Annotated in this window: 60 protein-coding genes, 2 other RNA genes and 1 pseudogene (1 of these 63 cut by a window edge); 31 read left to right on the top strand and 32 right to left on the bottom strand. The window is 66.1% G+C overall.

The annotated features are described in order from the left end of the window. The 4 genes from mtaB to ACK4FK_RS16935 form a co-directional block, all read right to left on the bottom strand. Nucleotides 1–587 carry the 5' portion of a tRNA (N(6)-L-threonylcarbamoyladenosine(37)-C(2))-methylthiotransferase MtaB gene (gene mtaB / locus ACK4FK_RS16950; protein ID WP_409746362.1) on the bottom strand. Its footprint begins 667 nt before the window's first position, so 587 of the gene's 1,254 nt are visible here — the first part of the coding sequence; the start codon lies at nt 585–587; its stop codon lies beyond the left edge, outside the window. A 3-nt stretch (nt 588–590) separates the two neighbouring features. Continuing rightward, nucleotides 591–1,442, bottom strand: a complete 852-nt coding sequence (dapF, locus tag ACK4FK_RS16945) for a diaminopimelate epimerase (protein ID WP_409746361.1) — start codon at nt 1,440–1,442, stop codon at nt 591–593. A gap of 90 nt (nt 1,443–1,532) precedes the next feature. Further along, nucleotides 1,533–2,033 (bottom strand): Hpt domain-containing protein, encoded by a 501-nt coding sequence (locus ACK4FK_RS16940; RefSeq protein ID WP_409746360.1) that lies wholly within the window; start codon nt 2,031–2,033, stop codon nt 1,533–1,535. Between the two features lie 9 nt (nt 2,034–2,042). Continuing rightward, the gene (locus tag ACK4FK_RS16935) at nt 2,043–2,540 is read right to left on the bottom strand and encodes a response regulator (RefSeq protein WP_409746359.1); all 498 of its coding nucleotides are present in this window, start codon (nt 2,538–2,540) and stop codon (nt 2,043–2,045) included. Nucleotides 2,541–2,743: 203 nt separating this feature from the next. On the opposite strand from ACK4FK_RS16935, the gene ACK4FK_RS16930 reads away from it, so the two are divergent. After that, nucleotides 2,744–3,946 (top strand): multidrug effflux MFS transporter, encoded by a 1,203-nt coding sequence (locus ACK4FK_RS16930; RefSeq protein ID WP_409746358.1) that lies wholly within the window; start codon nt 2,744–2,746, stop codon nt 3,944–3,946. A gap of 11 nt (nt 3,947–3,957) precedes the next feature. Here the strand turns inward: ACK4FK_RS16930 and thyX are convergent, their stop codons facing one another. Further along, on the bottom strand, nt 3,958–4,896 hold the full coding sequence (thyX, locus tag ACK4FK_RS16925) for an FAD-dependent thymidylate synthase (RefSeq protein ID WP_409746357.1): 939 nt from the start codon (nt 4,894–4,896) through the stop codon (nt 3,958–3,960). Between the two features lie 111 nt (nt 4,897–5,007). Here thyX and ssrA point away from each other — a divergent pair. The 3 genes from ssrA (at nt 5,008) to ACK4FK_RS16910 (ending at nt 7,630) form a co-directional block, all read left to right on the top strand. After that, nucleotides 5,008–5,339, top strand: a transfer-messenger RNA (tmRNA) gene (ssrA, locus tag ACK4FK_RS16920). Nucleotides 5,340–5,461: 122 nt separating this feature from the next. Continuing rightward, nucleotides 5,462–5,971, top strand: coding sequence for an SspB family protein (locus ACK4FK_RS16915; RefSeq protein WP_409746356.1), 510 nt, complete (start codon nt 5,462–5,464; stop codon nt 5,969–5,971). 48 nt (nt 5,972–6,019) lie between these two features. Then, complete coding sequence (locus ACK4FK_RS16910) at nt 6,020–7,630, top strand: fumarate hydratase (RefSeq protein WP_409746355.1); 1,611 nt, start codon at nt 6,020–6,022, stop codon at nt 7,628–7,630. Between the two features lie 72 nt (nt 7,631–7,702). On the opposite strand, the gene ACK4FK_RS16905 is transcribed toward ACK4FK_RS16910, so the two are convergent. The 9 genes from ACK4FK_RS16905 to ACK4FK_RS16865 form a co-directional block, all read right to left on the bottom strand. After that, the gene (locus tag ACK4FK_RS16905; RefSeq protein WP_409746354.1) at nt 7,703–8,410 is read right to left on the bottom strand and encodes an ABC transporter ATP-binding protein; all 708 of its coding nucleotides are present in this window, start codon (nt 8,408–8,410) and stop codon (nt 7,703–7,705) included. Further along, on the bottom strand, nt 8,407–9,141 hold the full coding sequence (locus ACK4FK_RS16900) for an ABC transporter ATP-binding protein (RefSeq protein WP_409746353.1): 735 nt from the start codon (nt 9,139–9,141) through the stop codon (nt 8,407–8,409). The genes ACK4FK_RS16905 and ACK4FK_RS16900 overlap by 4 nt, the downstream gene beginning before the upstream one ends. Further along, on the bottom strand, nt 9,138–10,139 hold the full coding sequence (locus ACK4FK_RS16895; RefSeq protein WP_409746352.1) for a branched-chain amino acid ABC transporter permease: 1,002 nt from the start codon (nt 10,137–10,139) through the stop codon (nt 9,138–9,140). The genes ACK4FK_RS16900 and ACK4FK_RS16895 overlap by 4 nt, the downstream gene beginning before the upstream one ends. Then, nucleotides 10,136–11,005 (bottom strand): branched-chain amino acid ABC transporter permease, encoded by an 870-nt coding sequence (locus ACK4FK_RS16890; protein ID WP_409746351.1) that lies wholly within the window; start codon nt 11,003–11,005, stop codon nt 10,136–10,138. The genes ACK4FK_RS16895 and ACK4FK_RS16890 overlap by 4 nt, the downstream gene beginning before the upstream one ends. A 33-nt stretch (nt 11,006–11,038) precedes the next feature. Further along, nucleotides 11,039–12,271, bottom strand: a complete 1,233-nt coding sequence (locus ACK4FK_RS16885) for an ABC transporter substrate-binding protein (protein ID WP_409746350.1) — start codon at nt 12,269–12,271, stop codon at nt 11,039–11,041. Continuing rightward, nucleotides 12,268–12,903: a MarR family winged helix-turn-helix transcriptional regulator gene (locus ACK4FK_RS16880; protein WP_409746349.1), complete on the bottom strand. Its 636-nt coding sequence runs from the start codon at nt 12,901–12,903 to the stop codon at nt 12,268–12,270. The genes ACK4FK_RS16885 and ACK4FK_RS16880 overlap by 4 nt, the downstream gene beginning before the upstream one ends. A gap of 317 nt (nt 12,904–13,220) precedes the next feature. After that, entirely contained in the window at nt 13,221–13,814 is a 594-nt protein-coding gene (locus ACK4FK_RS16875; protein ID WP_409746348.1) for a response regulator, read from the bottom strand. Between the two features lie 54 nt (nt 13,815–13,868). After that, entirely contained in the window at nt 13,869–14,723 is an 855-nt protein-coding gene (gene dapD / locus ACK4FK_RS16870; protein WP_409746347.1) for a 2,3,4,5-tetrahydropyridine-2,6-dicarboxylate N-succinyltransferase, read from the bottom strand. A gap of 129 nt (nt 14,724–14,852) precedes the next feature. Beyond that, a complete protein-coding gene (locus ACK4FK_RS16865) occupies nt 14,853–15,578 on the bottom strand; it encodes a pyrimidine 5'-nucleotidase (protein WP_409746346.1) in 726 nt (241 codons plus the stop codon). An 89-nt stretch (nt 15,579–15,667) separates the two neighbouring features. Between ACK4FK_RS16865 and ACK4FK_RS16860 the strand changes: the two genes are divergently transcribed. Both ACK4FK_RS16860 and ACK4FK_RS16855 read left to right on the top strand, forming a co-directional pair. Continuing rightward, nucleotides 15,668–16,960 carry a diguanylate cyclase domain-containing protein gene (locus tag ACK4FK_RS16860; RefSeq protein WP_409746345.1) on the top strand — a complete coding sequence of 431 codons (1,293 nt, stop codon included), beginning with the start codon at nt 15,668–15,670 and terminating at the stop codon, nt 16,958–16,960. After that, nucleotides 16,960–18,219 (top strand): DUF2336 domain-containing protein, encoded by a 1,260-nt coding sequence (locus tag ACK4FK_RS16855; RefSeq protein WP_409746344.1) that lies wholly within the window; start codon nt 16,960–16,962, stop codon nt 18,217–18,219. Before ACK4FK_RS16860 ends, ACK4FK_RS16855 begins: the two co-directional genes overlap by 1 nt. Before the next feature lie 6 nt (nt 18,220–18,225). Here the strand turns inward: ACK4FK_RS16855 and xdhC are convergent, their stop codons facing one another. The 5 genes from xdhC to ACK4FK_RS16830 are packed head-to-tail and all read right to left on the bottom strand — an operon-like array spanning nt 18,226 to nt 24,412. Next, complete coding sequence (gene xdhC / locus ACK4FK_RS16850; RefSeq protein ID WP_409746343.1) at nt 18,226–19,029, bottom strand: xanthine dehydrogenase accessory protein XdhC; 804 nt, start codon at nt 19,027–19,029, stop codon at nt 18,226–18,228. Further along, nucleotides 19,026–21,344 (bottom strand): xanthine dehydrogenase molybdopterin binding subunit, encoded by a 2,319-nt coding sequence (gene xdhB, locus ACK4FK_RS16845; protein ID WP_409746342.1) that lies wholly within the window; start codon nt 21,342–21,344, stop codon nt 19,026–19,028. The genes xdhC and xdhB overlap by 4 nt, the downstream gene beginning before the upstream one ends. Then, nucleotides 21,341–22,807: a xanthine dehydrogenase small subunit gene (gene xdhA / locus ACK4FK_RS16840; protein WP_409746341.1), complete on the bottom strand. Its 1,467-nt coding sequence runs from the start codon at nt 22,805–22,807 to the stop codon at nt 21,341–21,343. The genes xdhB and xdhA overlap by 4 nt, the downstream gene beginning before the upstream one ends. 40 nt (nt 22,808–22,847) lie before the next feature. Next, a complete protein-coding gene (locus ACK4FK_RS16835) occupies nt 22,848–23,618 on the bottom strand; it encodes an ABC transporter permease (protein ID WP_409746340.1) in 771 nt (256 codons plus the stop codon). Continuing rightward, nucleotides 23,618–24,412 (bottom strand): ABC transporter ATP-binding protein, encoded by a 795-nt coding sequence (locus ACK4FK_RS16830; RefSeq protein WP_409746339.1) that lies wholly within the window; start codon nt 24,410–24,412, stop codon nt 23,618–23,620. The genes ACK4FK_RS16835 and ACK4FK_RS16830 overlap by 1 nt, the downstream gene beginning before the upstream one ends. A 223-nt stretch (nt 24,413–24,635) precedes the next feature. Here ACK4FK_RS16830 and ACK4FK_RS16825 point away from each other — a divergent pair, with 223 nt between their 5' ends. After that, nucleotides 24,636–25,802: an MFS transporter gene (locus tag ACK4FK_RS16825; RefSeq protein WP_409746338.1), complete on the top strand. Its 1,167-nt coding sequence runs from the start codon at nt 24,636–24,638 to the stop codon at nt 25,800–25,802. 48 nt (nt 25,803–25,850) lie between these two features. On the opposite strand, the gene ACK4FK_RS16820 is transcribed toward ACK4FK_RS16825, so the two are convergent. Together ACK4FK_RS16820 and ACK4FK_RS16815 are read right to left on the bottom strand one after the other, a co-directional pair. Beyond that, nucleotides 25,851–28,031, bottom strand: a complete 2,181-nt coding sequence (locus tag ACK4FK_RS16820; protein WP_409746337.1) for a molybdopterin cofactor-binding domain-containing protein — start codon at nt 28,029–28,031, stop codon at nt 25,851–25,853. A 2-nt stretch (nt 28,032–28,033) separates the two neighbouring features. Then, on the bottom strand, nt 28,034–28,495 hold the full coding sequence (locus ACK4FK_RS16815; RefSeq protein WP_409746336.1) for a (2Fe-2S)-binding protein: 462 nt from the start codon (nt 28,493–28,495) through the stop codon (nt 28,034–28,036). Nucleotides 28,496–28,763: 268 nt separating this feature from the next. Here ACK4FK_RS16815 and ACK4FK_RS16810 point away from each other — a divergent pair, with 268 nt between their 5' ends. After that, a complete protein-coding gene (locus tag ACK4FK_RS16810) occupies nt 28,764–29,243 on the top strand; it encodes a winged helix-turn-helix transcriptional regulator (protein ID WP_409746335.1) in 480 nt (159 codons plus the stop codon). A 6-nt stretch (nt 29,244–29,249) separates the two neighbouring features. Here ACK4FK_RS16810 and ACK4FK_RS16805 read toward each other — a convergent pair whose 3' ends face one another. Then, nucleotides 29,250–29,723: a PAS domain-containing protein gene (locus ACK4FK_RS16805; RefSeq protein ID WP_409746334.1), complete on the bottom strand. Its 474-nt coding sequence runs from the start codon at nt 29,721–29,723 to the stop codon at nt 29,250–29,252. A gap of 200 nt (nt 29,724–29,923) precedes the next feature. Between ACK4FK_RS16805 and ACK4FK_RS16800 the strand changes: the two genes are divergently transcribed. After that, complete coding sequence (locus tag ACK4FK_RS16800; RefSeq protein WP_409746333.1) at nt 29,924–30,289, top strand: hypothetical protein; 366 nt, start codon at nt 29,924–29,926, stop codon at nt 30,287–30,289. Between the two features lie 71 nt (nt 30,290–30,360). On the opposite strand, the gene efp is transcribed toward ACK4FK_RS16800, so the two are convergent. After that, entirely contained in the window at nt 30,361–30,933 is a 573-nt protein-coding gene (gene efp, locus ACK4FK_RS16795) for an elongation factor P (RefSeq protein ID WP_409746332.1), read from the bottom strand. 109 nt (nt 30,934–31,042) lie between these two features. Between efp and epmA the strand changes: the two genes are divergently transcribed. The 3 genes from epmA (at nt 31,043) to ACK4FK_RS16780 (ending at nt 34,247) form a co-directional block, all read left to right on the top strand. After that, complete coding sequence (gene epmA, locus ACK4FK_RS16790; protein WP_409746331.1) at nt 31,043–32,107, top strand: EF-P lysine aminoacylase EpmA; 1,065 nt, start codon at nt 31,043–31,045, stop codon at nt 32,105–32,107. Next, complete coding sequence (locus ACK4FK_RS16785; protein WP_409746330.1) at nt 32,086–32,775, top strand: extensin family protein; 690 nt, start codon at nt 32,086–32,088, stop codon at nt 32,773–32,775. Before epmA ends, ACK4FK_RS16785 begins: the two co-directional genes overlap by 22 nt. 116 nt (nt 32,776–32,891) lie before the next feature. Then, on the top strand, nt 32,892–34,247 hold the full coding sequence (locus tag ACK4FK_RS16780; RefSeq protein ID WP_409746329.1) for a DNA polymerase thumb domain-containing protein: 1,356 nt from the start codon (nt 32,892–32,894) through the stop codon (nt 34,245–34,247). 6 nt (nt 34,248–34,253) lie between these two features. On the opposite strand, the gene ACK4FK_RS16775 is transcribed toward ACK4FK_RS16780, so the two are convergent. Together ACK4FK_RS16775 and ACK4FK_RS16770 are read right to left on the bottom strand one after the other, a co-directional pair. Continuing rightward, on the bottom strand, nt 34,254–34,859 hold the full coding sequence (locus tag ACK4FK_RS16775) for a class I SAM-dependent methyltransferase (protein WP_409746328.1): 606 nt from the start codon (nt 34,857–34,859) through the stop codon (nt 34,254–34,256). Between the two features lie 7 nt (nt 34,860–34,866). Continuing rightward, a complete protein-coding gene (locus ACK4FK_RS16770; RefSeq protein ID WP_300296409.1) occupies nt 34,867–35,082 on the bottom strand; it encodes a YdcH family protein in 216 nt (71 codons plus the stop codon). A gap of 76 nt (nt 35,083–35,158) precedes the next feature. Between ACK4FK_RS16770 and ACK4FK_RS16765 the strand changes: the two genes are divergently transcribed. Then, entirely contained in the window at nt 35,159–35,683 is a 525-nt protein-coding gene (locus ACK4FK_RS16765) for a TIGR02444 family protein (RefSeq protein ID WP_409746327.1), read from the top strand. On the opposite strand, the gene ACK4FK_RS16760 is transcribed toward ACK4FK_RS16765, so the two are convergent. Continuing rightward, entirely contained in the window at nt 35,680–36,411 is a 732-nt protein-coding gene (locus ACK4FK_RS16760) for a UbiX family flavin prenyltransferase (protein ID WP_409746326.1), read from the bottom strand. The genes ACK4FK_RS16765 and ACK4FK_RS16760 overlap by 4 nt on opposite strands. A gap of 162 nt (nt 36,412–36,573) precedes the next feature. On the opposite strand from ACK4FK_RS16760, the gene ACK4FK_RS16755 reads away from it, so the two are divergent. Beyond that, a complete protein-coding gene (locus tag ACK4FK_RS16755) occupies nt 36,574–36,738 on the top strand; it encodes a YdcH family protein (RefSeq protein WP_409746325.1) in 165 nt (54 codons plus the stop codon). Between the two features lie 64 nt (nt 36,739–36,802). Here the strand turns inward: ACK4FK_RS16755 and ACK4FK_RS16750 are convergent, their stop codons facing one another. The 3 genes from ACK4FK_RS16750 to ACK4FK_RS16740 all read right to left on the bottom strand — a co-directional run bounded on the left by ACK4FK_RS16750 (nt 36,803) and on the right by ACK4FK_RS16740 (nt 39,667). Then, nucleotides 36,803–38,428 carry an acyl-CoA synthetase gene (locus ACK4FK_RS16750; RefSeq protein ID WP_409746324.1) on the bottom strand — a complete coding sequence of 542 codons (1,626 nt, stop codon included), beginning with the start codon at nt 38,426–38,428 and terminating at the stop codon, nt 36,803–36,805. Between the two features lie 134 nt (nt 38,429–38,562). After that, nucleotides 38,563–38,889, bottom strand: coding sequence for a YnfA family protein (locus ACK4FK_RS16745; RefSeq protein WP_409746323.1), 327 nt, complete (start codon nt 38,887–38,889; stop codon nt 38,563–38,565). Between the two features lie 4 nt (nt 38,890–38,893). Beyond that, complete coding sequence (locus ACK4FK_RS16740; RefSeq protein WP_409746322.1) at nt 38,894–39,667, bottom strand: sulfite exporter TauE/SafE family protein; 774 nt, start codon at nt 39,665–39,667, stop codon at nt 38,894–38,896. 150 nt (nt 39,668–39,817) lie between these two features. Here ACK4FK_RS16740 and ACK4FK_RS16735 point away from each other — a divergent pair, with 150 nt between their 5' ends. From ACK4FK_RS16735 to ACK4FK_RS16710, 6 genes are all read left to right on the top strand, one after another. After that, the gene (locus tag ACK4FK_RS16735) at nt 39,818–40,300 is read left to right on the top strand and encodes a hypothetical protein (protein WP_409746321.1); all 483 of its coding nucleotides are present in this window, start codon (nt 39,818–39,820) and stop codon (nt 40,298–40,300) included. Nucleotides 40,301–40,326: 26 nt separating this feature from the next. After that, nucleotides 40,327–40,662 (top strand): cell division protein ZapA, encoded by a 336-nt coding sequence (locus tag ACK4FK_RS16730; protein WP_409746320.1) that lies wholly within the window; start codon nt 40,327–40,329, stop codon nt 40,660–40,662. Between the two features lie 14 nt (nt 40,663–40,676). Continuing rightward, nucleotides 40,677–40,836: non-coding RNA, 6S RNA (gene ssrS, locus ACK4FK_RS16725), on the top strand. A 22-nt stretch (nt 40,837–40,858) separates the two neighbouring features. Continuing rightward, nucleotides 40,859–41,461, top strand: a complete 603-nt coding sequence (locus ACK4FK_RS16720) for a 5-formyltetrahydrofolate cyclo-ligase (RefSeq protein ID WP_409746319.1) — start codon at nt 40,859–40,861, stop codon at nt 41,459–41,461. Between the two features lie 8 nt (nt 41,462–41,469). Continuing rightward, nucleotides 41,470–42,279, top strand: a complete 810-nt coding sequence (locus tag ACK4FK_RS16715; RefSeq protein ID WP_409746318.1) for a YmdB family metallophosphoesterase — start codon at nt 41,470–41,472, stop codon at nt 42,277–42,279. A gap of 10 nt (nt 42,280–42,289) precedes the next feature. Further along, the gene (locus ACK4FK_RS16710) at nt 42,290–42,889 is read left to right on the top strand and encodes a uracil-DNA glycosylase family protein (RefSeq protein WP_409746317.1); all 600 of its coding nucleotides are present in this window, start codon (nt 42,290–42,292) and stop codon (nt 42,887–42,889) included. On the opposite strand, the gene ACK4FK_RS16705 is transcribed toward ACK4FK_RS16710, so the two are convergent. The 3 genes from ACK4FK_RS16705 to ACK4FK_RS16695 all read right to left on the bottom strand — a co-directional run bounded on the left by ACK4FK_RS16705 (nt 42,877) and on the right by ACK4FK_RS16695 (nt 44,508). Further along, nucleotides 42,877–43,371 (bottom strand): PAS domain-containing protein, encoded by a 495-nt coding sequence (locus ACK4FK_RS16705; RefSeq protein ID WP_409746316.1) that lies wholly within the window; start codon nt 43,369–43,371, stop codon nt 42,877–42,879. The two genes, ACK4FK_RS16710 and ACK4FK_RS16705, sit on opposite strands and share 13 nt — an antisense overlap. 1 nt (nt 43,372) lies before the next feature. Further along, nucleotides 43,373–43,873 carry a PAS domain-containing protein gene (locus tag ACK4FK_RS16700; protein ID WP_409746315.1) on the bottom strand — a complete coding sequence of 167 codons (501 nt, stop codon included), beginning with the start codon at nt 43,871–43,873 and terminating at the stop codon, nt 43,373–43,375. A gap of 71 nt (nt 43,874–43,944) precedes the next feature. Then, a complete protein-coding gene (locus ACK4FK_RS16695) occupies nt 43,945–44,508 on the bottom strand; it encodes a hypothetical protein (RefSeq protein ID WP_409746314.1) in 564 nt (187 codons plus the stop codon). A 307-nt stretch (nt 44,509–44,815) separates the two neighbouring features. Here ACK4FK_RS16695 and ACK4FK_RS16690 point away from each other — a divergent pair, with 307 nt between their 5' ends. From ACK4FK_RS16690 to ACK4FK_RS16640, 11 genes and pseudogenes are all read left to right on the top strand, one after another. Further along, entirely contained in the window at nt 44,816–45,565 is a 750-nt protein-coding gene (locus ACK4FK_RS16690; RefSeq protein ID WP_409746313.1) for a YebC/PmpR family DNA-binding transcriptional regulator, read from the top strand. A 35-nt stretch (nt 45,566–45,600) separates the two neighbouring features. Next, nucleotides 45,601–46,125: a crossover junction endodeoxyribonuclease RuvC gene (gene ruvC, locus ACK4FK_RS16685; protein ID WP_409746312.1), complete on the top strand. Its 525-nt coding sequence runs from the start codon at nt 45,601–45,603 to the stop codon at nt 46,123–46,125. Continuing rightward, nucleotides 46,122–46,733 (top strand): Holliday junction branch migration protein RuvA, encoded by a 612-nt coding sequence (ruvA, locus tag ACK4FK_RS16680; RefSeq protein WP_409746311.1) that lies wholly within the window; start codon nt 46,122–46,124, stop codon nt 46,731–46,733. Before ruvC ends, ruvA begins: the two co-directional genes overlap by 4 nt. Next, nucleotides 46,730–47,776, top strand: a complete 1,047-nt coding sequence (gene ruvB, locus ACK4FK_RS16675; RefSeq protein WP_409746310.1) for a Holliday junction branch migration DNA helicase RuvB — start codon at nt 46,730–46,732, stop codon at nt 47,774–47,776. The genes ruvA and ruvB overlap by 4 nt, the downstream gene beginning before the upstream one ends. Then, nucleotides 47,769–48,206, top strand: a complete 438-nt coding sequence (locus tag ACK4FK_RS16670) for a YbgC/FadM family acyl-CoA thioesterase (RefSeq protein ID WP_409746309.1) — start codon at nt 47,769–47,771, stop codon at nt 48,204–48,206. The genes ruvB and ACK4FK_RS16670 overlap by 8 nt, the downstream gene beginning before the upstream one ends. A gap of 33 nt (nt 48,207–48,239) precedes the next feature. Next, on the top strand, nt 48,240–48,977 hold the full coding sequence (gene tolQ / locus ACK4FK_RS16665) for a protein TolQ (RefSeq protein ID WP_409746308.1): 738 nt from the start codon (nt 48,240–48,242) through the stop codon (nt 48,975–48,977). A 1-nt stretch (nt 48,978) separates the two neighbouring features. Continuing rightward, entirely contained in the window at nt 48,979–49,428 is a 450-nt protein-coding gene (tolR, locus tag ACK4FK_RS16660) for a protein TolR (protein ID WP_409746307.1), read from the top strand. 59 nt (nt 49,429–49,487) lie between these two features. Further along, the gene (locus tag ACK4FK_RS16655; RefSeq protein ID WP_409746306.1) at nt 49,488–50,438 is read left to right on the top strand and encodes a hypothetical protein; all 951 of its coding nucleotides are present in this window, start codon (nt 49,488–49,490) and stop codon (nt 50,436–50,438) included. An 18-nt stretch (nt 50,439–50,456) separates the two neighbouring features. After that, the gene (tolB, locus tag ACK4FK_RS16650; protein ID WP_409746305.1) at nt 50,457–51,833 is read left to right on the top strand and encodes a Tol-Pal system beta propeller repeat protein TolB; all 1,377 of its coding nucleotides are present in this window, start codon (nt 50,457–50,459) and stop codon (nt 51,831–51,833) included. Between the two features lie 425 nt (nt 51,834–52,258). Beyond that, nucleotides 52,259–52,765 carry a peptidoglycan-associated lipoprotein Pal gene (gene pal / locus ACK4FK_RS16645; protein ID WP_409746304.1) on the top strand — a complete coding sequence of 169 codons (507 nt, stop codon included), beginning with the start codon at nt 52,259–52,261 and terminating at the stop codon, nt 52,763–52,765. A 220-nt stretch (nt 52,766–52,985) separates the two neighbouring features. Beyond that, nucleotides 52,986–53,533: pseudogene (locus ACK4FK_RS16640) on the top strand (hypothetical protein); the annotation flags it as partial.

The raw sequence follows: 53,533 nt of genomic DNA, 5'->3' as shown, positions 1-53,533 counted from the left end.
TCGTGGCCGTAGGAGGTGATGTCAACGCCGGTCAGCACGAATTCGCGATAGCCGTGCGCGGCCATGGCGCGGGCCTGCTCCACCACGGCGCCAAGCGGCAGCGAACGGCTCGGGCCGCGACCATAAGGGATGATGCAGAAGGTGCAGCGGTGGTCGCAGCCCTGCTGGATTTCCAGATAGGCGCGCGGTCGGCCGGGGAAATGGCTCACGGCGGGCAGGGCGGGCGGTGCATCGGTCTGGATGTCGCCGACGCTGACACGCGGCGCACCGGCGCCAATGCCGCGCCAGGCAGCCTCGCCCAGCTTCTCGCGGTTGCCGATCACATGGTCCACCTCCGCCATGGCGGCAAAGCCCGCGGCATTCACCTGGGCGGCACAGCCGGTGACGACGATGCGGGCATCGGGCCGTTCACGTCGCAGCCGCCGGATCGCCTGGCGCGCCTGTTTCTCGGCTTCCGCCGTCACCGCGCAGGTGTTGACCACCACCACATCGTCGCGGCCCAGTTGCTCCAGCAGGCCGCGGATCGCCTCGCCCTCATAGGCATTCAGGCGACAGCCGAAATTCAGTACGGAGGTTTTATCCGCCATGCCTCAGGCGGCGTCCGCCGCAGTCCAGAAGCTGGGCGGGATTTCGCCGCGGAATGCCTCGGTGGCCGGGCCGGTCATGTAGATGTGGTTATCTGCCGCCCATTCGATGGTCAGCACGCCGCCGTCCAGGATGATCTCGGCCTTGCGCTCGACCAGTTCGCGCCGGGCTGCCGCCACCAACGTGGCACAGGCACCGGTGCCGCAGGCCCGCGTGATGCCAGCGCCGCGTTCCCACACCCGCATGCGAATCTGGGTGCGGTCGATCACCTGGGCGAATTCCACGTTGATGCGCTGGGGGAACAGCGGGTCATGCTCGATCTTCGGGCCGATCTCGGCCAGCGGTACGGTTTCCGCATCGGGCACGAAAAACACCACATGCGGGTTGCCGACATTCACCGCCCCAGGATGGCTGAAGCCGCCGAAGCTGTAATCCATGCGCAGGGTATTCATCTCGCGCGCCAGCGGAATGGCCTGCCAGTCGAAGCGCGGCTCGCCCATATCCACGGTGATCTGGCCCCTGGCGCTGCCGCGTGCCTGCAGCCAGCCGCCCAGGGTGTCGATGCTGACCGCATCGCGGCCATTCTCCTGCATCAGCAGGCTGGCTACGCAGCGCGCCGCGTTGCCGCAGGACTCCACTTCGCCGCCATCGGCATTGTGGATGCGCATGAAGGCATCCGCCTTGTCCGACCGTTCGATGGTGATCATCTGGTCGAAACCCACGCCGCGCCGCCGGTCGCCCAGCAGGCGCACCGCCGCCTTGTCCAGGGGCAGCGGATGGCCGCGCGCGTCCAGCACGACGAAATCGTTGCCGAGGCCGTGCATCTTGACGAAGGGGAGGGCGATGGTCGGGTGCATGCGGGGGTTATAGGGCGGGGGAGCCGGGGTGTCCAGAACACGGTCTCGCCCGGCCCCGCCGCAAACCCGGAAAGGCGGGAAAAAGCCGGTTCAGCCCGCCTTGGTGCCGGGCTTGGCCTTGTCCACGGCCGCTCTCAGCGAGGCGCGTAGCTGGGCCTCCAGGGCGCCGCCCGAGCCCTTGATGCGGTGGGAAATCACCACATAGAGGGTATCGACATGGATGCTGACGATTTCCTGCTGCAATTCGTCCAGGTCTTCCAGTTCCTTCAGGAAATCGTGCAGGGACTTGGCGAACTCGGTCAGCAGCGGATAGCCGAACACGCCGCCCATGCCCTTGATCTGGAAAGCCTCCTCGCGGATATGCTCCAGCACCTCGCGCCGTGCCGAGGGGTCGGCGGCAGCCCGGCTCAGGGCCTCGCGCAGCCCCTTCAGCGTCTCGACGGTCTGCTCAAGGAACTGCACGCTGGTATTCTCGACCAGCGCTTCCATCTTCTTCAGCATCTCCTCATCGAGCCTGAGGTCGACGCCGGTCTTGTAGTTGACGGCCTTGCGCTTGAGGTCGCCGCGATTGGGAATAATTTTCCGGCGCATGGCGGCGATTTAGTCAGGCTTGTTCTGGCGCCGGTCAACGCCCTCGAAGGGGAGCTGCTGGCGGCGCCGGTCAGGGCCGAAATAGCCCGGCACGCTGACGAAATCGCGCGGCCGCGCAATCACCGAAACTAGCCGGCGATACATGCCGTCGGCCGTGAAGGGTTTGGCGAGGAACTCGGTCACGCCCTTGTCGCGCGACTCCATGACGTATTCCATTTCCGAATTCGCCGTCAGCATGATCACCGGCATCATCCGATCGGGCGAGGTGCCGTCGGTGCGCAGCCATTCGAGCAGTTCAAGGCCCGAGCGCGGTTTCAGATTCCATTCGGTGATCATAACGTCGTAACCGCCGGAGCGCAGCGTGGCGATGGCCTTTTCGCTGTCTCGCACCGTCGATACCTGATGACAGCCCAGCATCATCAGGATGTCCTTCACCAGCTGACACATCAGCTTGTTGGAATCCACGATGAGGAAGCGGATGTGACTGAAGTCGATCTTTTCCGACATTCCCTGAACCGAAGCCCCCTTGCGATTCTTTTTGCCCCTGCCCGGGCGCCGTCCCTCCACCCGGGCGATAGGTGCTAGAATCATGGAAATACTTTTACGATCATATATATACTGGTGGCCGGACGAAGCCAACCAACCTGTGACACTTAAAAGCGGGTAGCAAGGCTTCCCATTCTACCTTTGGCTCTGGCTGCCTTTCTCGCATGTCGAAATCGCCACCCCCAAGGGGGCTCCTGCTTCTGCTTACGGTCCTGTTCGCCAACGGAATTCTGGCGGCGACCATGTATCTGCCGTCCCTGCCGGCGATCAGCGAGGGGCTGCAGGTTCCGGTCGACGTGCTGCCCCTGACCCTGACGGTCTATTTTGCCACTTTTGCCGGCGGACAGCTGGTATACGGCCCGTTGAGCGACCGTTACGGTCGCCGGCCCCTGCTGTTGGGCGGCCTGGTGATCATGGTCCTTGGCTCGATCGCCTGCGCACTGGCGGAAAGCCTGACGGCGCTGCTATGGGCACGGGCGATGCAGGGCCTTGGCGCGGCCAGCGCCATGGCCACCGGTCGCGCGATCGTGAACGATGTCTACGATCGTCAGCAGGCGGCGCGGGCGACCTCGGTCATCTCCGCTTCGCTGGCCCTTGCCCCGATTCTCGCCCCCCTGCTGGGCGGCCTGATCGAGCATTATCTGGACTGGCGGATCAATTTCTGGATCAACGGCGGCATCACGCTGGCCGTGCTGCTGATGCTGGTTCAGCGCCTGCCCGAGACCCATGTCCCCGGGCCTGCGGACGGCCCCCTGCTGCGCAGCATCCTGGCGGCCTATCGCTTCCTGCTCTCCAACCGCGCCTTCCTCACCTTCGGTCTGCTGAACCTGGGCATTTTCGCCGGCCTGCATGGTTTCAGCGCCGGCGCCCCGGCCGTTCTGATCGGCACCATGGAACTGAGCGCGGTGAATTACGGCGTTTTGATCGCCCTGGGCAGTGCGGGGTTCTTCGTCGGTGCGCTGCTCTCCTCGTGGCTCGGCGGCCGGCTCGGCCTTTTGCGCATGATCGATGCCGGCGTGATCTGCACGCTGGTCGGCGGCGTGGGCATGGCTCTGTATGTCGGGCTGGTCGAACCCAGCGTCACCGCGATCATCCTGCTGCGCCTGGTCTGGGCCGTCGGCATGGGGCTGGCGATGCCCAATTCGGTGGTCGGCGCGGTGGGCGTGAATCCGGCCACACTCGGCGCCGGCGCTGCCCTGTCAGGATTTCTGCAAACGGCGGGCGGCGGGCTGGGATCGGCGGTCAACGCCCTGGTTCCGGCCGGCGATCCGCTCTCCTTGAGCATCGCCTTTGCCGGCACGGCGGTGTTCGGCGCAGTGGTCTGGGTAATCAGCCGTCAGGCGACCCGGGCAGTGCTGTCGCGCTGACCCGCCGGGCATCAGCCTTCGGGCTTCAGCACCGCCATCAATTCGCGCCATTCCCGCGCGCTCAGGCCGGAGCTGGCCTGATCCACGGTCTCGCCGGCCAGCATGCGACGCACTGCTTTCAGCGCGGTGGCCGACAGGCTGGCGCCGCCGACGCGATATTCCATGAAGGCGTCGTAACAGGCCGGCACCCAGCGCTTCACGGTATCGAGCATCGCCTCGGCATAGACGCGGATCTCGTATTGCGCATGGCTGTCGGCGCGCAGGCTCAGGAAATGCAGCAGGTTCAGCAGGTCTGTCTTCCAGTACCACTGGGTATAGAAATTCAGCGTCAGGTTCATGCGCGCCAGCTCGCGCGCCAGCCCCTCGCGGTTTTCGTCGCGTTTGCTACCATCGGGCCGTTCATTCAGCATTTCCTCATACGAGGCATAGGACTGCATTGCGTCGCGCTTCAGCAGGTCCAGCACGCGGGCGGCTTCCGCCCCGGTCAGCAGGTCGCCGCGGCCCTGGCGGTTCGAACTGGACTGCGCCGCCAGCTGGTCGGGCGCGGGGATGTAGAACTCGTTGTCCAGGATCGAATAGCGCGCGGAATATTCGTTCACATTGGCGGTGCGATGCCGGATCCACTGCCGCGCCACGAAGATCGGCAGCTTCACATGGTATTTGATCTCGCACATCTCGAACGGCGTGGTGTGCCGGTGGCGCATCAGGTAGTTGATCAGGCCGCGATCCTCGCTGACCTTCTTGGTGCCGCGGCCGTAGGAGACGCGGGCGGCCTGCACCACGGCGGAATCGTCGCCCATGTAGTCGATCACCCGCACGAAGCCGTGGTCCAGCACGCTGAGCGGCTCGTAGAGGATCTCTTCCAGGGCCGGCACGGTGGCGCGGCGGGTCGGCTGGGACTGGCTGCGCAGGGCGGCGATCTCGGCGGCCTGTTCCGGCGTCATGGTCATTGCGGGTCTCTCCGGCGGGCAAATCCGGCGACTCGGGCCGCCGGGCGAAAGGCAGGTGGTTATAGACCGGCCGGCCGAGTCTCAAAAAGACCTGGACCCGAAAAAGCCCTGCCCCTTCAAAAACCGCTCCCGAACCCCTACATTCATCCCGTCGGGAAACCGACTATGGCGATAAACGCCGTGCGGAATAGGCGTAACGGACCCGGGGGCAGTACCCGGCGCCTCCACCATGAGCCCGGCCTTAACCTTTACGGTTAACCCATTGGCCGGGCTGATGCTGGGGGCGAATCAGGCTCGACGTGCGCAATAAAGGCCCGGTTTTTGCCCGGCATGATACCGCCGTTATCGGGTCACCTCAAAAGTGCCAACGACAATAGCGTTGCACTCGCTGCCTAATCGGTAAGCGCGGCTCGGGGGGCGCCGGGCAACAGAAGCCCCCCACTCGATCCCCGGCGGTTAGACCTTAATCCTGTGGAAGACCGCCCTTGGCGGCGGCCTTGGAATTGAACCCCCGGAGGGGGAAGGGTAAAATGCCGCCACTCATGCGTTCCCGAGAAGATTAGTCATGGCCGGCAAGCTGCTCGACTACAACCAGTTGGTGGAAACTGCCCTGCGCGGCGCCGTGCGCGAGGCGCTGAAGCGCGTCGCCGAATTCGGCCTGCCCGGCAATCATCATTTCTACATCACGTTCCGCACCGACCAGCCCGGCGTCGAACTGCCCGATTACCTGCACGAACGTTATCCGGAAGAGATGACCATCGTGTTGCAGCACCAGTATTGGGGCCTGGAACCGGGCGAGGCCGCCTTCCAGATCACGCTCAGCTTCAACAAGGTGCCCGAGCGCCTGGTGATCCCCTATGCGGCCATCACGGCGTTTGCCGATCCCAGCGTCCAGTTCGGCCTGCAGTTCCGCGTTTCGCCCAACACCGAGGCCCGCCCGGCGATCAGCAGCCCGGCGCCGGTGGGCGAAGCCGAGGCCGCGCCGCCATCCGCCGCCCCGGATGCCGAGTCGCCGGCTGAGCGCAAGACCGGCGATGTCGTGGCGCTGGATGCCTTCCGCAAGAAAAAGACCTGACCCGCGGCGCTCGCCGCGCTGGCCCAATCCGCAGCCCCGGAGAATAGAATGCCCGAGTTCCGCTACGAGGACCTGTTTCCGCTCGGTCCCGACACGACACCCTACCGCAAGCTGTCTTCCGATGGCGTCGAGGTGATCAAGGCCGGCGGGCGCGAGGTGCTGCAGGTTTCCGACAAGGCGCTGAGCGATCTCACCTTCGCCGCCATGCGCGACATCGCGCACCTGTTCCGCCCCGGCCACCTAGCGCAGTTGCGCGCCATCCTCGACGACAAGGACGCCTCGCCGAACGACCATTTCGTGGCGTTGGAGCTGCTCAAGAACGCCAACATCTCGGCCGGCATGGTGCTGCCTTCCTGCCAGGATACCGGCACCGCCATCGTGATCGGCAAGAAGGGACAGTATGTCTGGACTTCGGGCAAGGACGAGGAGGCGATCAGCCACGGCGTCTACCGCACCTACACCGAGACCAGTCTGCGCTATTCCCAGCTTGCGCCGCTCTCCATGTTCGAGGAGAAGAATACCGGCACCAACCTGCCGGCGCAGATCGAGCTCTATGCCACCGATGGCGATGCCTACAAGTTCCTGTTCATGGCCAAGGGCGGCGGTTCGGCCAACAAGACCTATCTCTACCAGCAGACGCCGGCGGTGCTGCGCGGCGATGCGCTGCTGAAATTCCTCGATACCCAGATCAAGACCCTGGGCACTGCGGCCTGTCCGCCCTATCACCTGGCCATCGTGATCGGCGGCCTGTCGGCGGAACTCAACCTCAAGACCGCCAAGCTGGCCTCGGCGCGCTATCTCGACAACCTGCCCACCAAGGGCAGCATGACCGGCCATGCCTTCCGCGACATCGAGTTCGAGCAGAAAATCCTCGAACTTACCCGCGTCAACGGCATCGGCGCGCAGTTCGGCGGCAAATATTTCTGCCATGACGTGCGCGTGATCCGCCTGCCGCGCCACGGTGCCAGCGTGCCCATCGGCATCGCGGTCTCCTGCTCGGCCGACCGCCAGGCGCTGGGCAAGATCACCCGCGACGGCATTTATCTCGAACAGCTCGAGACCAATCCCGCGCAATACCTGCCCGAGCATGAGGACAAGCTGTCGACTGAAGTGGTCAAGGTCGATCTCAACCAGCCGATGAGCGAGATCCGCAAGCTGCTGTCGCAGTATCCGGTCAAGACCCGCCTGTCGCTCACTGGCACGCTGATCGTCGCGCGCGACCTGGCCCATGCCAAATTCGCCGAGCGGATCGAGAAGGGCCAGGGCCTGCCCGATTACGTGAAGAACCACATGATCTATTACGCCGGCCCGGCCAAGACGCCGGACGGCATGGCCTCGGGCTCCTTCGGCCCCACCACGGCCGGCCGCATGGACTCCTACGTTGGCCTGCTGATGGAAAACGGCGGCGGCTTCATCAGCCTGGCCAAGGGCAACCGCTCCAAGCAGGTGACCGAGGCCTGCAAGAAATACGGCGGCTTCTATCTCGGCTCGATCGGCGGCCCGGCCGCGATCCTGGCCAAGAACTGCATCAAGAAGGTCGAGCAGCACGAGTATCCGGAACTCGGCATGGAAGCGGTGTGGAAGATCGAGGTGGAGAATTTCCCCGCCTTCATAATCGTCGACGACAAGGGCAACGACTTCTTCGCCAACCTGGCGTAAGCGCGCGGCCCATACCGGAAAATGAAAAGGCCACCGCGAGGTGGCCTTTTTCGTTGCCGGTTGTCCTTCGGGCTACAGCCCCATATAGGCCTGGCGCACGCGGTCGTCATGCAGCAGTGCCTCGCCGGTGCCTTCCATCACGATACGGCCGTTCTCCAGCACATAGGCCTGATCGGCCAGCTTCAGCGACACCGCCACGTTCTGCTCCACCAGAATCACGGTCAGGCCGCGCTGATGTAGCAGCTTGATGATATGGAACACCTCCTGCACGATCGCCGGCGCCAGCCCCAGCGAGGGCTCGTCGAACATGATCAGCTCCGGCTGGCCCATCAGGCAGCGGCCGATGGCCAGCATCTGCTGCTCGCCGCCCGACATGGTGCCCGAAAGCTGATTGCGCCGCTCGGCCAGGCGCGGGAACAGCGTGAACACCTCGTCCAGCGTGGCCTTTTCCTTCGCCCGGGCGCGCGCCAGCATGGCGCCCATCTGCAGGTTCTCCAGCACGGTCAGGCTGGGAAACACCTGTCGGCCCTCGGCCACCTGGCCGATGCCGAGGTTGCACACCTTGTGGCTCGGCAGGCCGGCGATCTCGGCCTCGCCGAAGCGGATGCTGCCGCCGCGCGGCTTCTCGATGCCCGCGATGGTGCGGATCAGGGTGGACTTGCCGGCGCCATTGGCGCCGATGATGGCGACGATGCTGCCCTTCGGCACGCGCAGCGACACGCCGTCCAGCGCCTGGGCATCGCCGTAGAACACGTCCAGGTTTTCGATGGCGAGGCTCATGCTTCCACCTCCTCGCCGAGATAGCATTCCAGCACGGCGGGGTCGCGCACCACGTCCTCCGGCGCGCCGCCGGCGATCACCTGGCCGTAATGCAGCACCACCACCTGCTGCGACAAAGCCATCACCGCGCGCATCACATGTTCGATCAGCAGGATGGTCATACCGTGTTTCCGGTTCAGGTCGCGGAACACCGCCACCATCTGGTCGGTCTCGGTCGGGCGCAGGCCGGCCATCACCTCGTCCAGCAGCAGAAGCTTGGGTTCGGTGGCCAGCGCGCGGGCCACTTCCAGCCGCTTGCGCTCGGGCAGCGTGAGCTGCGCAGCCGGCTGGTTGCGCTTGTCCAGCATGCCGAGCTGGTCCAGCACGGCCTCGGATTTCCGGCGCGCCAGCCGCACGTCCTTTTCGGCCCGCAGGGCGCCGACGATCACGTTTTCAAGAGCAGTCAGGTCCTTGAATGGCTTCACGATCTGGAAGGTGCGGCCGATGCCGGCATGGCAGATCTGGTCGGGTCGCAGGCCGTCGATGCGGCGGCCGTCGAAGGTGATGCCGCCCTCGTCGGGGCGGAACACCCCGGCGATCATGTTGAAGCAGGTGGTCTTGCCGGCGCCGTTCGGGCCGATCAGGCTGACGATGCCACCCTGCGGCACGGTCAGCGAAGCCTGGCTCACCGCGCGCAGGCCGCGGAAGCTTTTCGAGATGCCGTCGACGGCCAGCAGGGGAGCGGCGCTCATGACCGGTCCTCCAGGCCCAGCCGCTTGCGCAGCGGCGGCCAGATGCCGTGCGGCAGGTAGATGATCACCACCAGCAGACAGATGCCGTAGAATACCTGCTTGATGCCGGGAATTTCATAACCCAGCGCATGCATGATCTCGGTAACGGCTTCGGCCAGCGCGGTCAGCACGAAAGCGCCCAGGATCGGGCCGAACAGCGAGCCGACGCCGCCGATGATCGGTCCGAGAATCAGTTCGATCGACCGCGCCATGCTGAAGATCTGCTCGGGGAACAGGTTGTTGTAGTAGAAGGCGAAGAACACGCCGCTCAGGGCGGTCATGCCGGACGAGATCGCCACTGCGATCATCTTGTAGCGGAACACGTTGATGCCCAGCGTCTGGGCCGCTTCGGGCTCTTCGCGGATCGCCAGCCAGTAATAGCCGATGCGGCCGGTCAGCAGCCAGCGGCAGAGCAGGAAGGCCAGAACCGTGATGGCCAGCAGGATGTAGTAGAACATGGTGGGCGAGCCGCGCAGGTTGAGCGGATCGTTGGCCGCCTGTTGCGTCACCGGCAGGAAGAAACCGCCCGAGCCGTTCACCCAGGTGAAATGATCGAAGCCGACGCGGGTGAATTCGGCAAAGGCGATGGTCAGCAGGGCGAAATACACGCCGCTGATGCCGAAGCGGAAGGCGAGAAAACCGATCACCAGGCCGGCGGCCATCGAGATGGCGATGGCGGGGAAAATCCCGAGCCACGGCCCGATGCCGAAATGAACATACAGCGCCGCAGCGGTATAGGCGGCGATGCCGACATACAGCGAATGGCCCAGGCTGAGCTGGCCGGCGAAACCCATCATCACGTTCCAGGCCTGGCCGGTATAGGCGAAATACAGCACCAGGATCAGGATCGAGAGGATATAGGCATCCACCACCAGCGGAGCGACCAGCAAGCCGGCCAGCAACAGGCCGAGCAGGATCAGGGCGCGCCGTGGCACGCCGTCGAGCATACGGGAAATCATGCTTTACGCCCCAGCAGGCCCTGCGGCCGGAACAGAAGGACAAGGATCAGGATGGCGACGCCGAACATGGTCTTGGCCGAAGGGGCGAAGAACAGGCCCGACATCGCTTCCGACAGACCGATCAGCACGCCGCCCAGCAGCGCGCCGGGCATCGAGCCCAGGCCGCCGATGATCACGATGACGAAAGCCTGCAGCGTGAAGACCGGGCCGATATTCGGCGTGGTGTCGATCAGCAGGGTCATCATGGCGCCGGCGGCGCCGACGCAGGCCGAACCGATGCCGAAGGTCAGTGCGTAGAGCTGCTTGACATTCAGGCCCACCACCAGGGCGCCCATGTGGTTGTCGGCGCAGGCGCGGATCGCCTTGCCGGTATGGCTCAGCTTGAAAAACGCGAACAGGGCGGCGGTGATGGTCAGTGCCATGGCGGCGGTGATCACCCGCACCTTGTCGACCAGCAGCGGCCCGATCTCGATGGAATCGAGCGAATAGTCCACCAGCACGTTACGGGCATCGGGCCCGAAGATCATCAGCAGCCCGTTCACCATTATGATCGCCACGGCGGCCAGCAGGATGAACTGGCTGTGCTCCGGCCGGTTGATGAAGGGATTGATCAACAGGGCCTGCATGGCATAGCCGATGGCGAACAGGATCACCGCGATGGGCACCATCGCCACCAGCGGATCGATATGCCAGGCAGCGAAGGCGACGATCGCCCCGTAGGAGGCGATCGTCATCATCTCGCCATGGGCGAAGTTGACCACACGCACCACGCCGAAAATGACCGACAGGCCAAGCGCCATCAGGCCATAGACCAGGCCGGTCAGGATGCCCTGAAGCGCGACGGTGAATACAAGTTCTGTTGGCATGGCGTCTTTGCGGTGCGTGTGGTCGGGTTCGGGTTAGCGCTTGCTCCAGCTCGGCATCGGCAGCAGCAGGTTGTCCTCTGCGATGTCGAGCGGCAGCACCACCTTCGGCCGCTGGTCCAGGTTCTGCAGCGTCACCGACTTGATGTTGACGTTCTGGCCCTTGGCGTCGAACTGCAGGGTGCCGCCGGCCATGACGTGGTTGTCGATCTTGGTCTGGCGGATCGCGTCGGCCAGGGTCTTGCCGTCCGTGCTCTTGGCCCGGTTGAAGGCATCGACCGCCACCATGACGGCCTCGAACGAGAAGCCGACATTGAGCTCGAACAGTTCGCCCTTGTAGGACTTGGTGAACTCGTCGAGCAGCTTCTGGGTGATCGAAGAACGCGGATTGTACCACGGCACGTTGGTGATCATGTAATTCGAGAACTTGCCCAGCGTCTTGTAGAACTGGTTCTCGTAGAAGCCCGGCGCGCCGGGGCTCATCACGATCTTCGGTTCCCAGCGCTGTTTCACCATCTCGCGCACCATCAGGATGGCGTCGTTCAGGCGCGTCACCGGCATCACCATGTCAGCACCGGTGGCCTTTGCCTTGGCGATTTCAACCGACAGATCCTTCGCCTGCGGGTCGTAGGCGATGGTCTCGACGATCTGGAACGGCAGGTTGAAGCGCGGGGCCATCGCCTTGATCGCGCCGGCCATGGCCTGGCCGAAGGTGTCGTTCACATGCATGAACACGGCGGTCTTCGGCGTAATGCCGCTCTTCTCGAACACGCCCTTCATCAGGTTCAGGCCGTCGCCGACCAGCATGGGCGCGGTCGGGAAGTTGCGGAACACGAACTTGTAGCCCTGTTCGGTGATCTGCGGCGCGGCAGCCACGTTGATGATGTAGGGCACGCCCTTCTGTTCGGCGACCTGGGCGATGGCGGCCGACTGGCCGGAATCGAAGGCGCCGATCAGCACGTTGGCGCCGTCGTTGATCAGCTTCTCGGCACGCGAGCGGGCGATATCGACGTTCGACTCGGTGTCGGCATTCATGATCTCGACTTCGGCGGCGATGCCAAGCTGCTTGAGCACGCGCGGCGCGATGTCGATGCCGCGCTGGCAGGCGATGCCAAGCTGGGCCTGGAAGCCCGACCGCGGATGGATCGAGCCGATTTTGAGCGCCTTGGGCTGGGCGCGCACGATGTTGAACGGCGAAGCGCCGGCCACGATGGCGGCGCCCGCGGCCGCCGAAGCGGCAAACTGACGGCGGGTAATCTTGCTGCTCATGGTCTGTCCTCCCTAGAGATGGTCTGCCGCCGCCCGGTTTGGCCGGCGCGCTTGGTACGCGACGCTACCGGATCGTTGTCCGGCGCGGAATGGGCCTCGCCGGTGAGCGCCGGCGCGGCGATGAATTTGCGCAGCAGGCGCATCAACGTGTCGTGTTCCTGCTGGCTCAGCACCTGGTTGATCAGTTTGTCGTGGCTTTTCACGCGCTCGATTAGTTCCGCCATCTGGCGTTCGCCGGGCGCGGTGAGGAACAGCCCGTAGGCGCGACGGTCATGGGGATCGGCACGCCGCTCCACCAGGCCCAGCCGCTCCAGCCGATCCACCATCGCCATGGCGCCCGAGCGCGCCACGCCCAAAGCTTCACCCAGCCGGCTCTGCTGCAGGCCTGGATTGTGCTCGATCAGCATCAGTGCGGAAAACAGCGCCGGGCTCACCCCGGTGGGGCCGATGCGGGCGTAGAAATCCTCCCAGACCCGCAACTGGGCCAGGCGCAACAGATAGCCGACATGGTTGGGCAGGGTGCCGTAATGGACCGGGGCAGGGCTGCGCCGGTCGGCCTTGCGCAAGTCCGGCTTGCGCATCTCGCCCTTGCGCATTTCGCTTGCGGTTCCGTTGCGGACGGATGCCGGCACGGCTGCTGTTCCTCCCTGGCCGTCGGGCGTCTGGGCCGCGGCTTGTTATGACGCCGGATTGTAGCGAGGAACAATAGTAATGCAAGCGTACAAAATGCCGCGAGCCGATATTGCCTGCCGCGATATTGCCCGGCGGTTCTGGCCGGCGCCAGTGCTGCCTGGGCATCCGCTCTAAGGCGACGGGTGACGCGCGGCGGTTGTCATGGCCCAGTCATGCCGCCGGGCTAGGCTGGTGGCATCTCGGCGCCGTCTCGCGCCCGGCCGGATCGGACACCCCGCCCGACCGGCCTTTCTTTTGTCCGGGCCGCTTCGCTGCGCTAGGCAGGCTTGGCCTTGCCGCGGCGGTCGCGGCCGCTGCGACGGGTCGAGCGCTGGCGGCGGTCGGAACCCGAGATGTCCTCCGGCTCCAGCTCGATGAACCTGCGGTCGGCGCCGCGGCGGCGGTCGCCCAGCCGGCGGCGGTCGGGGCCGATGAAGCTGCTGACCCGCACGAAAGGACGCGGTGCTTTCAGCACCGACATCAGCCGCACCACCAGAGCCTCGACGGCCGGCGGCTTGATCACGATTTCACTGACCCCGGCATCGCGCGCGGCCAGCACCAGGGCGGCATCCGGCGTCTCGGCCATCAGGATGATCGGCATCCGGCCCATATCGCCGGTATCGCGACGCAGCCGCCGCACCAGCATCAGGCCGTCCGCGCCGGGCAGCTTGTGGTCCAGCAGCAGCACGCTGGGCGGGTCCAGCATGAGCTGGCGCATCGTCTCGGCGGAATTGCCGGTCAGCATGATGGTGGGAAACCCCATGCCCAGCAGCACATTGCGCAGGGCATGGCGCAGGGCGCGATTGCCCTCGGCCACCAGGATGGTCGCGCTGCGGAAGGTTTTCGGATCGATGCGGCGATCTGCTGGCATGGTATGGCTCGCTGATTCGGGCCAGTTTTGCCGTGCTCCGTTAACGAAGCGTGATCAGTCGCGCAGGAGCTCGTTGATCGACGTCTTCGAACGGGTCTGCGCATCCACGCGCTTGACGATCACCGCGCAATACAGCGACGGGCCCGGCTGGCCGTTGGGCAGCGGCTTGCCCGGCAGGCTGCCCGACACCACCACCGAATAGGCCGGCACGCGGCCCTGGAACACCTCGCCGGTGGCGCGATCGATGATCTTGGTCGAGGCGCCGAGATACACGCCCATCGACAGCACCGAGCCCTCCTCGACGATCACGCCCTCGGCTACCTCGGCGCGCGCGCCGATGAAGCAGTTATCCTCGATGATCACCGGATTGGCCTGCAAAGGCTCCAGCACGCCGCCGATGCCGGCGCCGCCGGAAAGATGCACGTTCTTGCCGATCTGGGCGCAGGAGCCCACGGTGGCCCAGGTATCGACCATGGTGCCGCTGTCGACATAGGCGCCCAGGTTCACAAAGCTGGGCATCAGCACCACGCCCGGTGCGATATAGGCGGCGCGCCGCACCACGGCGCCCGGCACGGCGCGGAAACCGGCGCCGCGGAAACGCTGCTCGCTCCAGCCGGCGAATTTCGACGGCACCTTGTCGAACCAGTGCGCGCCGCCCGGCGCATCCGAGATCAACATGTTGTCGGTCAGGCGGAAGCTGAGCAGTACGGCCTTCTTGGCCCACTGGTTCACCTCCCACTTGCCGCCGACCTTCTCGGCCACGCGCAGCTTGCCCTCGTCCAGCGCGTTCAGCGTGGCTTCCACCGCGTCGCGCACCTCGCCCTTGGTCTGGAAATTGACCTGGTCGCGGGTTTCCCAGGCGGCATCGATCACGGGCTGCAGCTGGGCCTTGAGCGTGGCGTCGGTCATCGGGATATCCTCGTAGTGAAAGCCGGAAAAGCCGCGAGACAATAGCGGCCGGGCCACTTGAGTCAACGCCTGTCAGGCCCGCCGGCCGGGCCGATTCCGGCCCGCCCGATGCCTTGCCCAGTCCTCCGGTTAATCCAGGGGCAGGGCGGCCAGAAAGGCCGGCAGGTCGCTCGCCACATGGTGAATATGGTCGTCGTCCGGATCGGGCTGGGCCCAGGCCGAGGCGGTGGGAACCCAGATGGTGGTCATGCCGAGGCCGGCTGCCGGCTTCAGGTTGCGGGCCATGTCTTCCACCATGACGCTGCGATGCGGCGCGATGCCGTAATGCTGCACCATCTGGCGGTAGGGCGATTCCTGCGGTTTGGGCAGGTAGGCCGATGCCACGATGTCGAACACACCCTCGAAACGGTCGGCGATGCCCAGCCGGTCCAGCACGCGGCCGGCATGGGCCACGGTGCCGTTGGTGTAGATCAGCTTGCGGCCGGGCAGGCGGTCCAGCGCCGCCGCCAGATGCGGCAGCGGGGACACCACCGATACGTCGATGTCGTGCACGTAATCCAGAAAGGCCTGCGGATCGACGCCATGCTCGACCATCAGGCCGCGCAGGGTGGTGCCATGGGCCTGGAAGAAGCCCTTCTGCCGCCGTTTCGCCTCGATGGGGTCGACGCCGAACAGTTCGCCGATGAAGGCGCCCATGCGCTGGTCGATCTGGGCGAACAGGTTGCATTCGGCCGGATACAGCGTGTTGTCGAGGTCGAAGATCCAGGTCTCGGCACGCGCCAGCTCGGCATCGCGCAGCGGCGGGACGGGGGCGGCGCCGGCATCGGCAAGCGGCAGGGAGGGCGGTCTGATCACGGTTTCGCACCATAGGGGCTTCTGGCTAGAATGGCGAGCATTCGGGGCCCGAGAAGGCTCCTTCGGTTCACGGCGGCAGGGAGGGGCGGTTGCCCGACAGCGCAACAGCAACGCAGGCGGGCGGCGGTTCCGGTCTGGCGCCGGAAGCGCTGGTGCCGGCCTTCCCCGGCCCGGCTGTTCTGTTCGATGGCGAAGGCGGCGTGCTGCTGGCCAATCCGGCGGCCGATACCCTGCTGGCCGAACTGGGCGCGGGGCGCCTGCCGGCTCTGGCGGCGAGCATCGATGCTGCCCTGCAGGATGGCAGGACGCGGCAGGACCGCGCCGACCTGCCCGGCCCGCGCGGCGGCACGGCCTGGCAGCTCACGCTGATCGCCTATGGCGACGGGCATGCCGGCCGCCGCCTGCTGCTGCTCGGCCGCGACGGCACGCTGGAGCGCAACCTGACCCAGGCGCTGATGCAGTCGCGCCAGCTCTTCAAGGATCTGGTCACCTGCTCCACCGATTTCGCCTGGGAGACCAAGGCCGACGGCACATTCGGCTTCGTCTCGCCGCGCGGCGCGCTGGGGTTCAGCGCGCGGGAACTGGAAGGCACGCTGGCACGCAACCTGCTGGCCGAGGACACGCCCGACACGCCGCGGCCGGCGGCGCTGCCCTTTGAGGCGGCGCTGCCGATGGAAGCCGCCGAAATCTTCCTGCGCCGGAAGGACGGTTCGGTCGGCTGTTTCGAGGTGTCGTGCCTGCCGGTGCGTGATACCAGGGGCGCCTGGCTCGGCGTGCGCGGCGTGGCGCGCGACGTGACCGAGGCGCGCGAGCGCGTCGATGCCCTGCGCCGCGCCCACAAGCAGCTCAACCGCCTGGCCAATACCGACGGCCTGACCGGCCTGCTCAATCGCCGTGCCTTCCTGGCTGAACTCGACAAGCGCCTGCCGCGGCATTTCCGCAACAAGCTGCGCGGCACCCTGATCTATTTCGATCTCGACAACTTCAAGAAGGTGAACGACGTGCGCGGCCACCAGGCCGGTGACGAGGTGCTCAAGGCCGTGGCCGAGGCGGCGAAGCGCATGCTGCGTGCCGTCGATCTGGCCTCGCGCATCGGCGGCGATGAATTCCTGCTCTGGCTGGAGGAAAGCGACCGCGCGGCGGCGGAGTCAATCGCCGCCCGCCTGCACGAAGCGGCACGCGAGATCAACAGCCGGTATGGCGTCGAAGGTTTTCCGCTCGGCTATTCCATCGGCATCGTGTTTTCCCGCCTCGACGAGCAGGAAGGCGCCGAGTCGCTGATTGCGCGGGCTGACGAAGCGATGTACGCCGCCAAGAAGGGCGGCAAGGGACGCAGCCACATCGCCGCGCCGCCCGATGCTGAAGGCGAGGTCGCGGCGTGATGGCCAACGACATGGATTACGAAAAGGCCAAGGCGCTGGCGGCATCGCAAGACCCGGCCGTGCGCCTGAAACTGGCGAAGCGCGCCGATACCCAGCCGGAAATCCTCTATTACCTGGCGGTCGACGAGGCCGAGGAGGTCCGTCGCGCCATTGCCGAGAACGAGGCAACCCCGGCCCATGCCTATCTGCTGCTGGCCAATGACGCCTCCGAGGAAGTGCGTCGCCGCCTGGCCGAGAAGGTGGCCCGTCTGCTGCCCGACATGCCGGCGGATGAAGCCAGCAAGGCGCGCGAGATGGCGATCCAGACCCTGGAATTGCTGGCACAGGACGAACTGACCCGCATCCGCGCGGCGCTGTCCGAGGCGTTGAAATCCGCCAGCAACGTGCCGCATCATCTGGTCAAGCAGCTGGCGCTGGATGTCGAACTGATCGTCTCGGCGCCGGTGCTGCAATTCTCGCCGCTGCTGACCGACGACGATCTGCGCGAGATCGTTGCCAGCTCAGCCCAGTCGGGTGCGCTCACCGCCATTGCCCGCCGCGTCGGCCTGTCGCCCGGCGTGTCGGATGCCATCGCCGCCACCCGCGATGTTTCGGCGGTGGCCTCCCTGCTGGCCAACGATTCGGCGCAGATCCGCGAGGAAACCCTCGACCTGATCCTGGATGCTGCGCCGAGCAACGAGGTCTGGCACGAGCCGCTGGTGCATCGCCCCAACCTGCCGGGCAAGGCGGCCAAACGCATCGCCGGCTTCGTTGCCGCCTCGCTGCTGAAACTTCTGGCCGACCGCAAGGATCTGCCCGCCGATGCCCTGGCCGAGGTGCGGCAGGTGATGGAACGCCGTCTTGATGTGAAACTCGATGGTGATGCCGAGGAAGAAGCGGCGGAAAAGGACGAGCAGGAATCGCATACGCCGATGGCCGAGGCCGAGGCAAAGGTGAAAAAGCTGATCAAGGACCGCAAGCTCGACAACGACGCGGTGCAGGAGGCCATCGAGCGCAACGACCGCAATTTCGTGCTGCAGGCCCTGGTGCAGAACGGGCGCATCCCGTTGTCGGTGATCCAGAAGGCGATGGAGGCGCGCAACGGCCGCCTGATCACCGCGCTGGTCTGGCGCGCCAAGTTCAGCATGCGCACGGCCGTTATGGTCCAGCGCGACATCGCCCGCGTGCCGCCGCGCATGATGCTGAACGCCCGCAACGGCACCGATTATCCGATGTCGAATCCAGAGCTGGAGGAACAGCTCAAGATCCTGGGGCTGTAGGCCGGGTCAGGCCGCGCTTTCGTCCACCACGCGCAAGGTCCGTTTCTGCGCCTCGCGCAGTTTCAGGATCTGCGCCGCCGTGGCGATCGCGATTTCGCCCGGATGCTTGCCGGAAATCCCGTCGATGCCGATGGGGCAGGTCAGGCGGGCGATCTGTTCGTCGCTCAGGCCCACTTCGCGAAAGCGCTTCACGAAACGCGCGCGCTTGGTCTCCGATCCGATCAGGCCGACGAAGCTGAAACGGCTTTCCTGCAATGCCTTGGCCGCGATGCCAAGGTCGAGCGCATGGCTGTGGCTCATGATCAGCAGCCAGGCATTGTCGGGCAGGCTCGTCACCTCGCGTTCCGGTGCGTTGGTGATTTCGATCTCCACGCCGGGCGGCACGTGATCGGGGAAAGCATCGGGTCGCGGGTCGAACCAGCGGATTTTGCAGGGCAGGGCCGAGAGCACCTGCACCATGGCCTTGCCCACATGGCCGGCGCCGAACAGGGCGACGGTGAACAGGTCCGGCCGCTGCGGCTCGAACAGAAGCGTTACGGTGCCGCCGCAGCATTGCCCCATCGAAGGGCCGAGCGGGAATTTGCGTAAGCTCGGCGCCTGCTTGCCGGCCAGCATCTGGCGCGCGATGTCGATGGCGCGAAATTCCAGGGTGCCGCCGCCGATGGTGCCGATGGCCTCGTCGGGCGTCACCACCATCTTGGTGCCGGCCTCGCGCGGCGCCGAACCCTCGGTGGCGGCCACGGTGATCAGTACGGCGGGAATGCCGCGCGCATCCAGATCGGTCAGGGCATTCAGCCAGAACGAGGTCATTTCGCCGCCATTGTCGTTGGGGCTTTCGCCTGCCGTTTTGCGGCTTCAATCGCCAGCAGCACACGTTCCGGCGTGGCCGGCGCATCCAGATGCACAAGGCTTGTTCCGGCGGCGGCCGCAATCGCATCCTTCAGCGCCAGCCAGCCCGAGATCGCCAGCATGAAGGGCGGCTCGCCCACGGCCTTCGAGCGATAGACCGTCTGGGCCGGATTGGCGCGGCCATGCACCAGTTTGACGCGGAAATCGGCCGGCAGATCGCGCGCGGTCGGGATCTTGTAAGTGCTGGGGGCATGGGTGCGCAGGCGGCCCCTGTCGTCCCACCACAGTTCCTCCATGGTCAGCCAGCCCAGCCCCTGCACATAGCCGCCTTCCACCTGGCCCAGGTCGATGGCGGGATTGAGCGAGTTGCCGCAATCATGCAGCAGGTCGGCGCGGGTGAAGCGGTATTCGCCGGTGAAGCAGTCCACGATGGCCTCGGTCGCCGCCACGCCATAGGCGAAATAATAGAAGGGATTGCCACGGCCGCTGGCACGGTCGAAATGGATGTCCGGCGTGGCATAGAAACCTGATGCCGCCAGCGACACGCGCGCCAGCCAGGCCTTGTGTGCCACCTCGGCGAACGGCAGTGCCTTGCCGCCACCGCTGACCATGTCATCCCTGAAGACGATCTGCTCCGCCGGCACGCCCAGCAAAGGCGCCGCCACCTGCGCCAGGCGGCCGCGCAGGTCCAGCGCGGCATGTTCCGCCGCCTTGCCGTTCAGGTCGGCGCCCGACGAGGCTGCCGTGGCCGAGGTGTTGGGCACCTTGTCGGTGCGCGTCGCGGTAATACGGATTTTGTCCAGCGCCACGCCCAGCGTTTCGGCCACCACCTGCGCCACCTTCACATACAGGCCCTGGCCCATCTCGGTGCCGCCGTGGTTGATCTGCACGGAACCATCCTCGTAGATCAGCACCAGGGCGCCGGCTTGGTTGAGGAAGGTGGTGGTGAAGGAAATGCCGAACTTCACCGGCGTGATCGCCAGCCCCTTCTTCACATGCGGGCTCTGCGCGTTGAAGGTGTCGATCTCCTGACGACGCTTCTTGTAGTCGCTGCTGGCCAGAATTTCGTCGAACAGTTCGGGCAGGATGTTGTCGCGGATGGTCTGGAAATACGGCGTGACGTTGCGGTCGTCGCGGCCATACAGGTTGGCCAGCCGCACCTCCAGCGGATCGCGGTCCAGATGTCGCGCGATCTCGTCGATCACGTATTCCGTCGCCGCCATGCCCTGCGGTCCGCCGAAGCCGCGGAAGGCGGTGTTTGAGACCGTATTGGTCTTGCAGCCATAGCCGGTGATGGTCACGTCCGGCAGGTAATAGCTGGAATCGGCATGGAACACGGCGCGGTCGACGATGGCTCCGGTCAGGTCTGCCGCCCAGCCGCCGCGTGCCGCCAGCATCAGGTCATAGCCCAGGATGCGGCCGGCATCGTCGAATCCCACGTCGTAGCGGACGAGGAAATCGTGCCGCTTGCCGGTGGTGATCATGTCCTCGTCGCGGTCGAGCCGCAGCTTCACCGGCCGACCGGTCCGGAGCGCCAGCAGGGCGGCGATGCAGGCGAATTGCGCGGCCTGGGTTTCCTTGCCGCCGAAGCCGCCGCCCATGCGCCGGCACTCCACCGTCACCGCATGCATCGGCCGGCCCAGCACGCGGGCCACCAGTTTCTGCACCTCCGATGGATGCTGCGTCGAGCAGCGCATCATCATGTCGCCGTCTTCGCGCGGCTCGGCGATGCTGACCTGGCCTTCCAGGTAGAAATGGTCCTGCCCGCCCAGGCGCAATTCGCCCGACAGTTTATGCGGCGCCCTGGCGATGGCACCGGCTGCATCGCCGCGCTTCAGCCCCAGCGGCGGCATCAGCAGGCTCTGTTTATCCAGCGCCTCTTCTATGCTCAAAATCGCCGGCAGGTCTTCATAGGTCACGCGCACGAGCCGCGCCGCGCGCCGCGCGGTGGCAAGATCGGTGGCCGCGATCGCCGCCACCGGCTGGCCATGGAACTCCACCACGCCTTTCGCCAGCACCGGCTCGCCCTTGATGACCGGGGCGATATCAGGATCGCCGGGCACGTCCTGCACGGTGATGGCGGCCGCCACGCCGGGCAGGGCCAGCGCGGCGGACAGGTCGATGCTCAGGATCTTCGCATGGGCCCGGTCGCTTAAGCACAGCGCGGCATGCAGCAGGCCCTCGGGCTCAGGCAGGTCGTCGATGTAGCGCGCCGTGCCGGCCACATGCTTGGCCGCGCTGTCGTGCCTGATCGGCTTGTGGACGACCGACGTCATTCCGCCGCCTCCACGCCGATGGATGTACCGGTATTCACTTCCACGCAGAACTTGCGCAGCAGGTTCTGCGCTGCCAGCAGGCGATAGGCGGCCGAGGCGCGCATGTCGCTCATCGGCGTGAAGTCGACGGCCAGTGCGGCCAAGGCGGGCGCAATGCCTTCGGCTGTGAAGGGTTTGCCGGCCAGTGCTGCTTCGGCCTGCCTGGCGCGGGCCGGAATGCCGGCCATGCCGCCATAGGCCAGCCGTGCCGATTTCACCGTGCCCGCATCCAGCACCACATGAAAAGCGGCCAGAACGGCAGAAATATCCTGGTCGAACCGTTTCGAGAGCTTGTAGATGCCGACATGGCTCTGCGGTCCGGGCTTTTTCACCGTCACGCTGGCGACAAACTCGCCCGGCCGCAGTGCCGTTTTGCGATATCCGATGAAGAATTCCTCCAGCGGCATGCTCCGGATGCCGTTGCTGCTCTGCAGTTTCAGCGTCGCGCCCAGCGCGATCAGAACCGGCATGCTGTCGCCGATCGGGCTGCCATTGGCGATGTTGCCGCCCAGCGTGCCGGAATTGCGAATCTGGGTGGAGCCCAGCCGCCGCACCATGCGGGCGAAGGCCGGATGCAGCCGCGTGATGGCGTCAAAGGCATCGGAATAGGTGACGGCGGCGCCGATCTCGGTTTCATCCGCGCGCTCGTCGATGCGCTTCAGGTCGGCAATGCCGCCCAGATAAACGATGCTGCGCGGCACGCGGCCCTGCTTGGTTACCCACAGGCCCACATCGGTGCCGCCGGCCAGCAGCCAGCTTTCCCCTGCCGGCAGGGCGTTCAGCGTCTCGGCCAGTTCTGCCGTGTTGCGCGGGGCGATGAAGTCGCCCTCGGGCGTGGAATGCCGCAGCATGCGGTGGCGGTTTTGCGCCAGCTCGCGAAGTTGCGCCGCCAGCGCGGCCTCTTCCCGCGCGAAACGGTCGTCCCGGCCGTCATCGAACATGCGATGGCCGGCCTCCAGGATCGGGCGATAGCCGGTGCAGCGGCAGAGATTCCCAGCCAGGCTATCCTTCAGGCTCCCGTCATCGGCTTTGTCGTGACCGCGGAAATAGGCGAACAGCGACATCACGAAGCCCGGCGTGCAGAAACCGCATTGCGAGGCATGGGCATCGACCATGGCCTGCTGCACCGGATGCAGGCGGCCATGCTCGTCGGCCAGATCGTCAACGGTGAACAGCGCCTTGCCGTCAATCTGGTGCAGGAACAGGATGCAGGCATTCACCGCACGGTAGCGCAGGCGACCGTTGTCGGAGAGTTCGCCGATCACCACGGTGCAGGCGCCGCAATCGCCCTCGGCGCAGCCTTCCTTGGAACCGGTGCGGCGCAGGCATAAACGCAGATACTCCAGCACCGTCATGGTGTGGGGCACATCCGGCCCCACCACCATCACCTGGCCGCGCGATACGAACCGGGTCGGTTCGGACATGCTGCCTCCGGAATGCTGCCCCGCGGATACCCGGGGGCGGTCAGCTCATCAGGTCGCTGCCGCGGAACGCCCAGCCGGTCATGCGCCGCTCGAACCACACCGCCACGGCATACATCAGAACGCCCATCACGGCGACGACGACCAGACCGGCGAAAACCAGCGGCACATTATAGCTCGAAGAAGCCGACAGCATCAGGTATCCGATGCCCTCGTTGGACGCCACCGTCTCGGCGATCACCGAGCCGACGAAGGCCAGCGTGATGGCGATCTTCAGCGAAGCGAACAGATAGGGCATGGCGCGCGGAAGTCCAATCTTGGTCAGGATTTCCGTCTTTGTGGCGCCCAGCGAGCGCAGCACGTCGCGCAGTTCCGGCTCAATGGTGGCAAGTCCGGTCGCCACGTTCACCACGATGGGAAAGAACGAGATGACAAAGGCGGTGATGATGGCCGGGATGGTGCCGATGCCGAACCAGATCACCAGCACCGGCACGATCGCCACCTTCGGAATCGAGTTGAAGCCGACCAGCACCGGATACAGGCCGACATAGACCAGCCGGGAGGCGCCGATGAAGATGCCGAGCAGCGCGCCGCCCACCACCCCGAGCGCGAAGCCGGCCGTGGTGGTGAACAGGGTTTGCAGCGAGTGATGCAGGATCTGCGGACCGAACTGCACCATGGAGGCGAATACGACGGTCGGGCGGGGCAGGATGAAGGGCTCCACGCCGGTGGCGATGCACAGCGCTTCCCAGATCACGAACAGGCCGATGGTTACCAGCCAGGGCATCGCGCGGATGAGTGCCTTCTCGTTCATCACGATTCCCTCACCGAATGGATATGTTCGCGCAGTTCGTGCACGATTTCGCCAAAATGCGGCTCGAAGGTGGTTTCCAGGCTGCGCGGCCGCGGGATGTCGACGGCCTTGCTCATGATGATGCGGCCCGGCCGCTTGCTCATCACGAAGACGCGGTCGGCCAGATACACCGCCTCGCGCAGGTCGTGGGTGATCAGGATGGCGGTGAAGCGCTTTTCCAGCCACAGGGCCTGCATCACGCCCCACAATTCCTCGCGGGTGAAGGCGTCCAGCGCGCCGAACGGCTCGTCCAGCATCAGCAGGCGCGGCTCGTGGATGATGGAGCGGCAGACATTGGCGCGCTGCTGCATGCCGCCGGAAAGCTGCCAGGGGAACTTGTCGGCGAAATCGGCCAGGCCCACGGTCTTCAGTAGGGCCATGGCCTGCTCGACATAGGCCTTTTTCTCCTTGCGCAGGCGGCGCTTGTGCGGCTCGACGATCTCCAGCGGCAGCATCACGTTGTCCAGCGTGTTGCGCCAGGGCAGCAGGGTGGAATTCTGGAACGCCATGCCCACGCCCTGCACCGGGCCTTTCACCGGCTTGCCGCCGATGGTGATGCTGCCCGCCGTGGTGTCCAGCAGGCCGGTCACCAGCTTCATCAGGGTGGATTTGCCGCAGCCCGAAGGCCCGACCACGGCGACGAACTCGCCTTCCTGGATGTCGATATTGAGATCCTGAACCGCCAGGGTTTCTTCCTCGGCCTGGCGGTAGACGAGGCTGACCCCGTCGATCTTGACGAATGCGGGGCCTTGCATCAGACGCTCTTCCCCCTGCCGCGCCGCTTAAACCCGCGGCCGCATCCCGCTACCATCGCCACCATGCGATTCTGTCCCCCTGCCGCGCCCGGCCGGGCCGGACAATGTAGGATGATTCCCCCGGCGCCGGTTGTGCGCCGCATATAGAGGGATTGTAAACACTGTTGCCTCAATATTGTAAACAATTTTCCCCTGCCCGTTTCCTGGGCATCCGGAGTTTCCCATGAGCGGCGAGCGTCGCACCATCGGCTGGCGGATCAGCCTCTATTTCGCCGCGCTGTTTCTGGTTCCCGGCGTGCATCTGCCGTTCTGGTCGGTCTGGCTGCAGTCGCGCGGCCTGAGCGCCCCGGAAATCTCGGCGGTGCTGTCCAGCGCGATTCTGATCCGGCTTGCCGCCGGGCCCACGGCCGCTCATCTGGTCGACCGCAGCGGCGCGCGGCGCCAGGCGATCATTGTTTTAAGCTGGGCCAGTTTCGCCCTGTTTGCCGCCTTCTGGTGGACGCATGGCTTCTGGCCGATCTTCCTGCTCGGCATCCTGCATGCGGCCATCTGGTCGCCGATCACGCCGTTCAGCGAAAATGTCGCCCTGCTGGCGGCCTCGCGCTACGGCCTGCAATACGGTCGCCTGCGGCTGTGGGGCAGCGTCAGCTTCCTCCTTGCCGCCTCCCTGGCCGGCTGGTGGCTGAAGGGGCGCGACGACGACTGGATCTTCGCCCTGCTGATGGCCGGCCTGCTGGCGCTGGCGCTGGCCAGCCATCTGCTGCCCGACCTGCGCCTGCCGCTGGACCGGCCCAGGCTGGCCGGCGCGCCGGTGCTGCGGCTGTTGCGCAACCGCCTGTTCCTCGCCTTCCTCGGCGCCAATGCCTGCCTGCAGGCCAGCCACGCCATGCTCTACACCTTCGGCACTCTGCAATGGCGCGATGCCGGCCTGAGCGATGCGCAGATCGGTTTTCTCTGGGCCGAGGGCGTGCTGGCCGAGGTGATCCTCTTCGCCTTCGGTCAGCGCGTGGCGCAGCATGCCGGCGGCGTCGGGTTGCTGCTGCTGGCGGCGCTGGGCGGCATCCTGCGCTGGAGCCTGACCGGCCCGGTGGCCGGCTTCGAATGGCTGGTGCTGCTCAACCTGCTGCATGCCGCCACCTTCGGCTGCGCCCATCTGGGCGCCATGCGGCTGCTGGCCGATGGCGTCGATGCCGATGCCTCGGCCACGGCGCAGACGCTCTATACCGGCGCCAATGCCACCGTGCTGGCCGCCGCCACGCTGCTGATCGGCCCGCTGTTTCCGTTGGCCGGCGGCCTCACCTATCTGGCCATGCTGCCGCTGTCGCTGCTGGGCGGCGGCTGCGCGCTGCTGCTGTGGCGCCACCGCCAGAGCCTGCGTTTCACGACATAAAAAAAGCCGGCGGCGTCGCTGCCGCCGGCTTTGTTCAGCACGGATGCTTTAAGCGGATTTCACCGCCTCGGGCAGGGGCAGGGCGCGGAACACCTGCTTCGTGCCGGCCATCAGCGCATTGGCCACCGCCGGCGCCACCGGCGGGGTGCCCGGCTCGCCGATGCCGGTCGGCTTTTCCTTCGAGGGCACGATATGCACCTCGATCTTCGGCATCTCGTGGATGCGCAGCACTTCGTAGTCGTGGAAGTTCGACTGCTCGACGCGGCCATCCTTCAGGCTGATGCCGGGCTTGATCGTGGCCGACAGGCCATAGCCGATGCCGCTTTCCACCTGGGCCCGGATGATGTTGGGGTTGATCGGGGTGCCGCAATCCACCGCCGCTACCACCTTGTCCACCTTCCAGCTTCCGTCCGGCTGCAGTGCCACTTCGGCCACTTCGGCGACGAAGGAGGCGAAGCTTTCATGCACCGCCACGCCGCGCATGCGGCCCTTGGGCAGCGGCTTGCCCCAGCCGGCTTTCTCGGCGGCCAGGTTCAGCACGCCGAGATGGCGCGGATGCTTGGCCAGCAGCTTGCGGCGCAGGGCCACCGGGTCCTGCCTCGTCTCGGCGGCGATCTCATCCAGGAACACCTCGGTGGCGAAGGCGGTGTGCGTGCTGCCCACCGACCGCCACCACAGCACCGGCACGCCGGTCTTGGTGGTGTGCAGTTCGACGCTCATGTTCGGAATGGCATAGGGCAGGTTGGCGGCGCCCTCCACCGAGGTGGCGTCGATGCCGTCCTTCACCATCACCGGCTCGAACGGCGTGCCGGCAATGATCGACTGGCCGACGATGCGGTGCTGCCAGGCGACGATGTTGCCCTGGGCATCGATGCCGGCCTTCAGCGCGTGGTGATACATCGGGCGATAGCGGCCGCCCTGGATGTCGTCCTCGCGCGTCCAGATCAGCCGCACCGGCGCCTTGCCATCAATTGCTTTCGCAATCTCGGCGCCTTCCACGATGTAGTCCGACACCGTATTGGCGCGGCGGCCGAAGCTGCCGCCGGCGAATAGGGTGTTGATCTTCACCTGCTCGGGCTTCAGGCCCAGCACGCGGGCGGCATTCATCTGGTCGATGGTCTGGAACTGGTCGCCGGCCCAGATTTCCGCGCCGCTGGCATCATATTTCACCACGCAATCCAGCGGCTCCATCGGCGCATGGGCCAGGTAGGGGAAATCGTAGGTCGCCTCGATCACCTTGGCGGCCTTGGCGAAGGCCTCCTCGACATTACCGTCCTTGCGCGCCGGCAGGCCGGGTTTCTTGGCCAGCTCCCTGTATTCGGCCATGATCTGGTCGCTGCCGCGTTTCTCGGCATTGGTCTCGTCCCATTCGATCACCAATGCCTCGCGGCCTTTGCTGGCGGCCCAGAAGTTTTTTGCCACCACGGCGACGCCATTGGAAATCTGCACCACGTCAACCACGCCGGGCACGGCTTTTGCCTTGCTGGCGTCAAGGCTTTTCACCGTGGCGCCGAACAAAGGCGCGCGCTGCAGCAGGGCAGTCAGCATGCCGGGCAGTTTTACGTCGATGGTGAACTGCGCCGTGCCGTTGCTCTTGGCGCGGCTGTCCAGCCGGGCTACCGACTTGCCGATATACTGGAACTTGGCCGGGTCTTTCAGTTGCACCTCAGCTGGCGGCGTCATGGTCGCAGCCTTGGCCGCCAGCTGGCCGAAGCTGGCCTTCTTGCCCGACTTGTGGCTGACCACGCCCTTGTTCACCACGATTTCGGCGGCCGGCACTTTCCATTGCTCGGCGGCGGCGGCCACCAGCATGGCGCGCGCCGTTGCACCGGCCTTGCGTAACTGATCCCACGAATTGGCCATGGCGGTGCTGCCGCCGGTGCCCTGTACAGGGCCGAAGGCCAGGTTGTTGTAGAGTTTGGCGTCGGCTGGTGCGCCCTCGGCGCGGATCTGCGCCCAGTCGGCATCGAGCTCCTCGGCCACGATGGTGGCGAGGCCGGTATAGACGCCCTGGCCCATCTCCAGATGCTTGGACAGCACGGTGACCGTGTTGTCGGGTGCGATGCGGATGAAGGCGTTCATCATCTTCGGCGCGGCCGCGGCCTGTGCCATCGCGTTACGCGGCGCCCAGTGAAAGCCGACCACGAGGCCGAGCGAGGCGGCGGCGCTGCCTTGCAGGAAACGGCGACGCGACGCGGTGGGGAATTGGATCTTCGTCTGGTCGGTCATGATCAGGCCCTCACGGTCTTGGCGGCATCGTGGATGGCGGCGCGAATGCGCACATAAGTGGCGCAGCGGCAGATGTTGCCCTGCATGGCGGCGTCGATATCGGCGTCGCTCGGCTTGTTGTTCTCGGCCAGCAGCGCCACGGCCGACATCACCTGGCCCGACTGGCAGTAACCGCATTGCGCGACCTCGTGCTTCACCCAGGCATCCTGCACGGCCTTGGCGATCTTGCCCGACAGGCCCTCGATGGTGGTGACCTTCTGGCCGGCGATGGCCGACAGCGGCGTGGAGCAGGCGCGCACCGGCTGGCCTTCCACATGCATGGTGCAGGCGCCGCATTGCGCCATGCCGCAGCCGAATTTGCTGCCGGTCAGGCCGATCTCGTCGCGTACGGCCCACAGCAGCGGCATGTCGGGATCGACATCCAGCGTGACCGGGCGTCCGTTGAGGGTGAATGAAATAGCCATGGTGATCCTCCACTGGGGCGGTGTGGAATGTGATGGATGGGCCGGCCTTTCAAGAGGGTGTGCCGGCTGTGAATTTTCAATGCTGTGAATATGGGCCGAACATGCGGCCCCCCTGCTGGTAAAACGAACTATAGCTTATCGGGCTGAAGGCAAGACCTCGTGATTTTGTCTGATCCTGTGACGGCGGACAGAATATCGCCGGTCGCATCCGCGTTTCGGAACGCGTATCCTGTCCGCATCAGCAAACCTATATCGGGCCCCGCAGATCATGAGCAATAAGGCACTTTCGACGACCGATAGGCACCTGCCGGAAACCATGCCGCCCGCCCTGCGCCCCGAAGCGCCTGCAGCCTGCGCCGAGGGCGGCTGCTACATCCCGCCCGAGGCCGAGGAACTGGTGCGCGAGGTGATGGTGCGTTTCGGCGACAAATGGAGCCTGCGCGCCATGGACGAACTCTATGAACGCGGCGCCATGCGCTTTTCGCGCCTGCGCGAAAGGCTGGATGGAATCAGCCAGAAGATGCTGACCCAGACCCTGCGCCAATTGGAGCGCGACGGCGTGGTGGTGCGACAGGTGTATGCAGAAGTGCCGCCGCGCGTGGATTACGCGCTGACGCCCCTTGGCGTGGAACTGACCGAGGCTTTATGCGGCGTATGGGAATGGGCAATCCGCCACAGCGCGGCGGTGACGGCGGCGCGCGATGCATATGATGCGCAGGCTGCATCGGGCGTGAAGCCGCCCCTCTGACCTGCGCTAGCTCGCCAGCGCGCTTGGGTTCTGCGGCAGGCTGTCGCCGTCATTGGCGGGCAGGGGATAGATCGCCATCAGGATGCGGTCGACGGTGACGCCGTCCTCACTCAGCGGCAGCAGGATCTTGGCCATCTGGGCATAGATCGTGCTGTTGGATGAATTGTCATGCACCAGATGCACCGGCTCGCCGCGCGTCACGCAGTCCAGGTAACGGCGGATCGAACGGAAACCGTTGCCGCAGATTTCATCCAGATACCGGCCGGTAACGCCGAAGCCGCGATAGTCGTCCAGCCGCGTGCCCGACAGCAGGACACGGAAGCGCAGGCGCTGCGCGCGTTCCACTGCCACGATGCCCAGATTTCCCAGCCATGGCCGCAGGCTCTCCGGCGTGAAATCGCTGCGGCTTGGCAGCCGGCGGTTGCCGCGTTTGCTGCGCCAGAGGGCTTCCAGCGCGGACAATTCCTTCGGGTATGACATGACACATCACTCCCATGATGGCCGCAGGCCGGCATAACCTGTTGGCCGGCGCGGATGAAATTCGACGCGTGAAAGCTTGGTACGGGAAAATGGATGATCGCGGCGCATCGTCGTCGCGCCGCCATCTACCGCGGGCATGGCATCGCGGCTGTGCCATCGGTCACAGTTTGCTAAACTCCCGCAAAACCGGGGAGGCGACCATGATGGCGCTCGATGACGTGGTCGACACCTATTGTGCGGCCTGGAACACATCCGATGCCGGTGAGCGGAGCCGCCTGTTGCGCGTGGCCTGGACGGACGATTGTCGCTACAGCGATCCGATGGTTCGTGATCTCGACCGTGCCGCCCTGGTGGCGCATATCGGCGCGCTGCTGGAGAAATTCCCCGGCAGCGTCATCCGCCGCACCAGCATGGTCGACAGCCATCCTGGCGGCCTGCGGTTCGGTTTCGTGCGCCTTGCCGCCGATGGCAGCGTGATGCGGGAGGGGGTCGATTTCTGCCTGCTGGGGACGGGCGGGCGGCTGCAGCGCGTCACCGGCTTTTTTGGCCCGCTGGTCGCCCTGTGAACAAAAGCTGTGAACAAAAAACCCGCCATGTCGCCATGGCGGGTTGATTGCAGATGCAAGCGCCGGCCGGATCAGTCCTTGGCGCGTTCCAGGTAGACGCCGCCTTCGGCGATGTTGATCACAATGCGCACGCCGGCGGAAACATGCGGCGGCACCATCACACGCTGGCCGTTTTCCACGATAGCCGGCTTGTAGGACGACGAGGCGGTCTGCCCCTTCACGGTCGGCTCGGTCTCGGTGATCTCCATGATCACGGTCTGCGGCAGGCTCACCGATACCGGCTTGCCTTCATACAGCGCGATCTCGACCTTCATGCCTTCCTGCAGCCACACGGCCTGGTCGCCCACCACATCGGCCGGCACGGAGATCTGTTCGTAATTCTCCGAGTCCATGAAGGTGTACATGTCGCCTTCGGCATACAGGTAGCTGAACTCGCGGGTGTCGATGAAGACGCGTTCGACCGACTCGGTGGTACGGTAGCGTTCGGTGGTCTTGATGCCGGTCGACAGGTCGCGCAAGTCGAGCTGGGTCACCGGGGTGCCCTTGCCGGGCTGGATGTTCTGCGCGGTGATCACGGCGAGCAGCTTGCCGTTGATCTCCACCACGTTGCCCTTGCGGAGCTGGTTGGCGTTCACCTTGGCCATAAACGTATCTCCGGAAACGAACAGCGGGCCCGTTGCGGACCCGCTTGCTAAAAAACCGCGCGGAAACTATCAGGTCAGAACCCCCCGCTCAACCCGAGTCGCGGCGAAAATGCAGAATTCCGGCCCTTCCGGCGCCACCCCCTGGTGGCATCCCGAACTCTACGCCCGCCGCCGGCCCAACCTGCTGCTGCGCCAGGGGGTATTGCAGGCGATTCGGGCCAGTTTCGGCCGCCAGGGCTTCGTCGAGGTCGAGACCCCGGCCCTGCAGGTTTCGCCCGGGCTGGAGCCGCATCTGAAAGCCTTCGAAACCCGGCTGGAACATCCCGACGGTTCCACCCGGCCGCTCTATCTGCACACCTCCCCCGAATTCGCCATGAAGAAGCTGCTGGCGGCCGGCGAGGAAAAGCTGTTCCAGCTCGCCCCCGTCTTTCGCAACGGCGAACGCGCCGCCGCCCATCATCCGGCCTTCCTGATGCTGGAATGGTACCGGGCTGGTGTGGACTACCGGGCCATCATGGCCGATTGCGAGGACCTGCTGCGCGACATCGCCGCCGCCTGCGGCAGATCGGTCCTGCGCTGGCAGGCACAGCAGGCCGACATCGCCGCACCCTGGCAGTATCTGACCGTGCAGCAGGCGTTCGAAATGCATGCCGGACTCGACCTCGATGCCTGCATCGGCGCCGATCCGCTTTATCCCGATCTGGCGGCGATGCGTGCCGCCTGCTCCGGCATCGGCATCCGCGTGACCGAGGGGGATGGCTGGGACGATCTCTATTTCCGGGTCGCGCTGGATCGCGTGGAGCCGAAACTCGGCCTGGGCGCGCCGACGGTGCTTTACGATTATCCGCTCCACATGGCGGCCCTGAGCCGGCCCAAGCCGGAGCAGCCAAGGCTGGCCGAGCGCTTCGAGCTCTATGCCTGCGGCATGGAACTGGCCAATGCCTTTTCCGAACTCACCGATGCGGATGAGCAGCAACGCCGCTTCGAGGCCGACATGGCGCTGAAAAAACGCCTCTATGGCTACGATTATCCCATCGACGCCGATTTCATCGCCGCGTTGCGGCACGGCTTGCCTGCCTGCGCCGGCATTGCGCTTGGCGTGGACCGGCTGGTGATGCTGCTGGCCGGCGCCAGCCGGATCGAGGAGGTACTGTGGCTGCCAGTTTCAGAGTAAGCGCCGGAATAGTCGCCGCCCTCGGCCTCATGCTGCTGGCATCGGCCTGCGCGCCGCGCCAGTCGGCCCGGTCGGTACCGCAGGCGCCGCCTGCGCCCCATGCCGGGGCGCTGCTGTTCTGGCCCAACCGCGATCCGATCCAGTCGGCCTGCCTGAACGACCTGCAGGCCACCGGCGCGCAGTTCGAGCTGATCGCCCAGGCCGAGCCGGGCAAGGACGGCTGCACCCTGCAGAACGGCGTGAAGCTGATCCGCAGCAGCCTCACTCTGAACCGCCCGGTCGAGCTGACCTGTCCGATGGCCCTGCGCCTGGTGCAGTTCGAACAGGAGGTGCTGCAGCCCGAGGCGCAGAAGCTGTTCGGCCAGTCGCTGGTGCAGCTCAACCATGCCGGCGGCTTCACCTGCAAGGCGATGACGGGCAATGGCAGCCGCATCAGCGAGCATGGCCATGGCCGCGCCATCGACATCTGGGGCTTCATGCTCGGCGACGGCACCAGGCTTTCGGTGGCCGAACAGTTCCGTGCCCGCGGCCGGGAGGGGCAGTATCTGCGCGAGATGAACCGCGCCGCCTGCCGCTATTTCTCGGTGGTGCTGGGCCCCAATGCCGATGCCGCCCATGCCAAGCATTTCCACTGGGATATCGGCCAGTGGAAACGCTGCGGCGCATAGCGCCGCAGCAAAAAAGCAGGCGCCGTTCGGCGCCGGGGGAAACGCTGCGGTGCGTAATGCCTGTCCGGAGAATGTTCCTATTTCGTTTCTATACATAACCCGGTAAATTCCCGGGCATGTCCGCCCCAGCCGTCAGCCGCCTGTCGAAAGCCGCCCAGAGCAGCGCCGCCCAGAATAGTGCAATCCAGCGCGCCGCCTGGGAGGCGTCTTCGCTCGACTGGCTCTATCTCGATCTCAACAGCTATTTCGCGTCCGTCGAGCAGCAGGAGAATCCGCGCCTGCGCGGCAAGCCGGTGATCGTGGTGCCGGTGATGAGCGAGACCACCTCGGCGATTGCGGCGTCGTATGAAGCCAAAGCTTTCGGCATCAAGACCGGCACGCCGGTCTGGGAGGCAAAACGCCTCTGCCCCGGCATCGCCCTGGTCGATGCCCGCCACGATGTGTATGTCAAATACCACCACCGCATCCTCGAAGAGGTCGACCGCCATATCCCGGTCTACAAGTCGTGGTCGATCGACGAGGTCTCTTGCGAGCTGATGGGCCCGCAGAAGCTGGAACCCGAGGCACGCGCGCTGGCCCATCGCATCAAGGCCGGGCTGCGGCAGAATCTGGGCGAATGCATCCGCTGCTCCATCGGCATCGCGCCCAACCAGTTCCTCGCCAAGCTGGCCAGCGACATGCAGAAGCCCGACGGCCTGACGGTGATCCACCGCCACGAATTACCTGAACGCATCCTGCCGTTGCCGTTGCGCGATTTGCCGGGTATCGGGCCGAACATGGAGCGGCGGCTGAACGAGGCCGGCATCCGCAGCATCGAACAGCTCTGGGCGCTCGATCCGCGCGAGGCGCGCGCCATCTGGGGCAGCAAGGAGGGCCCGGCCTTCTGCGCGCGGCTGCGCGGCTATGGCGATTATCACCAGTCGTCGGAACATCGCAGCGTCAGCCATGAACATGTGCTGCCGCCGCAATTCCGCGACGCCGACTCCGCCTTTCTCGTCGTGCGCCGGCTCTGCACCAAGGCGGGCAGCCGCCTGCGCCGCATGGGTTATCTCGCCTCGGGCTTTTACCTGAAGGCGCGGTTCGAGACGGGCGAGCGCTGGGCCGCTGATTTCCGCCTCACCCAGACGCAGGATAATTTCATCCTGCTCGATGCCGCCGAGCGGCTGTGGCAGGCGATGCTGCGGGAAACCGGCCCGCGCCGCGGCCGCTTCAAGAAGGTGGGCATCGCGCTGCACGGCCTGGTGCCGGAACAGCAGGTCACGCTCGATCTCTTTTCGGGCGGTTCGGGACATGAGCGCAACCCGCAACAGGCGGCGGCCCGCGCCAAGCTCTCGGCGGTGATGGACAGGCTGAACGGCAAGTTCGGCAAGGATACCGTGCATCTGGGCGTCCTGCCGGGCCACCGCGCCGATTTCATGGGCGCCAAGATCGCCTTCAACCGCATCCCCGATGCGAAGGAATTCATCGAATAGCCGGCGTCAGGCCGGCCGTTCCAGCACCAGAAAACTCCAGCGCACGTCGCCGCGGCCCAGCATGTCGCCGCGCGTGTTCCGGTGCAGCAGGGCAAGACCGTGGCCGGCCGCCGCCGCGATCACTTCCTCGGCCGCCACGTCGAACATGCGCCGTCCTTCCGGCACCGGGCCATGGCGCAGCGACAGCGCCAGCCGGCCCTGCGGCGCCAGCAGCGGCGCGACGGCCGCCATGGCGCGCTCGCGCTCGCCTGCATCCAGATGCATCCACACCGCCGTCAGCATCACGAGATCGAAGGCCTGTCCGGCGGCGCTCAGACGCGGCAGGTCGGGCAGGGCATCGTCCAGCCAGCGGATGTCCAGGCCGGCATGCAGGCGTTCGCCATGGGCCCGCAGTTCCGCTGTCGGTTCGGTGGCGGTGACCGTAAAACCGCGCCGCGCCAGGGCGGCGGCATCGCGTCCGGTGCCGGCGCCGATATCCAGGGCGTGGCCAGGCGGGGCGGGGATCAGGTGCAGGATGTCGCGATGCACGTCCTCGAAGCGGACGCTTTCATACTGAGCGGCGAGGGTATCGGCGGCCTCGGCATAGCCGGCCGTGCTGACAGGATTGCTCATGTGGCGATCAGGCGATGATGTCGGGAATCAGCAGATTCTCGATCTTGGTGATCTGGTCCTTCAGGGCCAGCTTGCGCTTCTTCATGCGCTGGATCTGGATCAGGTTCAGATGCGGCTGCTCGGCCAGGGCGGCGATGGCATCGTCCAGGTCGCGATGCTCGGCGCGCAGATCGGCCAGCTTGCGCTGCAATTCCTCGGTATTGATCGGCCCTGGAAAATTCATGCCGTGACTCGATGGATGCGGCCCGGAGGTTCCCCGGGCTTTCGCCGGGGCCGGAAAGGCCGTAACCATAGCACGGATGATCGCGCCCGACACAGACGCAAAGCCCGGCTTCTGGGCTTTTTCCCTCACGCTGTATGACCGTCCGGGGGTGGCCGAGGCCTGCCTGGCCCTGCAGGACGGTTTCGGCGCCGATGTGAACCTTCTGTTGCTGGGCTTCTGGCGGGCGCGGCAGGGTTATGCCGGCTGGGTGCCCGGCGAGATCGCCCGCGTTCAGGCCGCCGCCGCCCCGGTCAATGCCGCACTGGCGCCCCTGCGGGTGGCGCGCCGGGCGCTGAAAGCGCTGCAGGCTGCCGAGCCGGCCGCCGAGGCCCTCTATGCCGAGGCCAAGGCGCTGGAACTCAAGCTGGAACAGGTGGCGCAGGCCTGGCTGGCGGGCGCCGCCCGCATCAGCCCGGCGGCGCGGCGGAAGCCGCCGGTACCGCGCGAGGCCGAGATGCTGGCCGCCGCCGAGCATCTGGCCGCCTATCTGGACCATCTGGCGCCGGGCAATGCCGATATCCTGCCGGCCGGGGCCCGGCTGCTCGACGCGGCCTTCGCCTAGACGTCCTTGCGCGGCTTGCCGGTCCAGCGTTTCACCAGCCCGCTGTCGATGCCAAACAGGTCCAGCACGCGGCCGACCGTGTGGTTGATCAGGTCGTCCAGGCTCTGCGGCTGGGCATAGAAGCCCGGCATCGGCGGCGCCACGATGGCGCCCATTTCGGTCACGCTCGCCATATTGCGGATATGGCCCAGATGCAGAGGCGTCTCGCGCGGCACCAGCACCAGGCGGCGGCGCTCCTTCAGCGTCACGTCGGCGGCGCGCGACAGCAGGGTGCCGGTCACGCCGGTGGCGATCTCGGCCAGCGTCTTCATCGAGCAGGGCATCACCGCCATGCCCAACGTCTGGAACGAGCCCGACGAGATCGCCGCGCCGATATCGGCAATCGGATAGACCTTGTCAGCCAGGGCTTTCACCTGCTGCGGCGCATACGATGTTTCATAGGCGATCGTCATCTCGGCGGCACGGGTCATCACCAGATGCGACTCGATACCGCTGCCTTTGAGCGATTCCAGAAGCCGGATGCCGTAGATCACGCCCGATGCGCCGGTGATGCCGACCACGAGGCGGCGTTGTGCGGGTGCACGGACTACCGGCTTGGCCGGCAGCGGCACCGCTTTGGCGAGCAATGCCGCGGATTTCCGCCGTGCCGTGGTCTGGCCCGGCTTGGGGGCCGCTACCGGCGATACGGTTTTTTTCTGGGTCGATCTGGTTTTTGTGCGGCGCGCCATGCGCTGGTCTCACGATCTGAGGAAATTTTTTCGAAGGGGGCTGACAATCCGGGATGGCGATGTTTAACTCATATAGTGCGCGTATCGAGATGGACGCGCCGCCCGAAGCGACGGCATGGCCCGCTCGACTGACGCGCTCCGAACCGAAAGGAGGAGCATGCGATGAACAATCCGGCGCATCTCGACACTCTCATCGAAAAACATCACAGCCTGCAAGCGGCGATCGATGACGAGATCCACCGCCCCCTGCCCGACCAGGTTCGCCTCACCCAGCTCAAGCGCGAAAAGCTGAAGCTGAAAGAGGAAATCTCCCGCTACCAGCAATAAGCCACCGGCAATAAACCGCCGCGACTGACGCAGCGGCCGCCGCCGCAAGGCGCGCGCTGGGCGTTCAGGCCAGCTTCTTGGCCTGCTCGCGCAGCTCGAACTTCTGGATTTTGCCGGTCGAGGTCTTCGGCAACGCACTGAACACCACGGTCTTCGGCACCTTGAACTTGGCCAGCCGCTCCTTGCAGAAGGCGATGATCTCGTCCGGCGTGGTCCTGGCACCGTCCTTCAGCGTGACGAAGGCGCAGGGCGTTTCGCCCCAGTGCGGATCGGGTCGCGCCACCACGGCGGCCTCCAGGATGTCGGGGTGCATGTACAGCACGCCCTCGACCTCCAGCGTGGAGATGTTTTCGCCGCCCGAGATGATGATGTCCTTCGAGCGGTCCTTGATCTGCATGTAGCCGCCGGGATGCAGCACCGCCAGGTCGCCGGAATGAAACCAGCCGCCGGCGAAGGCCTCCTGCGTGGCCTTCGGGTTCTTCAGGTAGCCTTTCATCACCACGTTGCCGCGGAACATGATCTCGCCCATGGTCTCGCCGTCTTCCGGCACGCGCTGCATGGTCTGCGGATCGAGCACGGTGACGTCCTCTTCCACGTGATAGCGCACGCCCTGGCGCGCCTTCATCGCCGCCTTGTCGGGCAGAGGCAGCTTGTCCCATTCCTCATGCCAGTCGCAGACCACGGCGGGGCCGTATACTTCCGTCAGCCCGTAGACATGCGTGACGTCGAAACCCATGTCCTCCATCGCCGCCAGCACGGCGGCCGGCGGCGCGGCGCCGGCGGTCATGCATTTCACGCCGGGCTTGAGTTTCGCTTTCACCTCGGCCGGTGCGTTGATCAGCATGTTCAGCACGGTGGGCGCGCCACAGAAATGCGTCACGCCCTGGTTCACGAAACTGTCGAAGATCAGCGCCGGGTCCACCTTGCGCAGGCAGACATGCACGCCCGCCAGCATGGTGATGGTCCAGGGGAAACACCAGCCGTCGCAATGGAACATCGGCAGGGTCCACAGATAGACCGGATGCTTGGGCAGACTCCAGGTCACGGCGTTGCCCATGGAATTCAGGTAGGCGCCGCGATGATGCGTCACCACGCCCTTCGGGTTGCCCGTCGTGCCCGAGGTATAGCCCAGCGCGATCGCGTCCCATTCGTCCAGCGGACCCTGCCAGGGATATTCGAAATCGCCCAGCTTGATGAAATCCTCGTATTCGATGGCGCCGATGCGCTCGCCCGTGGTGATCGCGGGGTCGTCGATGTCGATCACATAGGGTTTGGTCTTGCACAGCTTCAGCGCCTGTTCGGTGACGGCGGAGAATTCCCGGTCGACGAACAGCACCTTGGCCTCGCCATGCTCCAGGATGAAGGCGATGGCGGCGGCATCCAGGCGGGTGTTGATCGGGTTCAGCACCGCGCCGGTGGCCGGCACGCCGAAATGCGCCTCCAGATGGGCGGGGATGTTGGCGGCGATGATCGCCACCGTGTCGCCGCGCCGGATGCCGCGCCGCGCCAGCGCCGAAGCCAGCCGGCGGCAGCGCACGAACAGCGTGGCGTAATCGTAATGCCGGCTGCCATGCACCACGGCGGTGCGGTGCGGAAACACCTCGGCGGTGCGGCGCAGGAAGCTCAGGGGCGACAGCGGCTCGTAATTGGCCGGGTTCTTGTCGAGATCGCGGTCGTAGATCGTGGTCATGCGCTTCCCCCTGCGAAACCTGCAGTCCTGCGGACGCGGCCAAGCTAGACCAGATTATACGCCACCGGCAACGTCTCGGGCCTGATATCCATTTGCATTACGGGGATTTAACGCAGATGGGATGAACAGGCCGGTCAGGCGCTGCGCGGCCCGAACAGGATAAGGCCAGCGCCGGTCAGGCAGATCGCCGCGCCGATCAGGTCCCAGCGGTCCGGCGCGTGCCTTTCCACCGCCCACAGCCAGAGCAGCGAGGCCGCGATGTAAACGCCGCCATAGGCGGCATAGGCGCGGCCGGCGAAATCCGCCTCGACGCGGGTCAGCAGCCAGGCGAAGGCGGCCAGGCTGACGAGGCCGGGCAGCAGCCAGAGCGGCGAGCGGTCCAGCCTGAGCCAGGCCCAGAAGGCGAAGCAGCCGGCGATCTCGGCTAAGGCGGCGGCGGCATAGAAGGCGATGCTGCTCATGGCCTCACCATAGCTGCAGGCCGAAACCATCGGCCAGCAGCTTCAGGCCGCACAGGAAAATGATGGCGTTGACCGACTGGTAGAAAAAGCGGTCGCTCAGCTTGTGGTGCAGCCACAGGCCCAGATAGACGCCGGCAATGGCGATGGGTATCAGCAGCAGCGAGGTGCCCAGGTTGTCGGGCGTGAACTGGCCCAGCCACCAGTAGGGCACCAGCTTCACGTAGTTGATCACGGCAAAGAAGATCACCGTGGTGCCCATGAAGATGGTCTTGTCCAGCCGCAGCGGCACCATGTAGACCATCAGCGGCGGATTGCCGGCATGGGCGATGAAGCTGGTGAAGCCCGAACAGGCGCTCCAGAACAGGCCTTTCGGCAGGCTGTGCGGCGCGGGCGTGTCGTCGATGCGGCCGAACCAGCGCTGCAGCGGGAACAGCACGGCCACCGCGCCGACGATAAGCTGGATCGCCTGGTTGTCGACCCAGCGTGCCGTCAGCGTGCCGACGCCCACGCCCAGCAGGCCGCCGGCCAGGATGGTGGGCAGGCAGCGCCGGTCCCATTTGCCGCGAAATCCCCATAATCCCGCCAGGTCCATGGCGCACAGCACCGGCAGCATGATCGCGGCCGCCTGCAGCGGCGGCAGCAGCAGGCTGATCAGCGGCAGGGCGATCAGAGCGGAGCCAGGCCCGAATCCCCCCTTGCTCAGGCCCACGATCAGCACCGCCGGCAGGGCGGCGGCATAGAACCAGGGATCGGCGATCATCGGCAGGGAGGAAAGCATGGTGCGGCCGGAACAAAGCGGGGCTGGAAACGTTATGGCCCGGCTATCGGGCCGGGCGTCGGGTAGGGCGGTTCGGTTGACGCTGCAACAGGGCGAAGTTTATCTTCCATATCAAGTTTGTCGTACAACACCAATCAGCAGAAAGAGCCGATGCAAACTGGCGTCTCCGCAGCGGTTGCCGCGATGGAGCAGGCGGTGCGGCGTCTCGATGCCGCCCTGGCGCAGCGCGCCAGCGCCTTCCGCGCCCTGGCCGAGCAGCATGGACTGGCCGTCGCCGAGCTGAAAAGCCTGCGCGAGGAGCTGCAGGCTGCCCGCGCCGAGGCCGATGCCCTGCGCGAACGTGCCGCCCTGGTGGATGCCCTGCGCGAGGAACTCGCGCAGATGCAGCGCGAGGAGGAGGCGGGCCATGCCGCGGTCCCCGCCGCCGCCCCAGTTGCCCAGCCGGTTCCCCAGCCTGCTCCACTCGCGGCCGCCCATGGCGGTGATGCCGAGATCACCGCGCTGAAGGCCGAACTGGCGGCGGCGCGCGCGGCGCAGGATGAAATGCAGGCTTTCCAGGCCGGCATTGCCGCCAGGCTGGAGGCGACGATGGCGCGGCTGCGCCAGGCGCTCGACAGCCAGGCTCAAGGTTGAGATCTGGGCTGAGAACGGAGGCTGCAATGGCGATGGTGAAGGTCACGGTCAACAGCCGCCTCTACGAGATCGGCTGCGACGATGGTGAGGAGGATCAGGTCCGCCGCCTGTCGCAGGTTCTGGATGCCCGCGTGCGCGAACTGGCGGCCCTGGTCGGCCAGGTTGGCGAGGCCCGGCTGATGCTGATGACGGCGCTCACGCTTGCCGACGACCTCGAGCAGGCGCAGCGCGACGTGGCGGCCATGCGGCAGGAGGTCGCGGCCTTCCAGGCGGAGCAGAAAACCGCCACGCAGGGCGCCGATGCCCTGGTCGGACTGGCGAAACGGCTGGAAGACATTGCCGCGAGGCTGGAGAGCACCTAAATTAAGGGCAGGACGGTGTGCTGCCCGGTGCGTCAGGCTTACATAACCCTGGGGCCAATGCTCATCTCTGAGGGAGCTGTCCCTGGCCGGAACCGTGGTTTCGATCATACGGCGCCCACCTGGTACGCCAGGCCACAGAGGTTAGTTCACGCCAACGGCCAGGGTGGGCTCCGTCCGCATTTTTCCCGACAGCCGGATGCCCCTGATTTCCGATCCCGACCTCGATCGCCGCAAGGCCGGCCTGCGCGCGAAGTTGCAACAGCGCCGCCGCGAGGCGAAGGCGGCCAATGGCGCGGCCATTGCCGCGTTGGCGGCGCAGCGGTTCCTCGCCGCCATCCCGGTGCAGGCCGGGCAGGCGGTGGCCGGCTACTGGCCGATGGACGACGAGCTCGATCCGCGTCCCCTGATGCAGGCATTGCAGCAGCGCGGCGCCATCCTCCTGCTGCCCGGCGTGGCGATGCGGAAGGCGCAGCCGCTGGCCTTTCGCCGCTGGGATGATATATCCGCCACGCCGCCGGCCGGGCGCTTCGGCATTCCCGCGCCGCCCGCGGATGCGCCGGCGCAGACGCCCGATATCCTGATCGTGCCGCTGGTCGGCTTCGATGCGGCCGGGCACCGCCTGGGCATGGGCGGCGGCTTCTACGATGCCACCCTGGCCGCCCTGCGGTCTGCCGGACCTGTATTGGCGGTCGGTTATGCCTTCGCGGTGCAGCAGGTGGCGGAATTGCCATCCGGGCCGCTGGATGAAAGACTGGATTGGGCGGTGACCGAGCGCGGGGCGCTCAAGTTCGAAAGATAGAAACAACGATGAAGCTTCTTTATTGCGGCGATGTGGTGGGCCGGTCGGGCCGCGATGCGGTGCTGGCGCGGATTCCCGAGCTGCGCCAGTCGCTCGGCCTCGATTTCGTGCTGGTCAATGGCGAGAACGCTGCCGCCGGTTTCGGCATCACGGGCAAGATCTGCGAGGAATTCTACGCCGCCGGCGTCGATGCCATCGTGCTGGGCAACCATGCCTGGGACCAGCGCGAGACGCTGGCCTATATCAATGGCGATCCGAAACTGCTGCGGCCGCTAAATTATCCGAAAGGTACGCCGGGCAAGGGCGCCACCGTGTTCACGCTGCAGAATGGCCGCAAGGTGCTGGTGGTGCAGGTGATGGGCCGCGTGTTCATGGACCCGCTGGACGATCCCTTCGCCGCGGTCGATGCCGAATTGCAGAAATACCGTATGGGGGCGGGCATCGACGCCGCCATCGTCGACATTCATGGCGAGGCGACCTCGGAAAAGATGGCGATGGGCCATTTCTGCGATGGCCGCGTCTCGCTGGTCTGCGGCACGCACAGCCACGTGCCCACGGCCGATGCGCAGATCCTGCCCAAGGGCACGGCGTATCAGACCGATGCCGGCATGTGCGGCGACTACAATTCGGTGATCGGCATGGACAAGGCCGAACCGCTCAACCGCTTCACCCGCAAGGTGCCGGGCGGCCGCTTCGAGCCGGCCAATGGCGATGCCACGCTCTGCGCCGTCTATGTCGAAACCGACGACCGCACGGGCCTGGCCACGCGCATCGCACCCCTGCGGCTGGGCGGCCGGCTGCAGCAGGCCACGCTCTAGGCTTCTGGCGATGGCGTCGCGCCGCTTCGATGCCCTGCTCGAAGAGATGCGTGCTTGCCGGCATTGCGAAAGTCACCTGCCGCTCGGGCCGCGCCCGGTGGTGCGCATGAAACCGGGTGCGCGTCTGCTGATCGTCGGCCAGGCGCCGGGCACGAAAGTGCATGAAAGCGGTCTGCCCTGGAACGACCGCAGCGGCGACGTGCTGCGCGGCTGGCTGGCAATGGATCGCGACGCGTTCTACGACGCATCCCGCATCGCCATCATGCCGATGGGCTTCTGTTATCCTGGCCGCGATGCCAAGGGCGGTGACAACCCGCCGCGCCCGGAATGCGCGCCGCTGTGGCATCCGCGCCTGCGGCCGATGCTTCCCGATATCAGCCTCACGCTGCTGGTGGGACAATATGCCCAGGCGCATTACCTGGACGGATTGCGGCGCAAGACGATGACCGAGACGGTGCGGTACTTCCGCGATTATCTGCCCGCCGGCTTCTTCCCGCTGCCGCATCCAAGCTGGCGCAACATGGCCTGGCAGAAGCGCAATCCCTGGTATGCGACCGACGTGCTGCCCGAGCTGCGCCGGGCCGTGGCCACGGCGCTTCAGCGCGGCTGACGCGGCACGAACTCGATCAGGCAGAACAACATGTCGATGGTCCGGCCATCGGTTGCCAGCGGCATGACGACATCAACCACCGACAGGTAATCCTTGTGCGGGCCGATATAGGGCACGCGGTTGACGGTTGGTTCGCCACCCTCGCTCACCCTTTGCAGGCTGGCCCAGATTTTCGCCGGCGGCCGCTGGTGCGGCAGGCTGCTCATGCGCAGTCCGGTATAGCGGCCGTTCATCATCGCATCCACCTGGGTGCCGATCAGGCGATAGCGGAAATCCAGCGGCCAGTCGGGATCGGCATCGCGCAGTACGTCCATCAGCACCACATGCGGCAGCAGCGGCTTGATCGCGGCCGGGTCGATATCGGCGCGCGCGGGCATCGCACGCCCGCCGCGCAGCGCATCCCAGTAATCGAAGCCGCGCAGCAGCAGCGGCGTGGCGCCGCCCTTCACAAGCCTGTCGCGCTCCAGTCTGTCACGCAGCATGTCACAGGGCCTGCGGCTCCTCGGCCGGCGGTGGACCCAGGCCGTGGCGCGGCACGAAATCGACGAAATTCAGCAGCATGTCCACCGTCCGGCCGTCGCGCGACAGCGGCGTGATCAGATCCTGCGCGGCGAGGAAATCCTTGTGCGGGCCGATATAAGGCACCTGGGTGATCAGCGGCGCGGCGTTCTGCACGACAGCGGTGAAATTGTCCCACATGCGGCTGGGCGGCCTCTGGTGCGGAATCTGGCTCATGCGCAGACCGGCATAGCGCATGCTTAGATGCGTTTCCACCGCGCTGCCCATCAGGCGATAGCGGAAATCCAGCAGCCAGTCCGGATCGGCATCGCGCATCACCTCGATCAGCACCACATGCGGCAGCAGGGCCGGGATCTCGATCGGATCGATGTCGGTGCGGCTGGGCATGCGGCGGCCGGCCCGCTTGCCATCCCAGTAACGATAACCCTGCTGCAACAGGAAGGTGGCGCGGTTGAGATCGAGCATGCGGGCCGATGTTAGGCCGCGGCCGCGGCAATTGTCGCGGTTTTTCGGGTTGAATACTGCGTGAACGGATGTCAGCCCAGTTGCGTGAAGGGCTGGGTGCCATCCTGCAGCCGGATCGCCGGGGCCAGATCGACGCAAACCAGCAGATGGTCCACCGTCTCGCCGTCTTCGGCCAGCGGCAGGACGATGTGGAAGACGCCGCTCACCTCGCGGCTGCGGCCCACATAGGGGATCACGCCCTTGACCGGGGCGCGGGCATCCACGGCGGCCGACAGGTGTTCCCAGACATGGCTGGGGGCGCGCTGATGCGGAATCTGGATCAGCCAGTGGCCGGTATAATCGGCATTGCTGATCGCCTGGATGCGGCTGCCGATGAGGCGATAGCGGAAATCCAGCGGCTCGCGCTGTACCTGGAACAGCAGGCTCAGCGGGTGCAGCAGATCGGGCTGGCTCTGGGCCATGCTGGGCCAGGCCGGCATCTCGGCCTGGCCGCGCGCTGCCAGCCATAGGGCATGGGCCTGGGTCAGAAGCGCCGATTGCGGATAGCCCGGCAGCGCGGCAGTCGGCCTTGCGACTTTCCCGTCCAGGCTAGCGCTATGCAGGGCGCCGCTATGCATGTGCAGAAGGTCGGTCATGCCGGCCCTGTCTATAAGATTGATAACGCTGCGTAAAACGAAACTTCGCGGCAGGCGGGCGGGAAGGGCCCGATTCCTTGGATGGTATGGGATTTCACTTTCTCCCGCAATGATATAGGCGCCTGCGCCCTGTCCTGCGCGCCTAGTCTTCCCTGCCAGCCCTCTGCGCCGTCGCCGGCACCCGTCGCTTGCAATTGCCCCGGCGGAGCTTTATCCGGGCGCCCCGGGCTGGCTGCCGGTGGCGGCCGAAATATGGTAAACATGCCCGATTCGTTTGCTTTTTCACGATCATCCACAGGTTCAGGTCATGGCCGGCCATTCCCAGTTCAAGAACATCATGCACCGCAAGGGCGCCCAGGATGCCAAGCGCGCCAAGGTGTTCACCAAGCTGATCCGCGAACTCACCACGGCGGCCCGTATGGGCCAGCCCGACCCCAACACCAATCCACGCCTGCGCGCCGCGATCCAGGCCGCCCGCGCCGCCAACATGCCGAAAGACACGGTTGACCGCGCCATCAAGCGCGGTTCGGGGGCCGATGGCACCGACAATTACGAAGAGGTGCGTTACGAGGGCTACGGTCCCGGCGGCGTCGCCGTGATCGTCGAGGCGCTGACCGACAACCGCAACCGCACCGCCGGCGAGGTGCGCGCCGCTTTCTCCAAGAATGGCGGGGCGCTCGGCGAAACCAATTCGGTCTCCTTCATGTTCGACCGGGTGGGCGAGATCGTATTCCCGGCCGCCGCCGCCTCGGCCGAGGCGCTGTTCGAGGGTGCGCTGGAGGCAGGCGCCGACGACGTGCAGTCTGATGAGGACGGCCATACCGTCACCTGCGGCCAGGACGATTTCGCCGCCGTGCGCGAGGCGCTGGAAGCCAAATTCGGCGAGCCGAAATCGGCCAAGCTGGTCTGGCGGCCGAAGACCACCACGCCGGTGGACGGCGAGAAGGCCGAGACGCTGCTGAAGATGATCGACGTGCTGGAGGATTCCGACGACGTGCAGACCGTCTACGCCAATTTCGAGATATCGGAAGACGAGCTGCGCAAGCTGGCGAGCTGAGGCGCGGCAGCGCAAGGAGCGATTTGGGCCATTACATGCGCATCATCGGACTCGATCCGGGCCTGCGAGCCACCGGCTGGGGCGTGATCCTCGCCGAGGGCAACCGGCTGAGCCATGTGGCGCACGGCACCATCCGCACCAATCCCGACGACGAACTGGCCTGGCGCCTGCGCACCGTGCATGACGCGCTGACCGAGATCATCGCCGAATGGCAGCCGCAGGCCGCCGCCGTGGAAGAGACCTTCGTCAACAAGAACCCGTCCTCCACGCTCAAGCTCGGCCAGGTGCGCGGCGTTGTGCTGCTGGCGCCGGCCCAGGCCGGATTGCCGGTTGCCGAATACGCGCCCACCGAAGTGAAGAAGGCGGTGGTGGGCACGGGGGCTGCCGACAAGGACCAGGTGCATGCCATGGTCAGGCGCCTGCTGCCCGGCGTGACTGTTACCGGGGCCGATGCCGCCGATGCGCTGGCGGTCGCGATCTGCCATGCCCATAACGCGGCCACCGCGCGCCGCGTGCTGGCCGCCGCCGCGAAGGCGGCGCCCGTGAGGATCGGCCGATGATCGCCAAACTCAGCGGCCTGCTCGATTCCGTCTCCGACGCGGCCTGCATTCTCGATGTGAACGGCGTGGGCTACCAGGTCTTCTGCTCCGCCCGCACCCTGCGCGCCCTGCCCCGGCCGGGCGAGGCCGCGCGGCTTTATGTCGAGACCCATGTGCGGGAAGACCATATCCATCTCTACGGCTTCCTCTCCGAAGCGGAGCGGGGCTGGTTCAACTTGTTACAAACCGTGCAGGGCGTCGGCGCCAAGGTCGCGCTCGGCATCCTCTCGGCGCTGTCGCCCGACGAGCTGGTCCGTGCCATCGCCAGCGCCGACAAGGCGACGCTGAACCGCTGCGACGGCGTGGGGCCCAAGCTGGCCGTGCGGCTGATCACCGAACTGAAGGACAAGGTGGGTGGCATCGCCCTTGGCTCCGTCGCCCAGGCGGCCGGCGGCGAAGCTCCTGGTTCCGAAACCGGCCCGGTCGCCGATGCGCTCTCCGCCCTGGTCAATCTGGGCTACAAGCGCGCCGAGGCTTTCGGCGCCGTCACCGCCGCGGCCCGCAGCCTGGGCGACAAGCCTGACGTGCAGGCGCTGATCCGCGCGGGCCTGAAGGAACTGGCGCGATGAGCGAAACGGCGCGCTTGATATCCGGCAGCAAGGCCGAGGGCGACGAGTTCGAGCGTCATCTGCGCCCGCAGCAGCTCGGCGATTTCATCGGCCAGGCGCGCGCGCGGGAAAATCTCGACATCTTCATCCAGGCCGCCAAGAACCGCGGCGAGGCGCTGGATCACGTGCTGCTGCACGGCCCGCCGGGCCTGGGCAAAACCACGCTGGCGCAGATCGTGGCGCGCGAGCTGGGCGTCAATTTCAAGGCCACCTCCGGCCCGGTGATCGCCAAGGCCGGCGATCTCGCCGCGCTGCTGACCAACCTGGAAGCGCGCGACGTGCTGTTCATCGACGAGATCCACCGCCTGAACCCGGCGGTGGAGGAAATCCTCTATCCCGCGATGGAAGATTTCCAGCTCGACCTGATCATCGGCGAGGGGCCGTCGGCACGCAGCGTGCGCATCGACCTGCCACCGTTTACCCTGGTCGGCGCCACCACGCGCTCAGGGCTCCTCACCACGCCCTTGCGCGAACGCTTCGGCATTCCGCTGCGGCTGAATTTCTACGAGGTCGAGGAACTCGAACTGATCGTGCGGCGCGGCGCCCGCATCCTCAACCTGGAACTCGATGCCTCCGGCGCGCGCGAGATCGCCCGCCGCGCCCGCGGCACGCCGCGCGTGGCCGGGCGGCTTTTGCGCCGGGTGCGCGATTTCGCCGCCCATGCCCGGGCCAAGGTGGTGGATGCCAAAACCGCCGACGCGGCCCTGCTGCGGCTGGAGGTCGACGCCCGCGGCCTGGACGCCATGGACCGGCGGTATCTGAATGTGATCGCCCGCGATTTCTCGGGCGGCCCGGTGGGGGTGGAGACCATCGCCGCCGCGCTGTCGGAACCGCGCGACGCGCTGGAAGACATCATCGAGCCCTACCTGATCCAGCAGGGTTTCCTGCAGCGCACGCCGCGCGGCCGCCTGCTTACGCCGGCCGCCTTTGCCCATGTCGGCCTCAATCCGCCGGCCGGGCTCGGGACCAGTCAGCTCGACCTTCTGGGAGACGATGATGCCTGACGGCAATCCATCTGCCTGGCATCGCTATCCGCTCCGGGTGCAGTGGGAAGACACCGATGCCGCCGGCATCGTGTATTACGCCAATTACCTGCGGTTCATCGAACGCGGCCGCTCCGACCTGCTGCTGCAGAACGGCATCGACCAGCGCAGCCTGATGGACGAGCCGGGCGGGGTGGCCTTCGCCGTCCGGTCCTGCAGCGTGGACTACCTGAAGCCCGCCCGCCTGCACGAGGATCTGGTGGTCGCCACCGCCATCACGGAGCTGCGCGGCGCCAGCCTGGCCGCCCGCCAGGATGTCTGGCGCGGCGAGGAACTGCTGGTCCGGGCCCAGGTCAGGCTGGCCTGTATCGACCGGGACGGGCGGGCCAGGCGGGTGCCGCCCCGCATTGCCACGGTTTTCGCCACACTTTCACCAAATTTATCCCATTGATCTGCTAACACCTCATAGAAGGACACGACTCGTATGGACAGGACCGTCAGCGCCATGCCGCTCGGGGGCTCGGCCGCAGCCACCGACCTCTCGCTCTGGGCGCTATTTCTGCAGGCCGACTGGATCGTCAAGGCCGTCATGCTCATGCTGGTCCTAGCCTCGTTCTGGTCGTGGGCCATCATCTTCGACAAGCTGATCAAGATCCGGAAGGTGATCGCCGATACCGACAAGTTCGAGAATGACTTCTGGTCGGGCGGCTCGCTGGATGCCCTCTACGACCGGCTTTCCATCGCCGGCCCGCAGCATCCCATGGCCGTACTGTTCGTGGCCGCCATGCGCGAATGGCGCCGGTCCACCGAACGTGGCCTGGTGCGCGGCAAGCACGGGCTGGGCTCGCTGCAGGTGCGCATCGGCCAGGTGATGCGCGTCTCCATCGACCGCGAGATGGAGCGCCTGGAACGCTACCTCGGCTTCCTCGCCTCCGTGGGTTCGGTGTCGCCCTTCGTCGGCCTGTTCGGCACCGTTTGGGGCATCATGAATTCCTTCCACGCCATCGCCTCCAGCAAGAACACCTCGCTGGCCGTGGTGGCGCCGGGCATTGCCGAGGCGCTGTTTGCCACGGCTTTGGGCCTGCTGGCCGCCATTCCGGCGGTGATGGCCTACAACAAGTTCTCCAACGACCTCGGCCGGCTCAACGTGCGGCTGGAGGGTTTCGCCGGCGAGTTCTCGGCGCTGATGTCGCGCCAGCTCGACGAAGAAGAGGCGGCCTGACATGGGCATGCAGATGGGCGGCGGGTCCACCCGCGGCGGCCGGATGAAACGCCGGCCGATGTCCGAGATCAACGTGACGCCGCTGGTCGACGTCATGCTGGTGCTGCTGATCGTGTTCATGGTCGCCGCGCCGCTGCTCACCGTCGGCGTGCAGGTCGATCTGCCCAAGACCCAGGCGGCGGCGATTCAGGGCCAGGACGAACCCCTGAGCGTGACCATCGATTCCAAGGGCGTCATTTACCTTCAGGAAACGGCTGTCGAGATAGACCAGCTTGTGCCACGCCTGCAGGCGATTGCCGGCAATGCGCCCGACCGCCGCATCTTCGTGCGCGGCGACCAGGCGATCAATTACGGCAGGGTGCTGGAGGTGATGGGCCTGATCAATTCCGGCGGTTTCACCAAGGTGGCGCTGGTCGGCAATCCGCCGGCTGCCGCAGCACCGCGGCGTTAATGGGCAATGGGCGGCCGCGGACAGGGCCGCTGACGGTAAAAAGGGTGTGAGTTAGACGCGTGCAACGCTCCTCGTACATATTCTCGGCCAGCCTGCATGCCGGCATCACGGCATTGGCCATTTTCGGCCTGCCGTACTGGGAGCCGAAGCGCGAGCCCGAGCCGCCGGTGATCCTGGCCGAATTCGCGCCGATCGCCGACAAGACCAACGTGCCCAAGCCGCAGCCCAAGGTGGTCGAGAGCAAGGCCGAGCCCAAGGAAGAGCCGGTCCCCGAGCAGAAACCGACGCCCGAGCCGCCCAAGCCGCAGCCGCAGGCCGTGGCGCCGCCACCCCCGCCGCCGCCGCCCGCGCCCGAGCCGCCCAGGCAGGCCGAGGCGCCCAAGCCTGCCCCGATGCCCGAGCCGGTGCCGTCGCCTAAGCCCGTGCCCAAGCCCAAGGACGTGGTCGAAACGCCCGAGCCGCCGAAGGTGGCCGAGAAGCCGAAGCCTGAGGCCAAGCCGGCGCCGCCGAAAACCACCCAGCGCACCGAAGAGAAGAGCAAGGCGCCCAGCTTCACCGATGTGGCCGCCCTGGTGAACAAGATGAAGGCGCCGCCCGCCGCCCAGCCGCAGCAGGCGCCGCAGACCGCCGCGCGTACGCCGCCGGCGTCGGCGCCGCGTGCCGAGGGACCGTCCAATCCCAACCTGCCGATCTCGATGAGCGAGAAGGATTTCATCCGCAAGCAGGTGGAAGACAAGTGGCAGTTCGATATCGGCGCCAAGGATGCCTCGAACCTGCAGGTGCGCATCCGTTTCAGCCTCAATCCCGACGGCACGCTGCGCACCCAGCCCGAGATCGTCGATCAGGCCCGCATGTATCTGCCGGGCCAGGAAAGCTATCGCTCGGCGGCTGAATCGGCGCGCCGCGCCGTGCTCAAGGCGGTGCCGTTCCAGTTGCCGCCGGGCGACAAGGATAAATGGGGCCAGGACATCATCCTGCATTTCGATCCGCGACAGATGCTGGGTGGCTGACACATGACGGGAGCAGTGATGACCGCGACGACGATGACGGAGAAGGCGATGCGACCCCGGCGGGGTATCTTCACGGGCCTGGCGACGCTGGCCTCCACACTGTTTCTCGCCATGGCGGCGCAGGCTGCGGTCGAGATCGACATCACGCGCGGCAACTTCAAGCCGGTGCCGATCGCGATTTCCGATTTCGATGCCGACAATCCCCAGGCCACGAAGATCGGCGCCGATGTCGCCCGCGTGATCCGCGCCGACCTCGAGCGCTCCGGCCTGTTCAAGCCGGCCGATCCCCGCGCCCATATCCAGACTCCGGCGGCCATGCGCGTGCAGCCGCGCTTTGGCGACTGGCGTGTGATCAACGTCGATGCGCTGGTCAACGGCCGCATCGAGATCCAGGCCGACGGCCGCCTGCGCGGCGAGTTCCGTCTGTGGGATGTGGCCGCCGAACAGCAGATGACCGGTCTGGCGCTGTTCACCACGCCCGACAACTGGCGGCGGCTGGCGCACCTGATCGCCGACGCGATCTACAAGCGCGTCACCGGCGAGGACGGTTATTTCGACACCCGCATCGTTTACGTCGCCGAAAGCGGCCCGCCGGATCGCCGCGTCAAGCGGCTGGCGATCATGGACCAGGATGGCGAGAATCATCGTTTTCTCACCGATGGCCGCTATCTGGTGCTGACCCCGCGCTTCAGCCCGAGCCAGCAGGAAATCACCTATCTGTCGTATTTCAATGACAAGCCGCGCGTGTATCTGTTCAACATCGATACCGGGCAGCAGGAACTGGTCGGCGATTTCCCCGGCATGACGTTTGCGCCGCGCTTCTCGCCCGACGGCAATCGCGTGATCATGTCGCTGGCCGTGGATGGCAATTCCGATGTCTACATGATGGATCTGCGCACGCGGCAGCGCTCGCGCCTCACCGCCGATCCGGGCATCGACACCTCGCCCTCCTTCTCGCCCGATGGCCGGCGCATCACCTTCAACTCCGACCGCGGCGGCACCAAGCAGATCTACACGATGAATGCCGATGGCAGCGACCAGCGCCGCATCAGCTTCAACCAGGGCCGCTATTCGACGCCGGTATGGTCGCCGCGCGGCGACCTCATCGCCTTCACCAAGGAATACCAGGGCCAGTTCTCGATCGGCGTGATGCGCCCCGATGGTTCGGGCGAGCGCATCCTGTCTTCGTCGCCGCTGGTGCAGGAGGCGCCCACCTGGGCGCCGAATGGCCGCGTGCTGATGTTCTATCGCGAGGCGCCGCCGGATGCGCGCGGCCGGGGCCAGCGCGTGCGTCTGGTCTCCATCGACCTGACCGGCTTCAACGAGCGTGAAATCCCGACGCCGATCGACGCCTCCGACCCGGCCTGGTCGCCGCTCTCGGCACTGATCCGCTGAGCGGCGATCCGCTGAACAGGGCGCATCCGGACCTTTAATGATTTGGTTCGGGCCCGTCGGCGGCCTGGGGATAAATCCCGCTTTTCCGGCCTCTGTTGCAGAAATGCCGCAGGGGCCGGATTAGTATTTACAAGCCTTTAGGCCTATTGATTCAGCAAAAACCGCCCGATATAGTCGATCGTGACGCAATGGCTTGAACCACTGGTTCCGGCAACGTTTGCGCGGGCTGGATCTCTAGGATTGCGTACCGGAGATTGTCAGCCGGCGGCCGGCGTGTCGGGTAAATCAGCGGTTTGTCAGACGCTTCGTTTCAGGGACCGAGCCCGAAGAATATTGAGAGTTCGGCCACTGGGATGAAACGCAAGTTTTCAGTGTTCGTTCAGGTACCTGATCTCACTCTCGAAACCCTTGGAGGGATAAAAAAAATGCGCCTCAACACCTTCGGCTCCAAGTTTGTGGCCGTCGCCGCTGTGGGCCTGCTCCTCGCCGCCTGCGAATCGGCTCCGCAGCAGGCTGCCACCACCGGCGGTACCGGCGGCGCCACCGCCGCCACCGGCCAGACCAGCATCGCGCCGGGCACCGTGCAGGACTTCCAGGTCAATGTCGGCGACCGCGTGTTCTTCGACTATGACAAGTTCGAAGTGAAGCCGGCCGGCAAGGCCACGCTGGACAAGCAGGCCGCTTGGCTGAAGCGCTATGGCCAGTGGAAGATTGTGATCGAGGGTCACTGCGACGAACGCGGCACCCGCGAGTACAACCTGGCGCTGGGCGAGCGTCGCGCCAACGCCGTCAAGACCTACCTGATCAACCAGGGCATCCCGGCGAACCGCGTCACCACGATCTCCTACGGCAAGGAGCGTCCGGTGGCTCTGGGTTCGAACGAGGCCGCCTGGGCCCAGAACCGTCGCGGCGTGACGGTCCTGTCGAACTAATTCCGCTGCGGGCGGCGCAGGCCGCCTGCGGATGAGGTTCCGAGCAACACCCGCTTTGCCCCGGTCCGCCGGCGGCAGGCGGGTGTTTCTTTTTGCCGGCGTCGCGCGTTTCCTTTTGCTGGCGGCGCCCTGGCGCCCGCGGTTGCGCGCCGCCACGCTTTTGACGTAAACCGCGATAAGATCGTTCCGATTGCCTGAACGCTGACCCCGGGGTTCCGCCATGGCCGCGCCCATCGCCATCCGCTTCATGCCTGTGTTTCTGCTGCTTGCGGGCCTTGCCCTGCCGGCCGCTGCCCAGGATGCCCAGACGCTCGACCGCATCAACCGGCTGGAAAACGACCTGCGCGCGCTGCAGCGCCAGGTCTATCGCGGCGGCGCCGCGCCCACGGGTTCGGGCGGCGTCAGCACCGCGCCGCTCGTCGATGGCGGCGACAGTTCCTCCATCGCCAACCGGCTGAACAGCCGCATCGACGAACTGGAAAACCAGATCCGTGAACTCACCGGCCGCTTCGAGCAGGTCGAGTTCAACTCCTCCCAGGCCAATCGCCGCATCGACAAGCTGGTCGAGGATGTCGATTTCCGCCTGACCCAGATCGAGCGCGGCGGCGCCGGCCAGCCGGGCGCCGCGGCCGGCAGCGTCGAGCAGGTCAGGCCGCCGGCCGCCACGCCGGCGACCGGCCCGCAGCCGGGCCAGCCGGCCACGGCGCGCGGCTCGACATCGGCCACGCCGGGCCAGGCGCCGACGCGTGAGGGCGTGCTGGGTTCGAT

This window comes from Ferrovibrio sp. (assembly GCF_046297895.1).
Taxonomy (GTDB): domain Bacteria; phylum Pseudomonadota; class Alphaproteobacteria; order Ferrovibrionales; family Ferrovibrionaceae; genus Ferrovibrio.
Note: the sequence above shows the minus strand (reverse complement) of the source record. Positions and strands in the feature narration are given on the sequence as shown.

Coding starts and splice junctions, on each gene's coding strand:
- ACK4FK_RS16930 (WP_409746358.1), top strand. CDS start 2,744: ATGTCGAAATCGCCACCCCCAAGGGGGCTCCTGCTTCTGCTTACGGTC.
- ACK4FK_RS16755 (WP_409746325.1), top strand. CDS start 36,574: ATGAACAATCCGGCGCATCTCGACACTCTCATCGAAAAACATCACAGC.
- tolQ (WP_409746308.1), top strand. CDS start 48,240: ATGGACAGGACCGTCAGCGCCATGCCGCTCGGGGGCTCGGCCGCAGCC.
- ACK4FK_RS16730 (WP_409746320.1), top strand. CDS start 40,327: ATGGCGATGGTGAAGGTCACGGTCAACAGCCGCCTCTACGAGATCGGC.
- ACK4FK_RS16825 (WP_409746338.1), top strand. CDS start 24,636: ATGAGCGGCGAGCGTCGCACCATCGGCTGGCGGATCAGCCTCTATTTC.
- ACK4FK_RS16830 (WP_409746339.1), bottom strand. CDS start 24,412: ATGCAAGGCCCCGCATTCGTCAAGATCGACGGGGTCAGCCTCGTCTAC.
- ACK4FK_RS16940 (WP_409746360.1), bottom strand. CDS start 2,033: ATGCGCCGGAAAATTATTCCCAATCGCGGCGACCTCAAGCGCAAGGCC.
- ACK4FK_RS16695 (WP_409746314.1), bottom strand. CDS start 44,508: ATGACCGACCTTCTGCACATGCATAGCGGCGCCCTGCATAGCGCTAGC.
- dapD (WP_409746347.1), bottom strand. CDS start 14,723: ATGACCGACGCCACGCTCAAGGCCCAGCTGCAGCCCGTGATCGATGCC.
- ACK4FK_RS16820 (WP_409746337.1), bottom strand. CDS start 28,031: ATGACCGACCAGACGAAGATCCAATTCCCCACCGCGTCGCGTCGCCGT.
- ACK4FK_RS16750 (WP_409746324.1), bottom strand. CDS start 38,428: ATGACCACGATCTACGACCGCGATCTCGACAAGAACCCGGCCAATTAC.
- ACK4FK_RS16815 (WP_409746336.1), bottom strand. CDS start 28,495: ATGGCTATTTCATTCACCCTCAACGGACGCCCGGTCACGCTGGATGTC.
- efp (WP_409746332.1), bottom strand. CDS start 30,933: ATGGCCAAGGTGAACGCCAACCAGCTCCGCAAGGGCAACGTGGTGGAG.
- ACK4FK_RS16855 (WP_409746344.1), top strand. CDS start 16,960: ATGGCCAACGACATGGATTACGAAAAGGCCAAGGCGCTGGCGGCATCG.
- ACK4FK_RS16715 (WP_409746318.1), top strand. CDS start 41,470: ATGAAGCTTCTTTATTGCGGCGATGTGGTGGGCCGGTCGGGCCGCGAT.
- ACK4FK_RS16760 (WP_409746326.1), bottom strand. CDS start 36,411: ATGGCGCGCCGCACAAAAACCAGATCGACCCAGAAAAAAACCGTATCG.
- ACK4FK_RS16890 (WP_409746351.1), bottom strand. CDS start 11,005: ATGCCAACAGAACTTGTATTCACCGTCGCGCTTCAGGGCATCCTGACC.
- ACK4FK_RS16810 (WP_409746335.1), top strand. CDS start 28,764: ATGAGCAATAAGGCACTTTCGACGACCGATAGGCACCTGCCGGAAACC.
- ACK4FK_RS16935 (WP_409746359.1), bottom strand. CDS start 2,540: ATGTCGGAAAAGATCGACTTCAGTCACATCCGCTTCCTCATCGTGGAT.
- ACK4FK_RS16780 (WP_409746329.1), top strand. CDS start 32,892: ATGTCCGCCCCAGCCGTCAGCCGCCTGTCGAAAGCCGCCCAGAGCAGC.
- ACK4FK_RS16800 (WP_409746333.1), top strand. CDS start 29,924: ATGATGGCGCTCGATGACGTGGTCGACACCTATTGTGCGGCCTGGAAC.
- ACK4FK_RS16705 (WP_409746316.1), bottom strand. CDS start 43,371: ATGCTGCGTGACAGACTGGAGCGCGACAGGCTTGTGAAGGGCGGCGCC.
- ACK4FK_RS16895 (WP_409746352.1), bottom strand. CDS start 10,139: ATGATTTCCCGTATGCTCGACGGCGTGCCACGGCGCGCCCTGATCCTG.
- ACK4FK_RS16770 (WP_300296409.1), bottom strand. CDS start 35,082: ATGAATTTTCCAGGGCCGATCAATACCGAGGAATTGCAGCGCAAGCTG.
- tolR (WP_409746307.1), top strand. CDS start 48,979: ATGGGCATGCAGATGGGCGGCGGGTCCACCCGCGGCGGCCGGATGAAA.
- ACK4FK_RS16905 (WP_409746354.1), bottom strand. CDS start 8,410: ATGAGCCTCGCCATCGAAAACCTGGACGTGTTCTACGGCGATGCCCAG.
- ACK4FK_RS16910 (WP_409746355.1), top strand. CDS start 6,020: ATGCCCGAGTTCCGCTACGAGGACCTGTTTCCGCTCGGTCCCGACACG.
- ruvC (WP_409746312.1), top strand. CDS start 45,601: ATGCGCATCATCGGACTCGATCCGGGCCTGCGAGCCACCGGCTGGGGC.
- ACK4FK_RS16875 (WP_409746348.1), bottom strand. CDS start 13,814: ATGCCAGCAGATCGCCGCATCGATCCGAAAACCTTCCGCAGCGCGACC.
- dapF (WP_409746361.1), bottom strand. CDS start 1,442: ATGCACCCGACCATCGCCCTCCCCTTCGTCAAGATGCACGGCCTCGGC.
- ACK4FK_RS16710 (WP_409746317.1), top strand. CDS start 42,290: ATGGCGTCGCGCCGCTTCGATGCCCTGCTCGAAGAGATGCGTGCTTGC.
- ACK4FK_RS16900 (WP_409746353.1), bottom strand. CDS start 9,141: ATGAGCGCCGCTCCCCTGCTGGCCGTCGACGGCATCTCGAAAAGCTTC.
- pal (WP_409746304.1), top strand. CDS start 52,259: ATGCGCCTCAACACCTTCGGCTCCAAGTTTGTGGCCGTCGCCGCTGTG.
- ruvA (WP_409746311.1), top strand. CDS start 46,122: ATGATCGCCAAACTCAGCGGCCTGCTCGATTCCGTCTCCGACGCGGCC.
- ACK4FK_RS16690 (WP_409746313.1), top strand. CDS start 44,816: ATGGCCGGCCATTCCCAGTTCAAGAACATCATGCACCGCAAGGGCGCC.
- ACK4FK_RS16740 (WP_409746322.1), bottom strand. CDS start 39,667: ATGCTTTCCTCCCTGCCGATGATCGCCGATCCCTGGTTCTATGCCGCC.
- ACK4FK_RS16835 (WP_409746340.1), bottom strand. CDS start 23,618: ATGAACGAGAAGGCACTCATCCGCGCGATGCCCTGGCTGGTAACCATC.
- ACK4FK_RS16735 (WP_409746321.1), top strand. CDS start 39,818: ATGCAAACTGGCGTCTCCGCAGCGGTTGCCGCGATGGAGCAGGCGGTG.
- ACK4FK_RS16720 (WP_409746319.1), top strand. CDS start 40,859: ATGCCCCTGATTTCCGATCCCGACCTCGATCGCCGCAAGGCCGGCCTG.
- epmA (WP_409746331.1), top strand. CDS start 31,043: ATGCAGAATTCCGGCCCTTCCGGCGCCACCCCCTGGTGGCATCCCGAA.
- xdhC (WP_409746343.1), bottom strand. CDS start 19,029: ATGACCTCGTTCTGGCTGAATGCCCTGACCGATCTGGATGCGCGCGGC.
- xdhB (WP_409746342.1), bottom strand. CDS start 21,344: ATGACGTCGGTCGTCCACAAGCCGATCAGGCACGACAGCGCGGCCAAG.
- ruvB (WP_409746310.1), top strand. CDS start 46,730: ATGAGCGAAACGGCGCGCTTGATATCCGGCAGCAAGGCCGAGGGCGAC.
- ACK4FK_RS16700 (WP_409746315.1), bottom strand. CDS start 43,873: ATGCTCGATCTCAACCGCGCCACCTTCCTGTTGCAGCAGGGTTATCGT.
- ACK4FK_RS16805 (WP_409746334.1), bottom strand. CDS start 29,723: ATGTCATACCCGAAGGAATTGTCCGCGCTGGAAGCCCTCTGGCGCAGC.
- ACK4FK_RS16885 (WP_409746350.1), bottom strand. CDS start 12,271: ATGAGCAGCAAGATTACCCGCCGTCAGTTTGCCGCTTCGGCGGCCGCG.
- ACK4FK_RS16670 (WP_409746309.1), top strand. CDS start 47,769: ATGCCTGACGGCAATCCATCTGCCTGGCATCGCTATCCGCTCCGGGTG.
- ACK4FK_RS16775 (WP_409746328.1), bottom strand. CDS start 34,859: ATGAGCAATCCTGTCAGCACGGCCGGCTATGCCGAGGCCGCCGATACC.
- ACK4FK_RS16745 (WP_409746323.1), bottom strand. CDS start 38,889: ATGAGCAGCATCGCCTTCTATGCCGCCGCCGCCTTAGCCGAGATCGCC.
- ACK4FK_RS16765 (WP_409746327.1), top strand. CDS start 35,159: ATGATCGCGCCCGACACAGACGCAAAGCCCGGCTTCTGGGCTTTTTCC.
- ACK4FK_RS16915 (WP_409746356.1), top strand. CDS start 5,462: ATGGCCGGCAAGCTGCTCGACTACAACCAGTTGGTGGAAACTGCCCTG.
- xdhA (WP_409746341.1), bottom strand. CDS start 22,807: ATGTCCGAACCGACCCGGTTCGTATCGCGCGGCCAGGTGATGGTGGTG.
- thyX (WP_409746357.1), bottom strand. CDS start 4,896: ATGACCATGACGCCGGAACAGGCCGCCGAGATCGCCGCCCTGCGCAGC.
- tolB (WP_409746305.1), top strand. CDS start 50,457: ATGACCGCGACGACGATGACGGAGAAGGCGATGCGACCCCGGCGGGGT.